General features: G+C 67.2%; 55 protein-coding genes (2 of these 55 running past the window's edge). 38 read left to right on the plus strand and 17 right to left on the minus strand.

The genetic code is table 11. The features are described from left to right. On the plus strand, positions 1–187 hold the end of the coding sequence (gene glmM / locus IC40_RS0109935) for a phosphoglucosamine mutase (protein ID WP_030134559.1). 1151 nt of this gene lie to the left of the window's left edge; the window shows 187 of its 1338 coding nt (coding positions 1152–1338); its start codon lies off the left edge, out of view; it ends in the stop codon at positions 185–187. A gap of 343 nt (positions 188–530) precedes the next feature. Here glmM and IC40_RS28455 read toward each other — a convergent pair whose 3' ends face one another. Next, the gene (locus tag IC40_RS28455) at positions 531–1529 is read right to left on the minus strand and encodes a Fic family protein (protein ID WP_276203164.1); all 999 of its coding nucleotides are present in this window, start codon (positions 1527–1529) and stop codon (positions 531–533) included. A gap of 266 nt (positions 1530–1795) precedes the next feature. Here IC40_RS28455 and IC40_RS0109945 point away from each other — a divergent pair, with 266 nt between their 5' ends. Together IC40_RS0109945 and IC40_RS0109950 are read left to right on the plus strand one after the other, a co-directional pair. Further along, complete coding sequence (locus IC40_RS0109945) at positions 1796–2095, plus strand: hypothetical protein (protein WP_030134560.1); 300 nt, start codon at positions 1796–1798, stop codon at positions 2093–2095. Between the two features lie 18 nt (positions 2096–2113). Continuing rightward, entirely contained in the window at positions 2114–3415 is a 1302-nt protein-coding gene (locus IC40_RS0109950) for a hypothetical protein (RefSeq protein WP_042510009.1), read from the plus strand. Positions 3416–3519: 104 nt separating this feature from the next. Here the strand turns inward: IC40_RS0109950 and IC40_RS0109955 are convergent, their stop codons facing one another. The 3 genes from IC40_RS0109955 to IC40_RS0109965 form a co-directional block, all read right to left on the minus strand. Further along, entirely contained in the window at positions 3520–4863 is a 1344-nt protein-coding gene (locus IC40_RS0109955) for a DEAD/DEAH box helicase (RefSeq protein WP_030134562.1), read from the minus strand. A gap of 193 nt (positions 4864–5056) precedes the next feature. After that, positions 5057–6103, minus strand: coding sequence for an LLM class F420-dependent oxidoreductase (locus tag IC40_RS0109960; RefSeq protein ID WP_030134563.1), 1047 nt, complete (start codon positions 6101–6103; stop codon positions 5057–5059). 59 nt (positions 6104–6162) lie between these two features. Further along, the gene (locus IC40_RS0109965) at positions 6163–7005 is read right to left on the minus strand and encodes a dienelactone hydrolase family protein (protein WP_030134564.1); all 843 of its coding nucleotides are present in this window, start codon (positions 7003–7005) and stop codon (positions 6163–6165) included. A 64-nt stretch (positions 7006–7069) separates the two neighbouring features. Here IC40_RS0109965 and glmS point away from each other — a divergent pair, with 64 nt between their 5' ends. Together glmS and IC40_RS0109975 are read left to right on the plus strand one after the other, a co-directional pair. Next, positions 7070–8932 carry a glutamine--fructose-6-phosphate transaminase (isomerizing) gene (glmS, locus tag IC40_RS0109970; protein WP_030134565.1) on the plus strand — a complete coding sequence of 621 codons (1863 nt, stop codon included), beginning with the start codon at positions 7070–7072 and terminating at the stop codon, positions 8930–8932. After that, the gene (locus tag IC40_RS0109975; protein WP_042509979.1) at positions 8883–9815 is read left to right on the plus strand and encodes an alpha/beta fold hydrolase; all 933 of its coding nucleotides are present in this window, start codon (positions 8883–8885) and stop codon (positions 9813–9815) included. The genes glmS and IC40_RS0109975 overlap by 50 nt, the downstream gene beginning before the upstream one ends. A gap of 23 nt (positions 9816–9838) precedes the next feature. Here IC40_RS0109975 and IC40_RS0109980 read toward each other — a convergent pair whose 3' ends face one another. After that, the gene (locus IC40_RS0109980; protein ID WP_030134567.1) at positions 9839–10294 is read right to left on the minus strand and encodes a winged helix-turn-helix transcriptional regulator; all 456 of its coding nucleotides are present in this window, start codon (positions 10292–10294) and stop codon (positions 9839–9841) included. Positions 10295–10405: 111 nt separating this feature from the next. Between IC40_RS0109980 and IC40_RS0109985 the strand changes: the two genes are divergently transcribed. Next, complete coding sequence (locus tag IC40_RS0109985; protein ID WP_036469671.1) at positions 10406–11536, plus strand: MFS transporter; 1131 nt, start codon at positions 10406–10408, stop codon at positions 11534–11536. A 15-nt stretch (positions 11537–11551) separates the two neighbouring features. Here IC40_RS0109985 and IC40_RS0109990 read toward each other — a convergent pair whose 3' ends face one another. After that, positions 11552–12289, minus strand: coding sequence for a helix-turn-helix domain-containing protein (locus tag IC40_RS0109990; protein ID WP_158631988.1), 738 nt, complete (start codon positions 12287–12289; stop codon positions 11552–11554). A gap of 220 nt (positions 12290–12509) precedes the next feature. Here IC40_RS0109990 and cynS point away from each other — a divergent pair, with 220 nt between their 5' ends. The 3 genes from cynS (at position 12510) to IC40_RS0110005 (ending at position 15488) form a co-directional block, all read left to right on the plus strand. Continuing rightward, a complete protein-coding gene (gene cynS, locus IC40_RS0109995; protein WP_030134570.1) occupies positions 12510–12956 on the plus strand; it encodes a cyanase in 447 nt (148 codons plus the stop codon). Positions 12957–12968: 12 nt separating this feature from the next. Beyond that, positions 12969–13826 carry a formate/nitrite transporter family protein gene (locus IC40_RS0110000; protein WP_030134571.1) on the plus strand — a complete coding sequence of 286 codons (858 nt, stop codon included), beginning with the start codon at positions 12969–12971 and terminating at the stop codon, positions 13824–13826. Between the two features lie 159 nt (positions 13827–13985). Next, positions 13986–15488: an HNH endonuclease signature motif containing protein gene (locus IC40_RS0110005; protein WP_030134572.1), complete on the plus strand. Its 1503-nt coding sequence runs from the start codon at positions 13986–13988 to the stop codon at positions 15486–15488. Between the two features lie 18 nt (positions 15489–15506). On the opposite strand, the gene IC40_RS0110010 is transcribed toward IC40_RS0110005, so the two are convergent. Both IC40_RS0110010 and IC40_RS0110015 read right to left on the minus strand, forming a co-directional pair. Then, the gene (locus IC40_RS0110010; protein ID WP_030134573.1) at positions 15507–16265 is read right to left on the minus strand and encodes a DeoR/GlpR family DNA-binding transcription regulator; all 759 of its coding nucleotides are present in this window, start codon (positions 16263–16265) and stop codon (positions 15507–15509) included. 22 nt (positions 16266–16287) lie between these two features. After that, positions 16288–18267 (minus strand): PTS mannitol transporter subunit IICBA, encoded by a 1980-nt coding sequence (locus IC40_RS0110015; RefSeq protein WP_030134574.1) that lies wholly within the window; start codon positions 18265–18267, stop codon positions 16288–16290. A 205-nt stretch (positions 18268–18472) separates the two neighbouring features. On the opposite strand from IC40_RS0110015, the gene IC40_RS0110020 reads away from it, so the two are divergent. Further along, positions 18473–19534 (plus strand): zinc-dependent dehydrogenase, encoded by a 1062-nt coding sequence (locus IC40_RS0110020; protein WP_030134575.1) that lies wholly within the window; start codon positions 18473–18475, stop codon positions 19532–19534. 13 nt (positions 19535–19547) lie between these two features. Here the strand turns inward: IC40_RS0110020 and IC40_RS0110025 are convergent, their stop codons facing one another. Beyond that, complete coding sequence (locus tag IC40_RS0110025) at positions 19548–19910, minus strand: hypothetical protein (RefSeq protein ID WP_030134576.1); 363 nt, start codon at positions 19908–19910, stop codon at positions 19548–19550. 86 nt (positions 19911–19996) lie between these two features. On the opposite strand from IC40_RS0110025, the gene IC40_RS0110030 reads away from it, so the two are divergent. The 9 genes from IC40_RS0110030 (at position 19997) to IC40_RS0110070 (ending at position 28215) form a co-directional block, all read left to right on the plus strand. After that, positions 19997–21415 carry an NAD(P)H-hydrate dehydratase gene (locus tag IC40_RS0110030; RefSeq protein WP_030134577.1) on the plus strand — a complete coding sequence of 473 codons (1419 nt, stop codon included), beginning with the start codon at positions 19997–19999 and terminating at the stop codon, positions 21413–21415. 9 nt (positions 21416–21424) lie between these two features. Then, on the plus strand, positions 21425–22828 hold the full coding sequence (gene gad / locus IC40_RS0110035; protein WP_030134578.1) for a glutamate decarboxylase: 1404 nt from the start codon (positions 21425–21427) through the stop codon (positions 22826–22828). Between the two features lie 25 nt (positions 22829–22853). Next, positions 22854–24002: an alanine racemase gene (alr, locus tag IC40_RS0110040; protein WP_030134579.1), complete on the plus strand. Its 1149-nt coding sequence runs from the start codon at positions 22854–22856 to the stop codon at positions 24000–24002. After that, positions 23999–25084, plus strand: coding sequence for an alpha/beta fold hydrolase (locus IC40_RS0110045; RefSeq protein ID WP_030134580.1), 1086 nt, complete (start codon positions 23999–24001; stop codon positions 25082–25084). The genes alr and IC40_RS0110045 overlap by 4 nt, the downstream gene beginning before the upstream one ends. Next, a complete protein-coding gene (gene tsaE, locus IC40_RS0110050; RefSeq protein ID WP_030134581.1) occupies positions 25077–25541 on the plus strand; it encodes a tRNA (adenosine(37)-N6)-threonylcarbamoyltransferase complex ATPase subunit type 1 TsaE in 465 nt (154 codons plus the stop codon). Before IC40_RS0110045 ends, tsaE begins: the two co-directional genes overlap by 8 nt. Continuing rightward, entirely contained in the window at positions 25538–26203 is a 666-nt protein-coding gene (tsaB, locus tag IC40_RS0110055) for a tRNA (adenosine(37)-N6)-threonylcarbamoyltransferase complex dimerization subunit type 1 TsaB (protein WP_030134582.1), read from the plus strand. The genes tsaE and tsaB overlap by 4 nt, the downstream gene beginning before the upstream one ends. Then, the gene (rimI, locus tag IC40_RS0110060) at positions 26200–26664 is read left to right on the plus strand and encodes a ribosomal protein S18-alanine N-acetyltransferase (protein WP_030134583.1); all 465 of its coding nucleotides are present in this window, start codon (positions 26200–26202) and stop codon (positions 26662–26664) included. Before tsaB ends, rimI begins: the two co-directional genes overlap by 4 nt. Continuing rightward, positions 26661–27680, plus strand: coding sequence for a tRNA (adenosine(37)-N6)-threonylcarbamoyltransferase complex transferase subunit TsaD (tsaD, locus tag IC40_RS0110065; RefSeq protein ID WP_030134584.1), 1020 nt, complete (start codon positions 26661–26663; stop codon positions 27678–27680). Before rimI ends, tsaD begins: the two co-directional genes overlap by 4 nt. A 106-nt stretch (positions 27681–27786) precedes the next feature. Further along, entirely contained in the window at positions 27787–28215 is a 429-nt protein-coding gene (locus tag IC40_RS0110070) for a nuclear transport factor 2 family protein (RefSeq protein ID WP_030134585.1), read from the plus strand. Here the strand turns inward: IC40_RS0110070 and IC40_RS0110075 are convergent. Then, complete coding sequence (locus IC40_RS0110075; RefSeq protein ID WP_030134586.1) at positions 28204–29250, minus strand: PucR family transcriptional regulator; 1047 nt, start codon at positions 29248–29250, stop codon at positions 28204–28206. The genes IC40_RS0110070 and IC40_RS0110075 overlap by 12 nt on opposite strands. Before the next feature lie 93 nt (positions 29251–29343). Continuing rightward, a complete protein-coding gene (locus tag IC40_RS0110080) occupies positions 29344–30777 on the minus strand; it encodes an APC family permease (protein WP_030134587.1) in 1434 nt (477 codons plus the stop codon). Positions 30778–31023: 246 nt separating this feature from the next. On the opposite strand from IC40_RS0110080, the gene IC40_RS0110085 reads away from it, so the two are divergent. The 5 genes from IC40_RS0110085 (at position 31024) to groL (ending at position 37401) form a co-directional block, all read left to right on the plus strand. Beyond that, the gene (locus IC40_RS0110085; RefSeq protein WP_030134588.1) at positions 31024–33300 is read left to right on the plus strand and encodes a propanediol/glycerol family dehydratase large subunit; all 2277 of its coding nucleotides are present in this window, start codon (positions 31024–31026) and stop codon (positions 33298–33300) included. Next, positions 33297–33656 (plus strand): diol dehydratase small subunit, encoded by a 360-nt coding sequence (locus IC40_RS0110090; RefSeq protein ID WP_030134589.1) that lies wholly within the window; start codon positions 33297–33299, stop codon positions 33654–33656. The genes IC40_RS0110085 and IC40_RS0110090 overlap by 4 nt, the downstream gene beginning before the upstream one ends. Further along, a complete protein-coding gene (locus tag IC40_RS0110095; protein ID WP_030134590.1) occupies positions 33653–35212 on the plus strand; it encodes a diol dehydratase reactivase ATPase-like domain-containing protein in 1560 nt (519 codons plus the stop codon). The genes IC40_RS0110090 and IC40_RS0110095 overlap by 4 nt, the downstream gene beginning before the upstream one ends. Positions 35213–35390: 178 nt before the next feature. After that, positions 35391–35693 carry a co-chaperone GroES gene (gene groES, locus IC40_RS0110100; RefSeq protein WP_023985374.1) on the plus strand — a complete coding sequence of 101 codons (303 nt, stop codon included), beginning with the start codon at positions 35391–35393 and terminating at the stop codon, positions 35691–35693. Between the two features lie 85 nt (positions 35694–35778). Next, positions 35779–37401 carry a chaperonin GroEL gene (gene groL / locus IC40_RS0110105; protein ID WP_030134591.1) on the plus strand — a complete coding sequence of 541 codons (1623 nt, stop codon included), beginning with the start codon at positions 35779–35781 and terminating at the stop codon, positions 37399–37401. Positions 37402–37547: 146 nt separating this feature from the next. On the opposite strand, the gene IC40_RS0110110 is transcribed toward groL, so the two are convergent. Both IC40_RS0110110 and IC40_RS0110115 read right to left on the minus strand, forming a co-directional pair. After that, positions 37548–38018, minus strand: coding sequence for a hypothetical protein (locus IC40_RS0110110; protein ID WP_030134592.1), 471 nt, complete (start codon positions 38016–38018; stop codon positions 37548–37550). 34 nt (positions 38019–38052) lie between these two features. Beyond that, positions 38053–38529 (minus strand): nuclear transport factor 2 family protein, encoded by a 477-nt coding sequence (locus tag IC40_RS0110115; RefSeq protein ID WP_030134593.1) that lies wholly within the window; start codon positions 38527–38529, stop codon positions 38053–38055. Between the two features lie 115 nt (positions 38530–38644). Between IC40_RS0110115 and IC40_RS0110120 the strand changes: the two genes are divergently transcribed. Next, positions 38645–39043, plus strand: coding sequence for a VOC family protein (locus IC40_RS0110120; RefSeq protein WP_030134594.1), 399 nt, complete (start codon positions 38645–38647; stop codon positions 39041–39043). A gap of 6 nt (positions 39044–39049) precedes the next feature. Here IC40_RS0110120 and IC40_RS0110125 read toward each other — a convergent pair whose 3' ends face one another. Further along, positions 39050–39340, minus strand: a complete 291-nt coding sequence (locus IC40_RS0110125) for a WhiB family transcriptional regulator (protein WP_030134595.1) — start codon at positions 39338–39340, stop codon at positions 39050–39052. Positions 39341–39728: 388 nt separating this feature from the next. On the opposite strand from IC40_RS0110125, the gene IC40_RS0110130 reads away from it, so the two are divergent. The 3 genes from IC40_RS0110130 (at position 39729) to IC40_RS0110140 (ending at position 42382) form a co-directional block, all read left to right on the plus strand. Continuing rightward, positions 39729–40523: a hypothetical protein gene (locus IC40_RS0110130; RefSeq protein ID WP_030134596.1), complete on the plus strand. Its 795-nt coding sequence runs from the start codon at positions 39729–39731 to the stop codon at positions 40521–40523. 88 nt (positions 40524–40611) lie between these two features. After that, complete coding sequence (locus IC40_RS0110135; RefSeq protein ID WP_030134597.1) at positions 40612–41190, plus strand: sigma-70 family RNA polymerase sigma factor; 579 nt, start codon at positions 40612–40614, stop codon at positions 41188–41190. Then, positions 41183–42382 carry an anti-sigma-D factor RsdA gene (locus tag IC40_RS0110140; protein WP_030134598.1) on the plus strand — a complete coding sequence of 400 codons (1200 nt, stop codon included), beginning with the start codon at positions 41183–41185 and terminating at the stop codon, positions 42380–42382. Before IC40_RS0110135 ends, IC40_RS0110140 begins: the two co-directional genes overlap by 8 nt. A gap of 7 nt (positions 42383–42389) precedes the next feature. Here the strand turns inward: IC40_RS0110140 and IC40_RS0110145 are convergent, their stop codons facing one another. Then, a complete protein-coding gene (locus tag IC40_RS0110145; protein WP_030134599.1) occupies positions 42390–42794 on the minus strand; it encodes a DUF5319 domain-containing protein in 405 nt (134 codons plus the stop codon). 134 nt (positions 42795–42928) lie between these two features. On the opposite strand from IC40_RS0110145, the gene guaB reads away from it, so the two are divergent. From guaB to IC40_RS0110180, 7 genes are all read left to right on the plus strand, one after another. Continuing rightward, complete coding sequence (gene guaB, locus IC40_RS0110150) at positions 42929–44482, plus strand: IMP dehydrogenase (protein ID WP_030134600.1); 1554 nt, start codon at positions 42929–42931, stop codon at positions 44480–44482. A gap of 33 nt (positions 44483–44515) precedes the next feature. Next, on the plus strand, positions 44516–45664 hold the full coding sequence (locus IC40_RS0110155; RefSeq protein ID WP_030134601.1) for a GuaB3 family IMP dehydrogenase-related protein: 1149 nt from the start codon (positions 44516–44518) through the stop codon (positions 45662–45664). A gap of 257 nt (positions 45665–45921) precedes the next feature. After that, a complete protein-coding gene (gene chvE, locus IC40_RS0110160) occupies positions 45922–47016 on the plus strand; it encodes a multiple monosaccharide ABC transporter substrate-binding protein (protein WP_030134602.1) in 1095 nt (364 codons plus the stop codon). 20 nt (positions 47017–47036) lie between these two features. Beyond that, complete coding sequence (gene mmsA / locus IC40_RS0110165) at positions 47037–48545, plus strand: multiple monosaccharide ABC transporter ATP-binding protein (protein WP_030134603.1); 1509 nt, start codon at positions 47037–47039, stop codon at positions 48543–48545. After that, a complete protein-coding gene (gene mmsB, locus IC40_RS0110170) occupies positions 48542–49780 on the plus strand; it encodes a multiple monosaccharide ABC transporter permease (protein WP_030134604.1) in 1239 nt (412 codons plus the stop codon). Before mmsA ends, mmsB begins: the two co-directional genes overlap by 4 nt. A 4-nt stretch (positions 49781–49784) precedes the next feature. Next, on the plus strand, positions 49785–50933 hold the full coding sequence (gene galT / locus IC40_RS0110175) for a galactose-1-phosphate uridylyltransferase (RefSeq protein WP_081843382.1): 1149 nt from the start codon (positions 49785–49787) through the stop codon (positions 50931–50933). 61 nt (positions 50934–50994) lie between these two features. Next, complete coding sequence (locus IC40_RS0110180; protein WP_030134606.1) at positions 50995–52170, plus strand: galactokinase; 1176 nt, start codon at positions 50995–50997, stop codon at positions 52168–52170. A 1-nt stretch (position 52171) separates the two neighbouring features. On the opposite strand, the gene IC40_RS0110185 is transcribed toward IC40_RS0110180, so the two are convergent. After that, positions 52172–53077 (minus strand): aldose 1-epimerase family protein, encoded by a 906-nt coding sequence (locus IC40_RS0110185; protein ID WP_030134607.1) that lies wholly within the window; start codon positions 53075–53077, stop codon positions 52172–52174. Next, positions 53074–54069 (minus strand): LacI family DNA-binding transcriptional regulator, encoded by a 996-nt coding sequence (locus IC40_RS0110190; RefSeq protein WP_030134608.1) that lies wholly within the window; start codon positions 54067–54069, stop codon positions 53074–53076. Before IC40_RS0110190 ends, IC40_RS0110185 begins: the two co-directional genes overlap by 4 nt. 308 nt (positions 54070–54377) lie before the next feature. On the opposite strand from IC40_RS0110190, the gene araB reads away from it, so the two are divergent. The 3 genes in view from araB to araA are tightly spaced (each overlapping or abutting the next) and all read left to right on the plus strand, a layout consistent with a single transcriptional unit that may run on beyond the window. Continuing rightward, entirely contained in the window at positions 54378–56063 is a 1686-nt protein-coding gene (gene araB / locus IC40_RS0110195; RefSeq protein WP_030134609.1) for a ribulokinase, read from the plus strand. Further along, on the plus strand, positions 56060–56743 hold the full coding sequence (locus IC40_RS0110200; protein WP_030134610.1) for an L-ribulose-5-phosphate 4-epimerase: 684 nt from the start codon (positions 56060–56062) through the stop codon (positions 56741–56743). The genes araB and IC40_RS0110200 overlap by 4 nt, the downstream gene beginning before the upstream one ends. After that, on the plus strand, positions 56743–56751 hold the 5' end (the start) of the coding sequence (gene araA / locus IC40_RS0110205; RefSeq protein ID WP_042509976.1) for an L-arabinose isomerase. It continues 1521 nt past the right edge of the window; 9 of the gene's 1530 nt are visible here — the first part of the coding sequence; it begins with the start codon at positions 56743–56745; its stop codon lies beyond the right edge, outside the window. The genes IC40_RS0110200 and araA overlap by 1 nt, the downstream gene beginning before the upstream one ends.

The raw sequence follows: 56751 nt of genomic DNA on the forward strand, positions 1-56751 counted from the left end.
TGCGCAGGCCCCCGCCGTCCAGGAAGCCGTCGCCGAAGCCGAGGCAAAGCTCGGCGATACCGGCCGGATCCTGTTGCGGCCCTCCGGAACCGAGCAGGTGGTGCGGGTGATGGTCGAGGCCGCCGATGCCGATACCGCCCGCCAGCTGGCCGCACAGGTGGCCGAATCGGTGAGCCGACACACCTAGCCGCGGAAATCGATCCGCGAAGAGTCGACAGATATCTGAGACGCTTATCTACTCGCCCGAATGCCCAAGTTCGTAGCGCTACTCGGAGAACCATCACCCGTCTAGTCCGAGAAGCGATGCGCCCCGCGGGGTGAGTCGGAAGCGTAGTGGTTTCCGCGTCACTGTTTCGATGATCCCGGCGTCATCTAGCCGCTGGAGTCGCGGGCGGGCAAACTGGGTGGATCGACCCATCACATCGGCCAGAGTATGCAGTTTGACGGCACGGTTTACGTCGAAGTGGTGGGCCTGGCCCAGGGTGAACAGGATTGAGGCGATATCCCCGGGATCCACGGGAGGAGCCGACTCACGATCGAGTCCGATGCTCAGCGGAAATTGCTCGTCCGTCACGAGGGCGCGGAGCCGCGCCTCTACTGCGTCGATCTTCTCTCGACGCTCGGAGAGGTCGAGCAGCAGGCGATGTTGTGCCTCGGCGATGATCTCCAGCATCGCGATCAGGTAGCGCGTCAGATCGCCACGGTTTCAAAGGATTCTCGGCATCAGTGAAGGCTCGGTAGTAGCGATCTTTGTTGTCGGCGACCGTTGCCGATAACGCCAGGCTTGCGTATGGAGCCAGCACCTGACGGAGGTCCAGAGCCAGAAGGTAGCGCCCCGTCCGGCCGTTGCCGTCGTAGAACGGGTGCGCATACTCGAAGATGAAATGCGCGGCGGCAGCCCTGATCAAATGAGGGATTGAGTCGTCGCGACCTTGGCTCAACATGACAGTGAGCGCGTCGTCGATCGCCGATTCGGGCATCACTCCGGTGTGTACGATCTTGGTCCCCGACTCGACCGACACCGGACCTTGCCGGAACCGCAGGCCGTCGGGGGCGTCTTCGTCGCGAATCTCACCTGCGGTGACCGCATCGTAGATTCCCCGGACGTCGTCGAGCGTCTGCGGGCCTTCAGCTTCGTCGCTCCCGATGTCCAGGTAGAGCCGCACCATCTCCATGAATCGTTTGTTCTCGGTTGGTCGCTCCGCCTGGACCGCCTTGATCGCCGCGCTGATCTCCTTCCGGGTCGAGCGGACCTGTTCGATCTCGTTGGTCGCCTGAATCTCGTCGATCACCATGCGGTGTAGGTAGTCGTCTCGCGCCCTTCCCGGTAGCCCATCCCACTGGGCCTGAATCTTCGGTTCGAAGCTCATGATCCGTTCGATCAACGTTGCGACTTCGGGTGTCATCAGCGCGAACATCTGGAAATCGCCGATCATCAGATCCCAGTGGATGGCGGCAGGAGACTCCCGCCGAGATCGCTCCTCGGCTTGTAGCCCAGCACGATCCCGCTGATAGAAGATCGACTTCAACGTTCTGTACGTCACTGATCTATCTCCGCATGTGCACTTGATAGCAGCTCGACGGGCCATGCATATTTTATGCAAGGTCCATACTGGATCAAATAGAACCGAGGCGCGCGGTGTCTATGTCGCATTTGCAGGCAGGTAGACGTCCGTGCATGCCCTCACCGTCGCCGACATACATGACCTTTACGCATGCCGCGTCCATCGCTGCCGCCACACACTGGCCGCGGATTGGATGGAACCGCGGCGGTGCCCGGTGCGTCCTATTCCGTATGGGATACATCGACTCGGCGCGGATGGATGTCACCGTGATCCTCGGTGCCGCGCAGCGGTATGACAGTGTGGCCGGCCTCCTCGATGATGCCGCCGGCCGCGCCCATATGGTGTTCGGTGCCGCCGGGGCGGGGCGGGAGTACGCCGACTGCGGCGCGCTCGTGCAACGCGTCGTCACCGAAACCGTGGGCCAGCTCCGGTCTTGGGCTGCGGCGAATCGTGAGATTGCGTCGAGTCTGCGGATCTCGGCTGCCGATTACGCCGATATCGACGCCCGCGCCGCCCGCCGGATCGGGTGAGCGGTGTTGGAGCAGGGGATGCCCGCCGTCGAGGTGCTGACCGAGTATGTGCGGGCCTGCCGCCGGCTCGGGCACGACACGCCTGACCCGGTGCTGCTGCACACCGCCTACACCGCAGAGCAGTCGCTGGATCTCGGCGCGCTGGCCGCCGACTGCCGGACACTGTCGGCCGCTGCTGCCGTTGCCGAAGAGGCGCTGACCGAACAGGAGCGCGCCCAGAATGCGGTGCTGACACAGTGGCACGGTGTCGGCGGTGACGTCGCCGCCGACTTTCTACGCAGGCATGCCGATGCGGCGGTTGCGGCCGTCGGGAATCTCCGTTGCACGGCAACAGCATTGCGGGATCTCACCGATCGCCTGCGACAGCTGGTCGAGGAGAAGGTCGACGCCACCACCGATATCGAGGCGCGTGGTGTTCGCGAGGTGTGGCTCGGGGCGGCGCGGACGGTGACCACCGGCGCCGGCGACCGCTCGACGGCCAGCGAGCTGGTGGATCAGCAGGTGGCACCTTTTGTCGCCACCGATATCGCCGGTGACTGGGTCCTATCCATGCGGTCGACCGAGCGGTCCATCCGCGATGCGTACCGCTCGGCTGCCGATGCGGTGGGCGCGGCCGTCGTGTTCACCGGTCCCGGCCGTCCGGCGCTGCCGGCGCCGGTGACGGTGGAAAGTACTGCCGTGCAGCCAGTCTCGTATTCTTCACCGGCGACGGTACCCGCGGGGTTCTCGGCCGAGCAGCTGGCGACGCCCGTGCCGTCTGTGGCCCCGGCCGCTGTGGCGTCACCGGTGGCACAGCCCGTGGCGCCGCCGGAAACGCCTGCCGCCGCATCGCTGCCCCCGGGCGGCGGAGTGGGTGCCATGCCGTCACCGGCCGCGGGATTGTCCGGCCTGTCGGGTCTGGGCCAGCCGTTCGCGGACATGCTGGGAGGGCTGTTCGGATCGGGTGCTTCCGGCTTGTCGTCGGACCCTTTCGGAGTGGACGATCCCTTCGACACCGGCGATGACGCGGCGGACGAAGCGCTCGACGAGGAGGACACCGACACCGAGGAGGAGGCCGATGACGAGGGCGCCGAAGACGAGCAACCCGAAGATGACGAGCCCGAAGAAGAAGCGTCCGAAGATGACGAGTCCGAGGAGCACGGGCCCGGGGCCGTTACGGCCGATGAGGTGCCGCTCGGTGCCGCCGAGGCAGCGCCGGTTGCCACCCCGGTACCCACGGCATTGCCCGAGCCGCCGGTCGATCCCGCTGCGCCGGTTGCACCGCCGCCCGCCACACCATGCGAGATCGCTGCCGATGCCCTCCCGCAGGCGGGACCGTGAGCTACCGACCGTTGTGCGCTCCGGCGATCCCGCGAACAGACAGGTGTTCCCCCTAGAACCGTGATTCTAGGGGGAACACCTGTCTGCTCGCGGGGCGGAGAAGGTCAGCGCGGGGAACCGGCGCCGCTTCGGCGCGGCCGGCCACGACGTGCCCCGGCGTTCGCAGCAGGGGAGCCGGAACCGCCGGATCCACTGTGCCGTGCGGGCTTACGCCGACGGCTGGACTGTCCGGCGGGACGCGCGGCGGGTTGCTCGGGCACGTCGAGCACGATTGGGCCGCTGAACGTGCGCTCGCCGGGGGCGATCTCCTGCAGCACCGGATGGTCCGCACCGCGGAACTTGGTCACGGTGGCCTTCACACCCGCCTTGCGGGTGAGCACCTTGACGTCGGAGACCTGGCTGTCCAGCATCAGCGTCACCACGGTGCCCTCGCTGCCTGCGCGCGCGGTCCGGCCGGACCGGTGCAGGTAGGCCTTGTGCTCGACCGGCGGATCGGCGTGCACCACCAGGTTCACATCGTCGACGTGAATGCCGCGAGCGGCGATATCGGTGGCGACCAGCACGGTCGCCGAACCATCCGAGAAGGCACCGAGGTTGCGGGTGCGCGCATTCTGGGACAGGTTGCCGTGCAACTCTACCGCCGGTACACCGCGCGAATTGAGCTTGCGGGCAAGGCCTTTGGCACCGTACTTGGTACGGGCGAAGACGATGGTCCGACCGGGTGATGCGGCGAGGTCGGCCAGCACCTCGAAGCGGGCGTCATGCTCGACGTGCAGCACGTGGTGCACCATCGCCGAGACGGGCGACTGCTCGGAGTCCACGCTGTGCACGACCGGGTCATGCAGGTACCGCTGGACCAACACGTCGATGCCGTTGTCCAGGGTGGCCGAGAACAGCAGCCGCTGGCCGTCGCGAGGCGTGCGGTCGAGCAAGCGCTTGACCGGCGGCAGGAAGCCGAGATCGGCCATGTGGTCGGCCTCGTCGAGCACGGTGATCTCCACGCCCGACAGGTCGGCGTGGCCGGACTTGACGTGATCTTCGAGCCGGCCGGGGCAGGCGATGACGATATCGACACCGTCGCGCAGCTTTTGGATCTGCGGCTGGGCGCCGACGCCACCGAAGATGGTCACCGACTTCAGTCCGGTGGCCTTGGCCAGCGGGGCCAGCGAGGCGTCGATCTGGCTGACCAGTTCCCGGGTCGGGGCGAGGATCAGGGCGCGGAACCGGCCGGATCGGCGAGGCTGCGGCGCGGCGGTGAGTCGTCCGACCACCGGCAGCAGGAAGGCGTAGGTCTTACCCGATCCGGTCTTGCCGCGGCCCAGGACATCGCGGCCGGCCAGTGAGTCGGGCAGCGTCGCAGCCTGAATCGGGAAGGGGGACTCGATGCCGCTGGCAGCGAGTGTGGATACAACGGCCTCGGGCAGGCCGAGGTCGGCAAAGGTGGGCACGTAAAAGCTCCAGATAGATAGAGTGCGGTCGTCCTGCCCGGCGCGGGTGATCCCGCGGCGCTCGGTGTGACGATCGGCCACGGCGTAGAAATCGCCTTGGCGAAGCGGCAAAAGGCAGAACAGACGATGCCGCTGGGAACCACCCTACCCAATGAGGCATGCGCGCCCCAATTATGAGGCGCGCATCACCCTCTCAGAGGTCGCTGGTAAGGGCGATCAGTTCCTCGGTGAAGCGGTGCGCCTCGGCGCCGTCGAGGGCGAGCGGGTGCACCAGCATGGTGGTCACCCCGGCCTCCTTGTATGCCGCGAGGCGCTCCTTGACGTATCCGCGCGGACCGACCAGCGAGACGTTGCGGACCAGATCGTCGGGGACCGCGGCGATCGCTTCTTCCTTCTTGCCCGCCAGGAACAGGTCCTGGATCTGATCGGCGACCTCACCGAATCCGTAACGGGTGGCCAGTTTGTGATAGAAGTTCTGTCCCTTGGCGCCCATACCGCCGATGTACAGCGCCAGCTGGGGTTTCGCCCACGCCAACCGGTCTTCGACATCGTCGCCGATGGCGAGGCTGGCGCTGACCATGATGTCCAGCGGGCCGAGTGCGGGGTCACGTTTGGCGTAGCCGGCTCGCAGGGAGTCGCCCCACACGTCGTCGGACCTCTCCGGGTAGAAGAAGATCGGCTGCCATCCGTTGGCGATCTCGGCGGTCAGCTCGACATTCTTCGGCCCGAGCGCGGCGATGTTGATCGGGATATCCTCGCGCACAGGGTGATTGATCAGCCGCAGCGATTTGCCCAGCCCGGTGCCGCGGTCGGCGGGCAGCGGGATCTGGTAGTGCTTGCCGTCGTAGGCGACCTTCTCGCGGCGCCATACCTGTCGGCAGATGTCGACGATCTCGCGGGTGCGTCCCATCGGCGCATCGAAGGGCACACCGTGAAAGCCCTCCATCACCTGCGGGCCGGAGGTGCCGATGCCGAGGCGGAAACGGCCATCGGAGACGTAATCGAGACCGGCGGCCGTCATCGCCAGCAGAGTGGGGGTTCGCACGTATATCGGGACGACGCCGGTGCCGAGTTCGATCGTCGAGGTCTTAGCCGCCAGATAGCCGAGCTGGCTGATGGCATCGAACGAGTAGGCCTCGGCGACCAAGGCGATGTCGACGCCGATCTTCTCCAGTTGGACGACCTGCTCGGCGGCCTCTTTGAAACCGCCGGCGTAGCTGAGGAAGATGCCAGTGCGCATGGCTGCGTTTATATCACCAACCAGTTGGTTGGACGCTTGTCGGCCGGACGTTTCGGGCGTCAGCCCTTCAGTAGCGCGACGACCTTGTCTTCGAGAGTCGGCTGCTCTGCGTTGGGATCCAGTGCCACCGTCTTGGGCAGCGTCACCTCGGGATCGGCGAAGTCGCGGTAGGTCTTGTCCCCGGCGAGGACGAACAGCAGATAACCGGTCAGCAGCGCCCGTACCGCCTTCTGGGTGCCCTTGTCGGCGCCGGGCAGGCCCACGGCCTTGGCCAACCGCCTGCCCTCCACGAGGCCACCGGACTCGCCCTTGCTGACGATCCGCAGCGTCGAGGACGTCCAGGCCTGCGCCAGCGCGTCCGCATTGGAACGGAGGGAACTCGAATCCGCTGAGGCCCGCAGGATCAGTCCCGGAAGCTCCAGCCCGGCAGCCGGTTGCTCGGCCGGGGGGCTGCTGACCGCGGGAAACAGGGCCGCAGCGGTCTTGAGCCGCGAACCCATGCCTGCCGCGGCGAAGACGGCGGCAGAGCCGCCGAAACCATGCCCGACGACGCCGAGCTTGCTGGGGTGAACGCTGATCTTGCCCGGCCCCAGCCGCACCCCGGCGATGATGTCCAGTGTGGTGCCCAGGTCGACGGCGAGGTTCAGCACCGACGGCGCGAACGTCTTCTCGGTATCGGGGGCCGCCGCGACGATGCCCCACGAGGCCAGATGCTCCAACGTGCCCGCATAGCGGTCGCTGCCGGTCAGCCAGTCGTGACCGAAGGCGATGCCCGGCAGATTGAACCCCGATTCCGGGGTATAGACGACGCCGGGCTGGCCGGCGAACGCGAGGTCCCCACGCAGCACACGGTGCGGTCCGCGCCGGGTCAGGGCTGCGAAGAGCTTCTTCGTCTTGGCCACGCATAGACCCTAGTCGACGCGCGTGGACGGGCGGCGGATCGGCACTGCACTACCCTGGGACGCTATGTGTGGAATCGTCGGCTACGTCGGACGGCGCCCTGCCTGCGAGATCGTCGTCGACGCGCTGCGCCGGATGGAGTATCGCGGATACGACTCGTCAGGTGTGGCCTTGCTCGACGGCTCAGGTGGGCTGATCGTGGAACGCAAGGCGGGCCGGCTGGCCAACCTGGAGGAAGCGCTCGGCGAGGCCGGTGGTGACGCGCTCGTCGGCAGCACCGGGATGGGGCATACCCGGTGGGCCACCCACGGGCGGCCGACCGATCGCAACGCCCACCCGCACCGCGACAGCAGCGGGAAGTTCGCCGTGGTGCACAACGGCATCATCGAGAACTTCGCCGGGCTGCGCGCCGAGCTGGAAGCCGTCGGTGTCGAGTTCGCCAGCGATACCGATTCCGAGGTCGCGGTGCATCTGGTGGCCCAGGCCTACCGCCACGGTGACACCGCCGGTGACTTCGTGGCGTCGGTGCTCGCGGTGCTGCGCCGTCTGGAGGGGCACTTCACCCTCGTGTTCGCCTTCGCCGACGAGCCGGGGACCATCGTGGCGGCCCGGCGCTCGACCCCGCTGGTGGTCGGTGTCGGCGACGGCGAGATGTTCATCGGTTCCGATGTGGCGGCGTTCATCGAGCACACCCGCGAGGCCGTCGAGCTCGGTCAGGACCAGGCCGTGGTGATCACCGCCGACGGTTACCGGGTCACCGACTTTGCCGGCCAGGACGCGCCTGCCCGACGTTTTCATGTCGACTGGGATCTCAGCGCCGCCGAAAAGGGCGGTTACGAGTTCTTCATGCTCAAGGAGATCGCCGAGCAGCCGACCGCGGTCGCCGAGACGTTGCTCGGGCACTTCGAGGGTGGCCGCATCGTGCTCGACGAGCAGCGGCTCTCCGATCAGGAGCTGCGCGAGGTCGACAAGGTGTTCATCGTCGCCTGCGGTACGGCGTATCACTCCGGGTTGTTGGCCAAGTACGCGATCGAGCACTGGACGCGGCTTCCGGTCGAGGTGGAGCTCGCCAGCGAATTCCGTTATCGCGACCCGGTTCTCGATCGCAGCACGCTGGTGATCGCCATATCGCAGTCCGGTGAGACCGCCGACACCCTCGAGGCGGTCCGGCATGCCAAGGAACAGAAGGCCAAGGTGCTGGCCATCTGCAACACCAACGGCAGCCAGATTCCGCGCGAGGCCGATGCGGTGCTGTACACCCGGGCCGGGCCGGAGGTCGGGGTGGCGTCCACCAAGACCTTCCTGGCGCAGGTGACAGCCAATTATCTTGTCGGCCTTGCCCTTGCGCAGGCCCGTGGCACCAAGTACGCCGACGAAGTCGCCCGCGAGTATCACGACCTGGAGGCCATGGCCGCTCAGGTCGAACGGGTGCTCGGCTGCATGGATCCGGTCACCGAGTTGGCCCACAAGTTCGCCAACTCCTCGGCGGTGCTGTTCCTGGGCCGCCATGTCGGCTATCCGGTGGCGCTGGAGGGTGCGCTCAAACTCAAGGAACTCGCCTATATGCACGCCGAGGGTTTCGCGGCCGGCGAGCTCAAGCATGGTCCGATCGCGCTCATCGAGGACGATCTGCCGGTCATCATCGTGATGCCCTCGCCGAAGAGCGCGGCAACGCTGCACGCCAAGCTGCTCAGCAACATCCGGGAGATCCAGGCACGCGGTGCGGTCACGATCGTCATCGCCGAGGAGGGTGACGACACGGTGGCCCCGTACGCCGATCACCTGGTCGAGATCCCGGCGGTGTCGACGCTGTTCCAGCCGTTGTTGTCGACGATCCCGATGCAGGTGTTCGCCGCGGGTGTCGCGCAGGCGCGTGGTTATGACGTCGACAAGCCGCGCAATCTGGCCAAGTCGGTCACCGTCGAGTAACGCTGTGGGAGTCGGGCATTGGCGCAGTGATGCGGCGCGTGCCCACTTCGCGGCCGCCTACGACACGGCATTGGCGCGGCTTCCGGCTGTCGACCGGATGTGGGATGTGGACACGGCATTCGGCACCGTGCGGGTGTATCGGTTCGAGGGCGGGCCTGGCCGGCCGGTGGTGTTGCTGCCCGGCCGTAACGCCTCTACCCCGATGTGGGCGGACAATCTGCCGGGCCTGCTCGCGCATCGCCCGGTGTACTGCGTCGACCTGCTGGGTGAGCCGGGAATGTCGGTGCAGCGCAAGCCGATCACCGGCGCCGATGACCAGGCGCGCTGGCTGGACGATGTGCTGACCGGTATCGGGGAGGAGTCGGTCCACATTCTGGGGGTGTCGTTCGGTGGGTGGAGCGCGATGAACTACGCGTTGCGCCGACCTCAGAAGGTGGCGTCGCTGGTGCTGGTCGACCCGGTGCTGACCTTCGCGTCGATCCCACTCCGGACCATGCTGGCATTCCTTCCGATGGGGCTGCCGGGCGTCCCGGACAGATTGCGGCGCAGCATCTTGCGGTGGATATCCGGGGGAGCCAAGGTCGACGAATCCGATCCCGTGCTGATGCTCATCGACGCGGGTACCGCCGACTTCGCGCTGCAACAGCCTGCGCCCACCAGGTTCAGTCCGGAGAAGTTACGCGCACTGCGGGTCCCCGTCCTGGCGATCATCGCCGGGCGCAGCGTGATTCACGATGCGCGCCGCGCGGCCGCCACGGCCCGCTCGGTGCTGTCGGCGGGACAGGTCGAGGTCTGGGAGCGGGCTTCACACGCGGTGACCGGGGAGTTTCTCGACGAGATCGCTTCGCGGACAAGCGAGTTCTGGGCAGGCGTCGACCGGTAGTTGCTGCGCGAGGTGGGCCCAGTTCAGATGGGCCGCCGGACGGTGGTGGCGTCGATGTCGATTCGGTGACCGTGCGAGTCGGTCGGGTACAGTTCGGCCAGCGGGCCACCGTTCTCGTCGACGAGGACTGACCGCGGTTCCTTGTCGGCGAAGGTATGTCGCTCGCCCCATTGGCGCATGGCCACGATGACGGTGAACAGGTCGCGGCCTGCGTCGGTGAGTACATAGATCTGGCGGCGCCCCGATGCCGCGGTCTCTCGGGTGAGGATGCCGTGCTCGACGAGTCGGCGAAGCCTGTCCGTAAGGATGTTGCGCGCCACGCCGGTGCGGTGCTGAAAGTCGGTGAAGGACCGTGCGTTGTCCATCGCGTCGCGAATGATCAGCAGGCTCCAGCGATCTCCCACGAGGTCGAGCGTGCGCGCGACCGGACACGTGGGGTCGGTCCACGTCACATCGTCGACGGGTACGACGGGCTCCATCACGCCTCCCGATGAGTTGCGAATTAAAACTATTCTGCCATAGTGGGAAATAGTTGCGAATTGCTACTGATTGGGGACGTTGTGAGACTCAGGCAGAGAACCCTGCTCGCGATGGTCTGCGCCGTCGCTGTCGCGACGGTCTACGTCGCCCAGCCGGTGCTCGCGCAGATCGGGCGAGAGTTGGGCGTGTCCGAATCTGACCTGGGATGGATCGTGGCGGCAGGGCAGATCGGCTACCTGGTCGGCCTGGCCGTCCTGGCTCCGTTGGGTGACATGCTGGACCGGCGCGCGCTCATCGGCGGCCAACTCTTCCTCGCCGCGGGCGGGATGCTGGTGGCCGCGCTCGCACCCGGTCTGTGGTTTCTGCTCATCGGTCTGGCCGTGACCGGGTTCTTCGCCGTGGTCGTGCAGACCACCGTCGCCTTCGCCGCCGATCTGTCGACGCCCGCGGAGCGGGGTCGCACACTCGGGATGGTCACGTCCGGTGTCGTCATCGGCATTCTCGGCGCGCGCATCCTGGCGGGGATTCTCGCCGACCAGTGGGGATGGCGAAGCGTCTATGCCGCGCTCATGCTGCTACTCGTCGTGCTCTCGATCGCGGTGCTCACACAGCTTCCGGCAGAGCACAGGTCGCGTCGCAGGTCCTACCGCGATGTCGTGGCGTCGCTCGGGAGCCTCTTCGGCGAACCGCTGTTCGTCTCCCGCGGGCTGATTGCGTTCTTCCTCTTTGCGTCGTTCGGCACGCTCTGGAGCGGACTCGCGTTACCTCTCGCCGCCGAGCCGTGGCAGCTGAGCCCGGCTCACATCGGCGCGTTCGGGATCGCCGGGCTCGCCGGTGCGCTGGGAGCCGCGCGGGCAGGCCGATGGGCAGACGCCGGTAGGGCCGACATCGTGACCGGGGCAGCGCTGGCCTTGTTGGCGCTGTCCTGGATGGCAGCTGGGCAGGCGAGCTGGTCGCTCTGGCTGGTGATCGTCGGTGTCATCGTCTTGGACTTCGCGGTTCAGGCCGCCCACGTCAGCAACCAAGCCCTTCTCGCTGCTGCCTACCCGCACCAGACCAGCAGCGCCATCGGCGGTTACATGATCTTCTATTCGCTGGGCTCCGCGCTCGGCGCGACCGCCACCACCGCGATGTACGCAGTCCGCGGGTGGACGGGGTCTACCGTGATCGGTGCGAGCTTCGCGCTCTTCGGGCTGTGTGCCTGGGCGCTCGGCCGGCGCACGGTGGCGGCGCCGCGTTGATCCGCTGCGGTGTGGTCAGCCGGCCCGGCGTGCGCGTTCACTCGGCGGGACACCGTACTGGCGGCGGAAGGCCCGGTTGAACGTTCCCTGGTCGGTGAAGCCGCTCGCCCGGCACGCGTGGCCGACCGATGAGCCTCGGGCGATCAGGCTGTCCGCGTGTTCGAGTCGGTGGCGCCGGATCTCGCTCGCGGGCGACCGGCCGTCCTCGGCAAGCAACTGCTGAACCGAACGCAGCGACAGGTGGAACTGTGCGGCCAACCGGGCCGCCGTGAAATCCGGGTCGTGGAAGTGCGTGCGGATGTACCCGAGCAGCCGGGCGCGCAGTTCGGAACGTGTCGGGGCAAGGTCGTGGTGATCGGGCGTACGGGTTGTCGCTGCGATACGTTCGGTCGCGTCGACGAAGGTCAGTAGCCGAGCGCCGGTGGTGCCCAAAGGTTTTGCCGACAATGTCACCGGGATGGGCTGACCGGCCCGGGTGATGAACCACTCGTGGGCGGTCATACTCGTCGAGCCGCAGCCGTCCAGGATCGGGCAGGCGTGCGACGGGTATCGCGATCCGTCGGGATGCCATTCGTGCAGCGTGTCGTGGCTGGGCGCTCCGATCACGTCATCGACGGATCGGTACCCCAGCATGGTCAGCGCGGCCTGGTTCGCCAGGGCCACCGCGCCGTCCGGCCCGATGACCCACAGCGGGGTCGGGGCCACGTCGATGACCGCCGACAGCGTGCCGGCATCGAGGGCAGTCTCGTTCACCACATCCCACCTGGATTCCGATATTGGAGCCGACACTAGGTTGCGTGCGTTTCGGGTGTGTTTCGCCGGGCGTTACGTTGCGGTTAAACGACATCCGTCGTCGTGGGCGTTCGCGAAATGCCGGATTTCCTTCGCCTTCTGCCATGGGCAGCGGGCGTGAACGCGGGTGATATGGACATGAGCCTTTTGGGACCGCCAACCGCATGTGAGGAGATCGCGCATGGCATATGACGTTGCCTCGCCCGTCATCACCGAGATCGAACAACGACGTTCCGAAACCGGGATCAGCTGGCAGAACATCGCCGACCATATCGACCGCCCGCTGGTGTGGACCGTGGCGGCCCTGCTTGGCAGCCACCCGATGCCCGCCGAGCAGGCCGGCCGGGTCGGCGAGCTACTCGGTCTCAGCGCCGAAACCGTTGCCGCGCTTGCGCGTCAGCCCTATCGGACCGCAGACCCTGCCCTGCTCACCGATCCGACCATCTACCGTTTCGTCGAGTTGGCCAACGTGTACGGCCCGACGTTCAAGGCCCTCATCCACGAGGAGTTCGGGGACGGCATCATGAGCGCCATCAACTGCAATGTGTCCTTCGCGCGCCGGTCCGATCCCGACGGTGACCGAGTTGTCCTGACGATCGACGGCAAATTCCTGCCGTACCACTGGTAGGGGAGACCGGATATGTCGTACGTCAAACCCGCCGAACTCGCGACCCGCATCATCGACGCCGGTGAGTCGAAGGTGTTCATGTCTACCCGCGACACCCTGATACGTGCCTACATGGCGGGTGCCATCCTGGCACTCGCGGCAGCTTTTGCGATCACCATCTCGACGAAGACCGGGGAGCCGCTGCTCGGTGCAGTGCTGTTCCCGGTCGGCTTCTGCATGTTGCACCTGCTCGGATTCGATTTGCTGACAGCGGTATTCACGTTGGTGCCGCTGGCCTGGCTGGACAAGCGTCCCGGGGTCACACTGCGGCCGATGCTGCGCAACTGGGGCCTGGTGTTCCTCGGGAATCTCCTCGGGGCGCTGACGGTCGCGGTGTTCATGGCGGTGTATTTCACCTACGGGTTCAGCGTGGCCCCCGATGCCGTGGGGCAGGCGATCGGGGAGATCGGCGCCGGGCGGACGGTCGGCTACGCCGATCACGGTGCTGCGGGCATGCTGACGTTGTTCCTGCGCGGGGTGATGTGCAACTGGATGGTGTCGATGGGTGTGGTGGGTGCCATGATGTCGGACAGCCTGCCCGGCAAGGTGATCGCCATGTGGATGCCGATCATGGTGTTCTTCTACCTCGGTTTCGAGCACTCCATCGTCAATATGTTCCTGTTCCCGTCGGGGTTGATGCTGGGTGGGGAGTTCACCATCGTGGATTATCTTGTGTGGAACGAGATCCCGACGGTATTGGGCAACCTCGTCGGCGGACTGGCCTTCGTCGGGCTTGTCATCTATGCCACCCACGGCAAGACCGGACCGTTGCGTCCGCGGCCGAACGAGCTCGTCTCGGTCGACGCCGTCGCAGGCCCCAACCGGGTGTGATTGCCGCCGGACTCGCGGGGCGGTCTGCAACCCCGACCGCGAGTCCGGCCGTGATCAGGGCGATACCGGTGAGCAGGCCGGCCCGGCCTGCATCATCGGCCGCACGCTGATGGGTCGGACATGATTCTGTTGTCAGAGGTGCGGAGTAACCTCGGGGACATGATCGAACACCAGTTCGAAGGACCGGGGATGGTGGTCGCTGACCACCTCGATGCCGCGCGCGATCAGCTGCGCACCGAACGGGTCGCCGTGGCGGCCAAGATTCTGGCGGCGGGCCGGTTCGCGCTGGCGCGGATGGCTGAGCTGGGCCACGCCTTCGAGGACCTGATCGTCGATGACTGGGAACTGGCTGCCGCCGAACTGGGCGCCGAGCTAGGGATCAGTCGGGGTCGGGCCTGCACGCTGATCACCCAGGGCCGCGACCTGATCGTTCGGCTCCCGGCATTGGCCGACGTGTTCGCTCAGGGGGCGGTGGATCTGCGGGTGCTGCGGGTCATCCTCCATCGCGTCGCGTTGATCGTGGACCCCGACGTCATGTCGGTCATCGACACCCAGCTCGCAGGACAGGCCACCTCGTGGAACGCCATGTCCGATGAACGGATCGGTGACTTGGTCGACTGGATGGTGGTCGATGTGGACCCCGAGGCGGTCCGTCGGGCCCGAGAGGCGCGGCGCGGTCGGCGTATCACGGTGGAGCCCGTCGGGGACGGCATGGTCGAGATCTACGGCCGCGTCGATGCCGCCAAGGGCGCGGTTTTCGATCAGGGGTTGGACGCGCTGGCCCGCACCACGTGCGCAGCGGACCCGCGCACCTTCCAAGAGCGGCGCGCAGATTCGGTGGACGCGCTGACAGCGGGTGCGAAAAGCATCCCGTGCCTGTGCGGACGTCCGGAATGTCCAGCGGCCGACAATGAGGTCGCCAAGGGACACTTCGTGATTCACCTGCTGGGCGAACGGGACTCCGTTATCGAAGCGCACACCGGACATGCTGACGAACCCTCTGATGACGATCAGCGCACCGACACCACCCCCGTGGACCCGGTTGAAGCAATCCAGCCGGCGCGACCGACCCGGCCCGCGCTGATCCCCGGATACGGTGTGATCACAGGCGAAGCTCTGGCCGACCTGATCCCGCAGGCCACAATCCGGCCCGTCCCCACGGCGACCGATCTGGGCACCGAGCGCGGCTATCACCCGTCGCGGGGGCTGACTGATTTCGTCGGCTGCCGCGACCTGACGTGTCGCTGGCCGGGCTGCACCGTGGCGGTGGCGCGCTGCGATATCGACCACACCACACCCTGGCCGGCCGGTCCGACGCATCCGTCGAACGCCAAGCTGTACTGCCGCATTCACCATCTGATCAAGACATTTCACTGCGGGCCCGGCGGCTGGACCGACCAACAACATCCCGACGGCACCCTCACCCTTACCGCCCCCAACGGCCGGGTGTACACCACCAAGCCCGACGGCGCGTTGTTCTTCCCGCAGTTCACCGTGGCTACCGCCGGTCTCGGCGCCATCGATATCCCGCCACCGATCCCGGGCCGAGAACGGGCCGCCCCCAAGCGGTCCCGCACCCGCGCTCAGAACCGGGCCTACCGAATAGCCCACGAGCGTGCGCTCAACCGCGCGGCCATCGCGGCCGATCCGCCGCCCTTCTGAGCGGCAGCGCCGGTGGAGTCACACCCGGATGACGTTGGGGACCAATGACTCGTAGCGGTGTGCTTCGGGTGCCGACAGTTCGGTGCCCGTGATGATCGTCTGGAAGTCGGCAATATTGGCGAATCGGCAGAAGTGCGATTCACCGAACTTGGAGTGCGCCGCCACCAACACGCGCCGGCTCGAAACCTGGACAGCCGTCTTCTTCACCGCTGCAACCGCCGGATCCGGCGTGGTGATGCCGTGCTCGGTCGAAATACCGTTGGTGCCCATATAGGCCACATCGATGACCAGGCTACGCAACCGCTCCAGCGCCCATTCGTCGACACACGCCAGCGTTCGCCCGCGCATCCGCCCACCCAGCAACAACACCGTGACCGTCTCGCTGTGTGCCAGGGCCTCCGCCGCCAGCAGCGACGCCGTAACCACGGTGAGTTGTCGGTCGGCGAGCAGCTGTGCAATCAACCGCGGGGTGAACCCCTCGTCGACATAGACGGTTTCGGCGCCGTGCAACTGTTCGACCGCCGCACCCGCGATCCGATGCTTCTGCGCCAGATCGACCTGGCTGCGGAATTCGACGCCGGATTCGAACGCCGCGGTCTCCAACGGCACGGCGCCGCCGTGCACCCGTTTGAGCAACCGCCGACCCGCGAGCACCTTCAGGTCGCGACGGATGGTCTCCGTCGCGACCTGAAGTTCTTCGGCCAAGGCCGGCACCTCGACCCGCCCACGACTACGGGCGAACTCGACGATCTGACGCTGGCGGGTGTCCGAATCCACGGTGGACATTCTCCACCGACAACTAGTCGCCGGATGTCAGCACGGCACGGATCTCCTCGGCGCTGGTCGCGGCGCGCAGTCGGGCAACCTGCTCCTTGTCCAGGAACACGTGCGCGATCTTGGTCAGCAACGCCATATGGTCATTGCCCGCCCCCGCGATACCGACCACGAACTCCGCGGGTTTTCCGTTCCAATCGATCGGTTCGGCGTAGCGCACAAAGGAGATCCCGGTCTTGCGGATCGCGGTCTTGGCATCGTTGGTTCCGTGTGGGATGGCCAGGCCGTTGCCCATATAGGTCGACACCGACTTCTCGCGCTCGTGCATGGCGGTGACGTAGCCGGGCTCGACCGCGCCGGCAGTGACCAGCAGCCCGCCGGCCTCGTCGATGGCCGCCGACGCCGTGCTGCCGGTACCGCTGAGCACGATCGAGGACAGTGGCAGCACATCGTCACCGGGCGAGTCCGATGCGGGTGCGGCAGCCTCCTCGACCGGGGCGGACTCGGCTCCGCCGTTGGTCTTGCGCAACAACTCGACGATCTCGTCATAGGCGGGGGTGCTCATGAAGTCCTCCACCGAGACATGCACCGCCGAACCGGTTCGCTGCTTGGCCCGGTCGGTCAGGTCGCGGTGGGTGACGACCAGTCCGTAGCTGTCGGTGAGGTTCGCGATGGACTGATTGGTCACCTTCACATCACCGAACCCGGCGGCGTTGACCTTCTTGCGCAACACCGAGGCACCCATCGCCGAGGAGCCCATCCCCGCATCGCAGGCGAAGACGATGTTCTGGATGCGCCCGCCCCCGGTCAGCATGCCGGACACGCTGGACTTCTTGCCCTTCATCGACTCCATGGACGCGGTGGCCGCGGTGAGATCACCGTCGTCGGTGGCCTTGTCGGTCTTGAGCAGGAAGGCCGCCACGACGAAGGACACCGCGGCAGCACCCAGCACCGACAGGGTGACACCGAGGAAGCTTCCGCTGGCGGTCTGGGCGTAGATCGCGATGATCGACCCGGGTGCGGCCGGGGCGCGCAGGCCGGAACCGAACAGCACGTTGATGAACACACCGGTCATGCCGCCCAGGATGGTGGCGATGATCAGCTTGGGCTTCATCAGCACGTACGGGAAGTAGATCTCGTGAATGCCACCGAAGAACTGGATGATCGCCGCACCGGGAGCCGATGCGCGGGCCGCGCCCTTGCCGAAGAACATGAACGCCAAAAGCAATCCCAGCCCGGGGCCCGGATTGGCCTCGAGCAGGAACAGGATGGATTTGCCGGTCTCCAGCGCCTGAGTGGTGCCCAGCGGCGTCAGCACGCCGTGGTTGATGGCGTTGTTGAGGAACAACACCTTGGCCGGCTCGATGAGAATCGAGGTCAGCGGCAGAAGATTGTTGTTGACCAGGAAGTCCACGGCGCTGCCGGCGCCGCGGGTGAAACCGGAGACGATCGGTCCGATCCCGAAGAACCCGAAGATGGCCAGCAGCATGCCGAGGATGCCCGCGGAGAAGTTGTCCACCAGCATCTCGAAGCCGGGCCGGATCTTGCCTTCCCACAGCGCATCCAGCTTCTTCATGCACCAGCCGCCCAGCGGGCCCATGATCATCGCGCCCATGAACATCGGCACGTCCGCTCCGGCGACGACGCCCATGGTCGCGATGGCGCCGACCACCGCGCCGCGGTTGCCGTGCACCATCCGGCCGCCGGTGAACCCGATCAGCAACGGCAGCAGGTAGGTGATCATCGGGCCGACGATCCCCGCGCCGTCATAGCTGCCCCAGCCGCCGATCTTGGCGACCCAGCCGTCAGGATCCTGCAGGCTGGTGAAGAGGGCCTGCAGCCAGCCCTGCTCGATGAACAGCGCCGTGATCAGGCCCCAGGCGATGAACGCGCCGATATTGGGCATGACCATGTTGGACAGGGCGGTACCGAGCTTCTGCACGCGTACCCGCGCTCCGGTCCGCGGGGCGGGGGACCCATCCACTGGTGCGTTGGCGAGGGACATCCGATGACCTCCGGTTCACTGCAGTTCCGAACCGGACGCTTCGGTGACGCCGGTCACATGCATATCTAGTAATACGCATACCTGGGCAGCAATGCAAGAGATTCGGGCAAAAACGGGCGAACAAATCTGTGGTTTTATGACCGAATTGCGGTTAGGCTCCCAACCAACACATCGCTGCGAAGGTCGACAACCGAAAGGACCGCGCATGTTAGCCCTGCGTTTCTATGCCCCCGAGGACGTTCGCCTGGAAGACGTGCCCGAGCCGGAATGCGGTCCCGACGAGGTGAAGCTGCGGGTGCGCAACTGCTCCACCTGCGGCACCGACGTCAAGATCTTCCACAACGGGCACCAGAACCTCACCCCGCCGCGCACCATCGGTCACGAGATCGCGGGCGAGATCGTCGAGGTCGGCGCCGATGTGAACGCGACCTACGGCAGCGACTGGGCGGTCGGCGATCGCGTCCAGGTGATCGCCGCGGTGCCGTGTGGGGAATGCCACGAGTGTCGCAAGGGCTGGATGGCCGTGTGCCAGAACCAGACGTCGATGGGCTACCAGTACGACGGTGGTTTCGCCGAGTACATGATCGTGCCCCGACAGGTTCTCAAAGTCGATGGGCTGAACAAGATTCCGGACAATGTCGGATTCGACGAGGCCTCGGCGGCCGAACCCTTCGCCTGCGCGATCAACGCCCAGGAACTGCTCGGCATCGAAGAGGGCGACACCGTCGTGGTCTTCGGTGCGGGGCCGATCGGATGCATGCACATCCGAATCGCGCGTGGCGTGCACAAGTGCGGGCCGATCTATCTCGTCGACGTCAACGACGCCCGACTCAAGATGTCCGCCGACGCGGTCAACCCGGACGGTGTCATCAACGCCGCCCAGGTCGACGTCGTCGAGAAGGTCATGGAGCTCACCGGCGGTCGCGGTGCCGATGTCGTGATCACCGCGACGGCCGCCAACATCGCTCAGGAGCAGGCCATCTCGATGGCCGCCCGCAACGGCCGGATCTCCTTCTTCGGTGGACTGCCCAAGACCGATCCGACCATCACGTGCGACTCCAATGTCGTGCACTACCGCCAGTTGCACATCCACGGCGCCAACGGTTCGGCCCCCGAGCACAACAAGCGCGCCCTGCAGTACATCTCCACCGGGCAGGTTCCGGTCAAGGATCTGATCACCCGGCACATCCCGCTGGAGAACGTGCTGGACGCCTTCGACATCGTCAAGAACGGCGAGGCCATCAAGGTCACGGTCGAACCGTCCTGACCGGTCGGCCGGGTCAGCCGCCCACCGCGATGATGTAGCCGGCGATCCCCGCCACGCAGGCACCGCAGCACAGGACCAGGGTGCCGATCGCGAACGGCCAAGCCCTGCTCCGTCGCACCAATCTGACGATGGTGAACACGGTGCCCGCCACCCACAACACACCGGCGGTGATGAACCCCGCGAACATCGCGCTGACCCCGGCGTCGATATGGCAGGTGGCCGGCGGGCAGTAGTCGGTGAACGCCATGAAGAAGATGCCGAAGAACGCTGCCACCGCGCCGCCGGCGACGGCCAGCAACAGTGCCGTGATCGAGATCGCGATATCGATGCCCGACACCGGAGGTTTCTGCGGCGGGTACCCGTACGGGTAGGTCATGACGCCCGATCGTATGGCCTGACCACGTGTGGCGACGGTGAACGCGTAACGTGTTGGCGCGCGGGCACGAGAGGGGACGGCAGCCGATGCGGAACTATTACACCGCCGATGCTATTCGCGCCGCCGAGGCGCCCCTGCTCGCATCGCAGCCAGAGGGGACCCTGATGCGTCGCGCCGCGTACGGTCTGGCGGGCGTCGTCGCCGCAGAGTTGCGCCGCCGCACCGGCGGCATCGCCGGACGCACGATCTGCGCCGTGGTCGGTTCCGGTGACAACGGCGGTGACGCGCTCTGGGCGGCGACCTTCCTGCGGCGTCGTGGTGTCCAGGCTTCGGCAGTGCTGCTCGCGCCCGATCGCACCCACCGCCGGGCGCTCGCCGCGTTCTGCAAGGCCGGTGGCCGCATCGACGAGACCATCCCGGCGACAACAGATCTGGTCATCGACGGGGTGGTCGGGATATCCGGTCGCGGCGCGCTGCGTCCCGATGCCGCCGCGGTCTTCGCCGCCACCGGCGCACCCGTCGTCGCCGTGGATCTGCCCAGCGGTATCGACGTGCACACCGGCGCGGCCGAGGGCGCGCACGTGACGGCCGCGGTCACCGTCACCTTCGGCGGACTCAAACCCGTTCACGCACTCGCCGATTGCGGCCGGGTCGAACTCATCGACATCGGTCTGGACCTACCGACCTCGGACATCCTCGGACTCGACGCCGCCGATATCGCGGACTGCTGGCCGATCCCGGGCCCGCACGATGACAAGTACAGCCAAGGCGTGACCGGGGTGATGGCAGGCTCGGCGACTTATCCGGGCGCGGCGATCCTGTGCACGGGAGCGGCCGTCGCGGCGACCTCCGGAATGGTGCGTTACGCGGGAACCGCGGCTGCAGAGGTGGTTTCGCACTGGCCCGAGGTCATCGCGACGTCCGATCGCGAGTCCGCGGGCCGGGTGCAGGCCTGGGTGGTGGGCCCGGGACTCGGCACCGACGAATCGACTGCCGAGGCGCTGCGGTGGGCGCTGCAGACCGACCTGCCGGTGCTCGTCGACGCCGATGCGCTCACCCTGCTGGCCGCCGCACCCGAGCTGGCGGCCGACCGCCGCGCGCCCACGGTGCTCACCCCGCACGCGGGTGAGTTCGCCCGACTGGCCGGTGGACCGCCCGGTGCCGACCGGGTGTCGGCCACCCGTGGCCTCGCCGACCGTCTCGGCGCCACCGTCCTGCTCAAGGGCAATGTCACGGTGATCGCCGACCCCGGCTCGAACACGGTCTACCTCAACCCCGCGGGGCAATCCTGGGCTGCCACGGCGGGTTCCGGCGACGTGCTGTCCGGCGTGATCGGCGCACTGCTGGCCGCCGGACTGCCTGCCGGCCGCGCCGCGGCAGCAGGGGCATTCGTGCATGCCCGCGCGGCCCGTGCCGCCGCCGAAGACCCAGGGCCTGCGCCGGTACCGACATCGGCCGCGGCGATTCTGGCCCATCTGCGTGCCGCGTTGGGCTGCGTCCTCTAGAAAGGACACATGCCCAACGTCTCCCGTCATTCCTCGCTGAGCCCCGCCTACACCGGACGGCTGTCGACCAGCCCGATCCCGGCCCTGCGGTTGCCGGACGAGTCGATGGAGCCCGAGCAGACCTATCGCTTCATCCACGACGAGCTCATGCTCGACGGTAGTTCGCGGCTGAACCTCGCGACGTTCGTCACCACCTGGATGGACCCCGAGGCCGACCAGCTGATGTCGGAGACGTTCGACAAAAACATGATCGACAAGGACGAGTACCCGGTCACCGCCGCCATCGAGCAGCGTTGCGTGTGCATGGTCGCCGACCTTTTCCACGCGGAAGATCTGCGCGACGATGATCCGTCGACAGCGGTCGGGGTGTCGACGGTCGGCTCAAGCGAGGCGGTCATGCTGGCCGGTCTGGCGATGAAATGGCGGTGGCGCGCCAAGATCGGGGGCGCGAAGGGCGACGGGTGGAAGGGCCGCACCCCGAACCTGGTGATGGGTTCCAACGTCCAGGTGGTCTGGGAGAAGTTCTGCCGCTACTTCGATGTCGAGGCCCGGTATCTGCCGATGGCCGAAGGCCGCTACGTGATCACTCCCGAACAGGTGCTCGACGCCGTGGACGAGGACACCATCGGCGTGGTCGGCATCCTGGGCACCACCTACACCGGCGAGTTGGAACCCATCGGCGAGATCTGCGCCGCCCTGGACGGCTTGGCCAAGGACAAGGGACTCGACATCCCGGTCCACGTCGACGCCGCCAGTGGCGGTTTCGTCGTCCCGTTCCTGCACCCGGACGTGGTGTGGGATTTCCGGTTGCCGCGCGTGGTGTCGATCAACGTCAGCGGCCACAAGTACGGGCTGACCTACCCGGGTATCGGCTTCGTGGTGTGGCGCAACAAGGAATACCTTCCCGAGGAGCTGGTCTTCCGGGTCAACTACCTCGGCGGGGACATGCCCACGTTCACGCTCAACTTCTCCCGCCCGGGCAACCAGGTGGTCGGCCAGTACTACAACTTCCTGCGCCTGGGCAGGGAGGGCTATCTACAGGTGATGCGCTGCCTGTCGGAGACCGCGCAATGGCTGGGCAGGGAACTCGCCGCGATGACGGTGGACCACAAGCAGTTGTTCGAGGTCATCACCGACGGATCGGCCATCCCGGTGGTCGCGTTCAGGCTGGCCACCGACACCCCCTACACGGTGTTCGACATCTCGGCGATGTTGCGCAGCTACGGCTGGCAGGTCCCGGCCTACACCATGCCCGACGATGCCACCGACGTCGCGGTCCTGCGGATCGTCGTGCGTGAGGGGTTCTCGGCGAACCTGGCCCGCGCACTGCGCGACGATCTGGTCGAGGTGCTGGGCAAACTGTCCAAGGTCGGCATCGGCGGCTTCGCCGACGAGGAGCATTTCGCCCACTGATCCGGGGTTTGGGACAATCGGAGCAGTGATCACCACCGAGAACGTCCCGCGCGCGATCGTCGACCTCGACGCCATCGCCCACAATGTCACCGAACTGCGCGAACACGCCGGTTCGGCCGCCGTGATGGCCGTGGTCAAGGCGGACGGATACGGACATGGCGCGGTCCGCGTCGCGCAGGCGGCACTGGCCGCAGGCGCCGCCGAGCTGGGCGTGGCGACCGTCACCGAAGCCGCCGCGCTGCGGGCGGGCGGGGTGACCGCACCGCTGCTGGCCTGGTTGCACGCGCCGGACACCGATTTCGCCCCCGCGGTGCGGACCGGGGTGCAGCTGGCGGTGTCCTCGGCCGCCGAGCTCTCCGGCGTGCTCGACGCGGTGCGGCGTACCGGCGACAGCGCCACGGTCACCGTGAAGGCCGACACCGGGCTCAGCCGCAACGGGGTGGCGCCCGCCGAATTCGACGCGGTGCTGGCGGCCCTGGCCACCGCCCGCGCCGAGGGTTCGGTGCGGGTACGTGGCCTGATGTCGCACCTGGCGCACGGGGACACCCCGGACCACCCGTTCAACGGCATCCAGGGTGACCGGCTGCGTGAGCTCGCGGCCCGGGCCCGGCGCCACGGTATCGACTTCGAGCTGCTGCACCTGGCCAATTCGCCGGCTGCGCTGACCCGACCCGACCTGGCCTTCGACATGGTGCGCCCGGGAATAGCGGTGTATGGACAGACCCCGATCCCCGAACGCGGTGCGATGGGACTGCGACCGGCGATGACGGTGGCCTGCCCGGTGGCCAAGATCCGGGAACTGCGGGCAGGCGACGGTGTCTCCTACGGTCACACCTGGGTCGCCGACCGCGATACCACGGTGGCGCTGATCCCGGCCGGCTACGCCGACGGGATTTTCCGGTCGCTGAGCAACCGGCTGGAGGTGGCCATCAACGGCCGTCGGTATCCCGCCGTGGGCCGGATCTGCATGGATCAGTTCGTGGTGGATCTGGGTCCCGACGGGGCCGGGGTGAATGTGGGGGACGCGGCGATCCTGTTCGGCCCGGGCGACCGTGGCGAACCGACGGCGCAGGATTGGGCCGATCTTTTGGGCACCATCAATTACGAGGTGGTGACCAGTCCGCGCGGGCGCATCGTGCGCAGCTACACCGGCGGACGGGAGGGCACCCCGTGAGCGGGCTGGCGCGCTGGCTCGCCGGAGCGGCCGGGCTGACCGCGGTCGGATCGCTGGCCGGAGTCACCGTCGCGCGGTCGCTGACCCGCCGGGTAAGTGCCGACGATCCCTATGCCGGTGAAGATTTCAGCCTGATGTACGCCGATCGCAGCGTCGTGGTGACCACCGCCGACGGGGTTCCGCTGGCGGTGCGCGAATGCGGACCGCCCGATGCGCCGCTGACCGTGGTGTTCGCGCACGGCTTCTGTCTGCGGATGGGCGCCTTCCACTTCCAGCGTGACCGGCTGGCGCGGCAATGGGGTGACCAGGTCCGGATGGTGTTCTACGACCAGCGCGGCCACGGTCTGTCCGGAGATGCCTCCCCGGACACCTTCACTGTGCCGCAGCTGGGTCAGGACCTGGAATCGGTACTGGCCGTCCTGGCACCCAAGGGGCCGGTCGTGCTGGTCGGGCACTCCATGGGCGGCATGACGGTGCTCTCGCACGCCCGCCAGTACCCCGAGCGCTACCGCACTCGTATCGTCGGTGTCGCGCTCATCTCCTCTGCGGCAGAGGGTGTTTCGCGATCGCCATTGGGTGAGATCCTGCGCAATCCGGCACTGGAGGCGGCCAGGTTCAGCGTGCGTTACGCGCCGGGGCTGTTGCATCGGGGCCGCGGGGTGGTGCGCTCGGTGATCGCACCGATCCTGCGTGCGGCGTCCTATGGGCGTGAGGACATCAGCCCGTCGGTGGTGGCGTTCAGCGAGTCCATGATGCACGACACCCCCGTGCACACGTTGGTGGGTTTCCTGCACGCCCTGGAGGTACACGACGAAACCGAGGCCCTGCCGGTGCTGGCGAAGATTCCGACGCTGATCGCCTGTGGCGACCGGGATCTGCTGACACCGCTGGAATACTCGCAGGAGATGGCCGCGCAATTGCCGAAATCCGAGCTCGTCGTGGTCGAGGGTGCCGGACATCTCGTGCAGCTGGAACAACCCGACATCATCGACGATGCGCTGGTGCGACTGGTCGAGCGGTCCACCCCGTCGAAACTGGTGGCGCTGACCCGACGGCTGCGGGATCGGGCACGTCATGGCTGAGCGCGCCGGCGGCACCGCGACACTTCCCACCGCTGAGGACACCGTTGCGCTGGGGGCAGCGCTCGGTGCGGACCTGCGGGCCGGTGACGTGGTGGTGCTTTCCGGGCCGCTCGGTGCCGGCAAAACGATGCTGACCAAGGGAATTGCCCGCGGCATGGATGTCGAGGGTCCGGTGACCTCACCCACCTACGTATTGGCCCGGGTGCACCCACCGCGACGTGCCGGGGCGCCCACGCTGGTCCACGTCGACATCTACCGGCTGCTCGACCATGGCGGGGATCTGCTCGCCGAACTCGACTCGCTGGACCTCGATACCGATCTCGACGATGCCGTGGTCGTCGTCGAGTGGGGTGAGGGTCTGGCCGAACGACTCTCCGACCATCATCTCGACATCCGGCTCGACCGCGATGCCGACTCCGAGGAACGCACGGTGACCTGGCAGTGGAGCACATCATGAGTCCCCGTCACTTCACCGGCCCAACGGACGCGACCCTCGTACTGGCCATCGACACCGCGACCCCTGCGGTCACCGCGGGCGTCGTGCGGGTCGCCGACGACATCACCACGCTGGCCGAGCGCACCATCGTCGACCACCGTGCACATGCCGAGCGGCTGACCCCGAATGTGGTTGCCGCGCTGGCCGACTGCGATGCGTCGATGGCCGATCTGGGCGCGGTGGTGGTCGGCTGCGGTCCCGGACCCTTCACCGGCCTGCGGGTCGGGATGGCGACCGCGGCGGCCTATGGGCAGGCGTTGGGTATCCCGGTGTTCGGGGTGTGCACGCTGGACGCCATCGGCGGTGCCACCGACGGCGAGGTCCTCGTCGTCACCGATGCGCGCCGCCGCGAGGTGTACTGGGCGCGCTACCGCGACGGGGTGCGCACCGGCGGACCGCAGGTCGGTCCTGCCGCGGACGTGGACAGCGCCGGCGTGCAGAGCGTGGCCGGATCACCCTCGCATGCCGGGTTGTTCGGGCTGCCGGTGATCGGCCCGGAGATTCCCTCGGCCGCCGGACTGGTCGCCGCCGTTGCCGATTGGACCGTCGAGCCCGACCCGCTGGTCCCGCTCTATCTGCGCCGACCGGATGCCAAGACGCTGGCCGAACGAGGACTGGCGTGACCGAACCGAGCACGGTGAAGATCGACGCGCTGACCAAAGCGGATGCGGTGCGGTGTGCGGAACTGGAGGCGCAGCTGTTCGCCGGTGACGATCCGTGGCCACCGGCGGCCTTCGTGCACGGGATCGCCGGGAAACACAACCATTACATCGCCGCGCGCGAGGACGGCAAACTGGTCGGCTACGCCGGGATCTCCCGGCTGGGCCGCATCCCACCCTACGAATATGAGGTGCACACCATCGGTGTCGACCCGGCTTGGCAGGGCCACGGTATCGGCCGTGCACTACTGGATGATCTGCTCGCCTTCGCCAAGAGGGGAGAGGTGTTCCTGGAGGTCCGCACCGACAACGAGCCGGCCATCGCGCTCTACACCAGTGTGGGTTTCGTGACGGTCGGGGTGCGCAAGCGGTACTACAAGGTCAGCGGCGCCGATGCCTACACCATGAAACGGGACGCGACATGATCATCCTGGCCATCGAAAGCTCCTGCGACGAGACCGGAGTCGGGATCGCCCGGTTGCAGGACGGCACCGTCACGCTGTTGGCTGACGAGGTCGCCTCCAGCGTCGACGAGCACTCCCGGTACGGCGGGGTGGTCCCCGAGATCGCCTCCCGGGCGCATCTGGAGGCGTTGGGGCCCACCATGAAACGCGCACTGGACGCCGCGGGTGTGCAGCGTCCGGATGTGGTCGCCGCGACCATCGGCCCCGGCCTGGCCGGCGCCCTGCTGGTGGGGGTGGCCGCGGCCAAGGCGTATGCCGCGGCGTGGGAGGTGCCGTTCTACGCCGTCAACCACCTGGGCGGTCACCTGGCCGCCGATGTCTACGACCACGGGCCGCTGCCGGAGTGCGTCGGGTTGCTGGTGTCCGGCGGGCACACCGAATTGCTGCATGTGCGCTCGCTCGGCAAACCGATCGTCGAACTCGGCAGCACCGTGGACGATGCGGCGGGGGAGGCCTATGACAAGGTGGCCCGCCTGCTGGGGCTCGGTTATCCCGGCGGGAAGCCACTCGACGACCTGGCCCGCACGGGCGACCGACGCGCGATCGTCTTCCCGCGCGGCATGACCGGCCCGCGCGATGACCCCTACGCGTTCAGCTTCTCAGGTCTGAAGACGGCCGTGGCCCGCCATCTTGAGAAGAACCCTGATGCCCCGCCCGCCGATGTGGCCGCCGGCTTCCAGGAGGCGGTCGCCGATGTGCTGACCGCCAAGGCGGTGCGCGCCGCAACCGACCTCGGCGTCTCGACACTGCTGATCGCCGGCGGGGTGGCGGCCAACTCGCGTGTGCGCGAGCTTGCCGAGGAGCGTTGTGCCGCAGCCGGCCTCACGCTACGGGTGCCCCGTCCCCGCTTGTGCACCGACAACGGCGCGATGATCGCCTCGTTCGCCGCGCACCTCATCGACGCCGGTGCGCCGCCGTCGGGATTGGACGCGGCGAGCAACCCGGGGCTGCCGGTGATCCAGGGGCAGGTGGCGTGAGCGAAGACCGGAGCCGACGCGAAGACCGGAGCGCCGAGAGTGCCTACAGATCGAGAAAACGGCCCGTGGCTCGATCTGAGCGCACCGTCGACGGAATCAGGCGGCGATGAGTAGGGACCAGATCACCGAATTGCTCTACCGATACGCCGAACTCATCGACGCTGGGGACTTCGACGGTGTCGGCGCCCTGCTCGGGCGCGGGAACTTCATGGGTGTCGCCGGCCCGGCGGCCATCGCCGAGCTGTTCGCGGCCACGACGCGCCGGTTCCCCGAACATGGCAACCGCCCCCGCACCCGGCATCTGGTGCTCAACCCGATCGTGGACATCGATGCCGATTCGGCAAGGGCGCGTTCGACCTTCGTCGTCGTGCAACAGACCGACACCGTCGCACTGCAACCCATCGTCGTCGGCCGTTACGCCGACACCTTCGCCCGCGACGAGCACGGGTGGTACTTCACCGAGCGCACGGTCGACGTGGAGATGATCGGCGATATCTCCGATCATCTTTTGATCGATCCACGGTCATTCGGGTAGCCGGGAACCGACACGCGCCTCGTTGATCTGGTGCACGCGCACACTGACTTCCAACTGGAAACGGTCGGCCGGGTTCTTCAGGGACAACCCGGTGAGATCCTCGATCAGCTTGATCCGGTACAGCAGCGAATGCCGATTCAAGAATAGCGCCCGCGCCGCGGCACTGGTGTTGATGGCCTCGTTGAGCAGGATCTCCAGTGTGTGGACGAGCTGGCCGCGGCGGGTCTTGTCGTAATCGATCAGCGGCTGCAGGGTTTTCAGGATGGTGGCCATGCTGCGCGGGTGTTGGCGCAGCACCTCGGCGAACTGCAGCGGTCCGATCGGCGCGTCCGGCACCGAGGCCGTGGCCACGGTCACGGAGTGACCGTGCCCGGGCGGGAGTAACACCCAGCTGATCAGCCCGTCCGGCAGACCGCTTGCCTGCCAAGCCGACTCGACCAAGGCCGAACCGGTCGAGGCCGGCAGCGCTGCCGAGAAGTGACTCATCACCAGATCGTCGGTCACCGACGTCTTGGACGTGACACCGGCGGCGCGCGCCGATCGGGCCAGCGTGTCGGCGAACGTATGCGCGTGCTCGGGCCAACGCGGGTCGTCATCCTCGCGCCTGCCGATGACCATCTGGATGGGCCGGTCGTCGGGGGCGGGTGTCACCAGGGGCAGGAGCTGGCGCTGGATATCGGCGAAGGGCACCTCCCACGGCAGCATCACCAGCGGGAAGTCGTGCTTGTCGGCCAGCGGGACCAGTATGGCCAGCAGCTCACGGGTATCGACGTCGGGTGGCCCGCCGAGCGCCACCCCGGCGGCCGGTGAGGACATCAGGAAGGTGAGGAACTCGCGGACCCCGGGCTGGCGGATGTCGGTGCCGGTCGTCAGGACGAAGTCGCCGGGCCGGACGAAGTCCTCGGCGGGTGCGTGCATGATGTCGACCCAGAGCACCTCGCGGGTCAGTCCGCGGTGCCCGCCGAGCACCGAGCCCTGATCCAGCGGCGGGATCGTCAACGCCGCTGCCACGGTCAGTGGCGCACCCGCAGACATGTCGGCCGTTTCCTCTCGAACTCGGCGGGCCGCTGATACCGCCGTATTTCGACGGTATCAGCGACCCGCGACGCGCTGAGGGACTCCCGGCGATCAGGACTTGGGAATCGACAGGTCCTCGGGTGCCCGTCCGCTCAGCGCGGCGCCGATACCGAGGAACACCACCGGTGCGATACCGAAGATGATCGCCAGCGTCGTCGACCCGCCGACCACCAGGGTCAGGTTGGCCACGATCAGAGCCACCGCGGCGGCGAGTGCGATCGTCCCGACGACCGCCAGCACGATGATGTTGACCGGCCCGCCGCGCCGCTTGAAGAACAGGCCCACCGAGATCGTCGTCAGCAGCCAGAGGATGGACAGGCCCCAGATGCCCAGGCCGCCGAGCGGTCCGAAGATCTGCAGCACCGGGTCCAGGCCGAGCAGGACGAACACGCCCATGATCACCATGGACACCACGGTCACCAGGACCGAGGCATTGGCCGGCGATCCCAGCTTCGGGTGCACCTCACCGAGCTTGCGGGGCAGCACGTTGTCGCGGCCGAGCACGAAGGTGTACCGCGAGCAGATGTTGTGGAAGGCCAGCGCGCAGGCGAACACGCTGACGAACCAGAACAGTGTGGTCAGGTCCTTGCCGAGCATGCCGAGGTACTTCTCGGCGGTGTTGACCATGAAGTTGTCCGGGTCGTCCTTGGCCACCTGGATGGCGTCGTTGCCACCGTTGCCCTCGACCAATGCCCAGCTGGAGAACGCGTAGAAGCTGGCGACGATGCCGACGGCCCAGTAGGTGGCACGCGGCACCGTGCGGTCTGGGTCACGGGCCTCGTCGCGGAACACGGCTGTGGCCTCGACTCCGACGAAACCCCACAGTGCGTAGAGCAGCGCGATGCCGAAGGCGCCGGAGATGCCCGACGGGGTGAACGAGTCACCGGTGATGCCCTTCTCGCCGCCCTGGATGACGATGACGAAGTCCAGCACCACCAGGATCGCGACCTCGGAGACCAGGAAGATGCCGAGCACCTTGGCGGACAGTTCGATATCGCGGTAGCCGAGGAAGGCGATGATCAGCAGCACCAGGCCCGTCAACACCCACCACGGCACCGCCGGTGCACCGATGATCTCCAGCAGACCGGCCAGGATGACGCCGTCGTAGGCGGCCACCGCCAGCAGGGTCGCCATGTACGCGGGCAGCGCGAGTACCGCCGCTCCGGTACCGGCGGCCTTGCCGAGGCCCTTCTGGATGTAGGCGTAGAAGGCGCCGGTATCGGTGACGTACTTCGACATCGCCACGAAGCTCGCGGCGAACAGCAAAAAGATCACACCCGCGACGAGAAACGCCACCGGGATGCCGGTCGATTCACCGAGCACCATCGCGATCGGGACGTTGCCGCCCACCGTCGACAACGGGGCCGCCGCCGCCACCACCATGAGCACGATGGCGGGTACACCCAGGTTGCCGCGCAGCCGACCGCGACTGTCCGGCGGCGTTGCGCCGCCGGGTTTGTCGCCCGTATTGAGCACTTCGGACATGTAAGGAACCTCCTCTGCGCACGGAGCAGGCGTTCGTCGGCTCCGAGTCCGGGGAAAGTCTGCGACCCGCACGGGGTGTCTGCCAGAGGTCTGCATCACTTTCCAACATCTTGTTGTAATCCAGTCACAGCTGCCGCGCCGGTGGTGTGTTCTTCTCACACAGGTTGTTGGAAGCTCGCCGCGTCCCGTTGTCCGCCCCGCACCGCTGGCCGATGCTGTACCCACCCCGCGACGAGAGAGGTCATCGTGAACAGCCCCGAACCGGAGCCGGACCACCGGCTCGGACGCATCCGTCTGCTTGATGAGCAGCGCGTCAACCTCGACGGCTTTGCCGAACCCGATCCCGCGCTGGGCATGATCTCGCACCTGTCGCCCAACGATCCGGAACCGTCCTGGGTGGTCGGCGACGACGGCACCGTGCTCGAGATGGACTCCACCCCCGCCGCCGATTTCGACGCCATCGACGAGTTCGTCGTGCGCTACGCCATCGACCACGCCCAGGCGCCGGTGTCGATGGCCATGTCGGAGGTCGAACTCGCGCGCCTCATCGTCGATTCCAGCGTGCCGCGCGCCGAGGTGCTCACGGTGTGCTCGGGGCTGACGCCGGCCAAGATGGCCCGGGTGGTGGCCGGGCTGCACCCGGTCGAGATCCAGATGGCCATGATGAAGATGCGCGCCCGACGCACCCCGGCCAACCAGGCGCACGTCACCAATCGGCTCGATGATCCGCTGCTGATCGCCGCCGACGCGGCGACGGCGGTGGTGTACGGCTTCCGGGAGCTGGAGGCCACCGTCCCCGTCCTCGACGACGCGCCCGCGGTGGCCGTCGGGCTGCTGATCGGCTCGCAGGTGCCCGCCCCCGGCGCGTTGACCCAGTGCTCGGTCGAGGAGGCCCGCGAGCTGGAACTCGGTGTGCGCGGGCTCGTTTCGTACGCCGAGACGGTATCGGTGTACGGCACCGAGCAGGTGTTCACCGATGGTGACGACACGCCGTGGTCCAAGGCGTTCCTGACGTCGTCCTACGCCTCGCGCGGTATCAAGATGCGGCTGTCCAGCGGTGCCGGCTCCGAGGTGTTGATGGGGGCGGCCGAGGGCAAGTCGATGAACTATCTGGAGTCCCGCTGCGTGGCGCTGGCCAAGGGGATCGGTGCCCAAGGCGTACAGAACGGCGGCGTGGACGGTGCGGCTATCACCGCCTCGGTGCCCGGTGGGGTCAAGGAACTGCACGCCGAGAACCTGATGGTCATGTTGCGCGGGCTGGAATCCTGCAGCGGCAACGACTCGTTGATGAGCGAGTCGACCATGCGCCGGACCAGTCGCACGCTGCCGACCCTGTTGTCCGGATCGGATTTCATCTTCTCCGGGTTCGGCTCGATCGTGTCCTACGACAACATGTTCGGCCCGTCCAACTTCAACGCCGACGATCTCGACGACTACCTGGTGATGCAGCGCGACTGGGGCGTGGACGGCGGCCTGCGGTCGTGCGACCCGACCACGTTGGAGGCCATGCGCCGCCAGGCCGCCGAGGCCACCCGGGCGGTGTTCGAGTATCTGGGGCTCGCCGATTTCGACGATGATCACGTGGAAGCCGTTGTCGCCGCAGCAGGTTCGAAGAACCTCCCGCAGACCGACGGAGTGCAGGTGCTCAGCGCCGCCCGGATGATCGACCAGTCGGGTCTGACGGTGCTCGATATCGTCACCGCACTCGCCGAGACCGGATTCACCGAGCTGGCCGACCGAGTCCTCGGCATGGCCAAGGCCCGGGTCAACGGTGACTATCTGCAGACCGCCGCGATCTTCGACGAGCAGATGAATGTGCTTTCCGCACTGGAAGATCCGAACGATTACCGCGGCCCCGGCACGGGCTACCGGCCGAGCCCGGAACGCCAGGCGCAGATCGACGCGGTGCGCCAGGCCCGGTCGGTGACCGACCTGGTGCGTGAGCAGGCGACCTTCGCCGAGCCCGACCGCCTGCGCATCCTCGGACCGGCCGACTTCGGCACCGATCCGCGCGAGGTGGTCGTCGGTGTGTCACCGGCGTTCGGCACCAAGCTGTTCTGCACGCTGTCCGGGATGACGATCTATGAGGCCCTCCAGCAGATCCTGGCCGGGCTGGAGGAGGAGAAGTGCGTGCCGCGGGTGGTGCGCATCGCCGACAGCATCGACCTCGGGATGATCGGCAAGTCGGCGGCCGGCCTGTCCGGGTCGGGTATCGGAGTGGGGCTACAGGCCAAGGGCACCACGCTGATCCACCGTCGCGACCTGCCACCGCTGGCCAACCTCGAATTGCTCAGCGTGGCTCCGCTGATCTCACCGGAGATGTACCGGATCATCGGGATCAACGCGGGCAGGCACGCCAAGGGCGCGACCCCGTCACCGATGCGCAACGCCTACACCGACGAGGCCATCACCGCGCGCTACCACACCAAGGTGGTGTCGATGGTTGCCATCGAACGGGCCGAGAGCCTGGCCCTCGACGGCGGCGAACGCCGCCGCAATATCGACATGGAGTTCACCCGATGACCGCACTTTCGCACTCCGGGCGCAGCATCGACGATGTCACCGTCGAGGCCGCCTGCAACGGTGAACTCGTCCTCGACGACATCCGGATCAGCCGCGACACCCTGTTACGCCAGGCCGAGAACGCCGAACGCAGCGGATCCCTGCAACTCGGGCTCAACCTGCGTCGGGCCGCGGAGATGACCGCGCTCACCGCCGAGGACATGCTGGCCTCCTACGAGGCGCTGCGGCCCGGCCGGTCGTCGTTCGAGGAACTCGAGGAACTGGCGGCCCGATTGGCTGCCCAGGACGCCCCGACGTGCGCCGCGCTGGTGCGCGAGGCCGCCGTCGTCTACCGGCGGCGCGGCCTGTTGCGATGACGGTGTGGGCCGGTGTCGACATCGGCAACGCCACCACCGAGGTGGTGCTGTGTCGTGATCGCGATGTGGTGGCCAGTGGGCGGACGCCGACCCGCGGCGGGAAGGGTTCGGCGCGGGCGATTCAGGGTGCGGCGCAACTGGTCCGGCGACTGGCCGACAAGCACGGGCTGACCGTCGAACGGGCCGCCTTCGCCCCGACCCCGCCGGTGCATTCGACCGTGGAACGGGTTCGACTGCAGGCCCGGCGCACGGGTCGGCTGGCCATCGTGCTGCGCTCGGCGGCCACCACTGCCGGTGACGCCGCGGGCGTGGGTGTGCCGGTCCCGGTCGAACGGCTGGCCGCGGTGGATGCGGGTGTATCTGTCATTGCCTGTGCCGCAGCAGAATTCGGGTATGCCGAGGTTGCCGCACTGGTGAACGACGCGATTGCCGCGGGCTGCGATATCGCCGCGGTGCTGACGGCCAACGACGAGGCCGTGCTGATATCCAACCGACTGAACAGCCCGGTGCCGGTGGTCGACGACGTCGAAGTCCCGCGGGTGCTCGCATCGACCCTGGTCGCGGTCGAGGTGCGGGAGGGCATGTCCCCGCTGCAGCGCCTCACCGACCCGTTCTGGCTGGCCGATGTCTTCGCCCTCGGCGATGACGAGCGCGCCGACGCCCGCACCGTGGCCGACCAGCTGTTCGACAGCGTGTGCGCGGTCGTCACATTGGATGCCCAGGCCGATGCCGACGAGCCTGCGGCCGAGCCCGAGCTGCCCGACGGGCTGGTGCACATCGTGCAGCTGGCCGATATCGCCGCGGCGGCCAATGCCCGCCGCGGCGCGGTCGCCATCGACAGCCTGGTCATGGCGACGATGGGTGGCGACGACGTCTCGCCTGCCGATGCCGACGCGCTCGCCACCGCGCTGGGGGTGCCGGTCACCCGGATCGACTCAGAGGCCGCCGCCGCGCGGGCGGGTGCGCTGACCACGCCGGGGCTACCTGCCGATGTGGTGGTCGTCGACGTCGGCGGCGGCACCGTCGATGTGGTGGCCGCCGGTGACCGAGTGGTGCTGCCGGGGGCCGGGCAACTGCTGACCGCGGCGACCGCCGCCGCGCTGGACATCTCCACCAGCGCGGCCGAGTACGCTAAGCGCGCCGAGGCGGTGACCGCGGTGACGGTGCAGCTCGTCGAGGACGAGCACGGACGCCGCCGGTTCCTGGACACCCCGATCGACGGACGCTCCACGGGGTGGCTGTTGACGGCGGCGCCCAGCGGGTTGCTGCCCTTCACCTCGGCGATGTCGGCCGCGGAGTGGCGCGGGTGGCGGTTGGCAGCCAAGCGGCTGGTCATCGGCGGCAACGTCACGCGCGGTGTCCAGCAGGTCGGCGCGGGAGCGAGCGCGGTGCTGCTGGTCGGCGGCGGCGCCGGTGATGACGAGCTGGTCCGGGCGCTGGCCGAACGGCTGGGCCACGATGTTTCGGTGGGCCGCGGCAATGTCGCCGGCGAGCTGGGGCACCGGTTCGCGGTGGCGTACGGGCTCGTCGTCCTCGCGACGGCCGGGACGGGATAGCACCTGCACAACCCACCCTTGAGTGCTAGCACTCGCGTGTATAGAGTGCTAGGTGGCACGCGGCCACACCCGGCGCCGGCACCCGCGACGACGGTGCGAGGGCTCGGACGCATGCCGAACACCTAAAAATCATGGACCCGGAACATTCCCGGTCTCCGATACCTAGTGGAGGGCTCCAATCGTGGCAGTCAACATCAAGCCACTCGAGGACAAGATCCTCGTTCAGGCCAACGAGGCCGAGACCACGACCGCTTCCGGTCTGGTCATCCCGGACACCGCCAAGGAAAAGCCGCAGGAAGGCACCGTCGTCGCAGTTGGCCCCGGCCGCTGGGATGAGGACGGCGAGAAGCGGATCCCCCTGGACGTTTCCGAGGGTGACACCGTCATCTACAGCAAGTACGGCGGCACCGAGATCAAGTACGGCGGCGAGGAGTACCTGATCCTCTCCGCGCGTGACGTGCTGGCTGTCGTCAACAAGTAAGCAGCTGTGTACCGCCCCGGAAGTCCCCGTCGATGGGTGACGTCCGGGGCGGTCCGCTTTGCCCCCGGCACATCAAAGGACATTTATGAGCAAGCAGATTGAATTCAACGAAACTGCGCGCCGCGCCCTGGAGGCCGGCGTGGACAAGCTCGCCGATGCCGTCCGCGTCACCCTCGGCCCGCGCGGCCGGCATGTGGTGCTCGCCAAGGCGTTCGGCGGACCGGTCGTGACCAACGACGGCGTCACCATCGCCCGCGAGATCGACCTGGAGGACCCGTTCGAGAACCTGGGTGCCCAGCTGGTCAAGTCGGTGGCCACCAAGACCAACGACGTCGCCGGTGACGGCACCACCACCGCGACCGTGCTCGCCCAGGCCATCGTCAAGGCCGGCCTGCGCAACGTCGCCGCCGGTGCCAACCCCATCGCCCTCGGCGCCGGGATCAGCAAGGCCGCCGACGCGGTGTCCGAGGCCCTGTTGGCCGCGGCCAAGCCCGTCAGCGACAAGACCGCGATCGCACAGGTCGCCACCGTGTCCTCGCGTGACGAGCTGGTCGGTGACCTGGTTGGCGAGGCGATGACGACCGTCGGTGCCGATGGTGTGGTCACCGTCGAGGAGTCCTCGACCCTGGAGACGCTGCTCGAGGTCACCGAGGGTGTCGGGTTCGACAAGGGCTTCATCTCGGCCTACTTCATCAATGACTTCGACGCCCAGGAAGCGGTGCTCGAGGACGCGCTGGTGCTGCTGCACCGCGACAAGATCAGCTCGCTGCCCGACCTGCTGCCGCTGCTGGAGAAGGTGGCCGAGGCCGGCAAGCCGCTGCTGATCATCGCCGAGGACGTCGAGGGGGAGGCGCTGTCGACCCTGGTCGTCAACTCCATCCGCAAGACGCTGAAGGCCGTCGCCGTGAAGGCGCCGTTCTTCGGTGACCGCCGTAAGGCGTTCCTGGAGGATCTGGCCGTCGTCACCGCCGCCCAGGTGGTCAACCCCGATGTGGGTCTGACGCTGCGCGAGGCGGGCCTGGACGTGCTGGGTTCGGCCCGCCGCGTCGTGGTGACCAAGGAGAGCACCGTGATCGTCGACGGTGCAGGTACCCAGGACGCCATCGAGGGTCGCAAGGCGCAGCTGCGCAGCGAGATCGAGGCCACCGATTCGGACTGGGATCGCGAGAAGCTCGAAGAGCGCCTCGCCAAGCTGTCCGGCGGCGTCGCGGTCATCAAGGTCGGTGCGGCCACCGAGACCGACCTGAAGAAGCGCAAGGAAGCCGTCGAGGACGCCGTGTCGGCGGCCAAGGCAGCGGTGGAAGAGGGCATCGTCACCGGTGGTGGCAGCGCGCTGGTACAGGCCCGCAAGTCGCTGGACAGCCTGCGCGGTTCGTTGACCGGTGACGAGTTGCTCGGCCTCGAGGTGTTCTCCTCGGCGCTGTCGGCGCCACTGTTCTGGATCGCCACCAACGCCGGGCTCGACGGCTCGGTCGTGGTGAACAAGGTCAGCGAACTGCCTGTCGGGCAGGGCTTCAACGCCGCGACGCTGACCTACGGCGACCTGCTTGCCGAGGGCATCGTCGACCCGGCCAAGGTGACCCGCTCCGCGGTGCTCAACGCGGCGTCGGTCGGCCGGATGGTGCTGACCACCGAGACCGCGGTCGTCGACAAGCCGGCCGAGGAAGAGGATCACGCCGGCCACGGACATCACGGCCACGCGCACTAGGTAGTCAAACCAGAACACCCCCGGTCCTGTTGGGCCGGGGGTGTTCTGCTGTGTAGCGGACGCACACGTCGATTCTGCGTCCACGGCGCGTTTGTTCGAGTGGTCGGCGCCCAGACCGCAGAGTCAACGCGCGAAAGGCGGATCGACTACGGCGACGTCGGTTGGATCGATACCAGCTGATAGGGCGCGTCGCCCTCACCGGAGGTGAAGGACACCACGAGGGTGTCGGGCGGGAACCCGGTGGCCAGGTCGTTGAGCGTGCGGGGCAGGAACACCTTGGCCTTGGCATTGCCGTACCAGTTGGGGTCCGACGGCGAGACGTCGAGCGGACGCACCTGATCGATGGTGCTGTCCCACGTGCGCACGGCCTCGGGTGCCTCGACGAATCCGGTGGATTTCAGGTAGACCTCGCCCTGACCGGTGAGGGTTATCGCGGGACCGCCCCCGACAGGTGCGCCGGTGATCGTGCCGTCGACGGCGTCGGCGGTCACCGACGCCAGGCGGACGGTGCAGACGTGGTCGGACGCGGGAACGCAGAACTCCGGCAGTGGGAGCGCGTGTGCCGGGGCGGCGCCGGCCAGGGCCAGGGCGGCGAGGACGGGCAGGCTGCGAAGCATCACGAATCGTCTATCGGGGCGTCCGTCGACGGAGTTACACGGGCACCCGTCGGATCAGGTCGTCGAGCGCCACCAGATCCAGATAGGCCACCACCCGGGCGATCTCTCCGCCACGCATCGTCATCGACCAGGCGTACTCGTTGACATAGGGCTTTCCGTCCAGCGCGGTGGCGGTACCGCGCCACAACGCCACCACTCGATCGCCGTCGGTCACCAGATCGTGCACGGACGCCTGGATGGGACCGGTGAGTCGGTCCAGAACGGGTCGGGCGCCGCGGTCGAGGAACTCCTGCCGCGAGGTGTAGACCGACGGGTTCTGCGCCCTGGCAACGGTCCAGTGCACATCCTCGGCCAACAGCGCGTAGAAGCTCTCCGGCCCGCCGACACCGCGCGCGAACGCGTCGCGGATCCGCTGTTCGGCATCCGGTGGTTCGGCATGTGCCGAACCCGTGCTCGCCAACATGGAGAACAGGAGTGCCACCAGCACAGTCGTTTTGGCGAGAAGTTCCATGATGTCAACGTATGCACACTGAACGACGGGCGACAGGGTGCATTGCACCCACCGAGAGCTGACCGGATTTGGGAGCGGTTGACCTCAAGTATTGTTGAGGTTGCACACTGCAGGCATGTCAATGCCCATCGCCCAGATTCGATTCGCCCGCCCCACCGACCGACTCGCCGAGGTCGAGCAGTTCTATGCCGAGCACCTCGGTCTGCCCGTGCTCTACCGGTTCGAGAATCACGCCGGCTACGACGGCGTCATGCTGGGTCTACCAGGCACCGATCAGCATCTGGAGTTCACCGCACATGTCGACGGAAGCCCTTGTCCGGCACCGACAACGGACAACCTGCTGGTGCTGTACTTTCACTCCGAAGCGGAGATGTACGACATCGTGGAACGGTTGGGGGCCAACGGTCATGAACCCGTGGAGCCGGAGAACCCGTATTGGACCGGTGTGGGAGCACTGACCTTCGCCGACCCCGACGGGTGGCGGGTGGTCCTGGTGCCGCGGCCGGTCTTCTGAGCCGGTTCAGGCCGACCGGCGCATCCCGCGCTTGAGCAGAAGCTCCCGCTCGGATTCGGACAGACCGCCCCAGATGCCATAGGGCTCGCCGACGGCCAACGCGTGGGAGCGGCACTGTGTGATCACCGGGCAGGTCCGGCACAGTTCCTTGGCCCGCATCTCACGTTGCGCGCGGGCTCGGCCGCGTTCGCCATCGGGGTGGAAGAACATCGAGGAATCGACGCCTCGGCAGTGGCCCTTCATCTGCCAATCCCAGATGTCGGCGTTGGGTCCGGGCAGTTGCTGCGGCTGTGGCATGTCAAAACCTCTCTCTTCGAACCCATTTCGCGAGACCACGCGAGTGCGTGATCCGCGGAACTGAACCGAGTCCGTGTCGCCGATGACTGCTCGTGAACACAAGGTAGAAGCGCGGGAGAAAAATCGTCAATAGGCGACCTCACCGCGCAAACGCATAACTGCAGGGTGCGAATTTACGTCACGTTCATCATGTTCACTTGCGAGAAATCCGAAGAGTGCTTCGCGTCCGGGTGTCCGGCGCCCAACGCGTCGGTTTTCCCTGCTCGCGTCAATATGGCCGGTTTGCCGCCTCGCGCCCGGTTGATCTGTTCGTAACGTGGCGACCATCAAGTGTTAACCAAGGTCGAATTGGTCACGTTTTTGCCCGCATTGATAGCGTCCGAAGGCGATGGCGACCCCCACGATCACCCCTTCCGCCCTGCTGGCGGACGCAGCCTTCGGTGCCCAACCGCAGCTCTGGCCGCTTCCGCAGGCGCACGATCCGCAGCAGCGATGGCTGCGCGCGATCGCTGCCGGCGGCCAGGGGTACTACGGGACTGCCTTCGCCGAACTCGACGAGATCATCCGGCAGCGCTGCGACGAGCCGACCACCGCGTTGGCCTACAGCACGAGGGCGTCCTTCCTGCGACAGCTCGGCGGGCATCGCACGGCGCGCCGGTGGGACGGTCACGCGCTGGTGTCGGCCGGAACCGACCCGCAGGCGCGCGCCGACGCGCTCGTCGGGCTGGCGGCCGATGCGCTCGGAATCGGCAGGTTGGCCGCCGCTGCCCGGCTGTTGCAGCGCGCGACCGGCGACTCCGGCGTACCCCGGCAATCCGTGCGCAGGCACTGGGTATCCGCCGAGTTGGCGATGGCGGGCGCCGACGGGCCGGCGGCGATCGGCCATGCCGAACAAGCGGTGCAGGACGCCGACACGCTCGGGTCGGTGCGACACCGCGCCAAATCGCAGGTGGTGCTGGCCGCCGCCCTGTGTTGCACCGGTGACCTGAACGAGGCGCGTCGTGTCGCGGACGCCGCCTTCACACTCACTGCCGAGTTCGGGCTGGTCCCGCTGCATTGGGCGGTCGGTTGCCTGCTCGCCGACATCGGCAGCGCGGGCGGATCGGCAGCCGCCATCACGGCCGCACGGGACCTGGCCGCCGAGACCATCCGAAACCGCGGCGGCGTGTGGTCGCGCCACTGAACCGTTCCGCCCGGTTGCGATCGTTAATGTTTGTGTGGCGCACCCGCCCGGTTGCGTCCCATCCGTAACGCTGGAGAGATCACCCACGATGACCATTTCGGGAGAACGTCTCGATGAAGTCGTCGCTGATGCTGTGGCGGGGGACAGGGACGCTCTCAGGGTGGTCTTGGAGACCATCCGCCCGATCATCGTCCGGTACTGCCGGGCCCGGATCGGGTCCGCTGAACGAAGTGGTCTGTCCGCAGACGACATTGCGCAGGAGGTGTGCTTGGCCGCCATCACGGCGTTGCCGCGTTACAGAGATCAGGGACGTCCGTTCCTGGCCTTTGTGTACGGCATTGCTGCGCACAAGCTCGCCGATGCGCACCGGGCGTCGGCGCGCAATCGCGCCGAGCCGACCGACAACGTGCCGGAGCGTTTCTCCGGTGAGGCCGGGCCCGAACAGCTCGCCCTCGACGCCGACGCGTCGGCTCGGATGGAGAAGCTGCTGGCCATCCTGCCCGAGAAGCAGCGCGAGATCCTGATCCTGCGTGTGGTGGTCGGGATGAGCGCGGAGGAGACCGCAGAGGCGGTCGGCTCCACACCCGGTGCGGTGCGGGTTGCCCAGCATCGCGCATTGGCCAAACTCAAGACACAGATTGCGGGAGGAGGGGAAGAATATGCCTGATTTCGGTCGCTGGACCGCCAACGGCGGTGACCCCTCACTCAACGACATCAACCGCGCCGACCGGTTCCTGGATGCGCTCGCGGGCGAGCAACCCGTGTATTCCACCGACCGCGGCGACGCCGAACTGGCCGCCCTGCTGTCCGGTTGGCGCGACGAGGTCCGGCACGTCCCGATGGACCATGTCGTCTCGCCCTCGCAGGCCACCGCCGCACTGTTCGACGCCACCAACCGGCCGAGAGGCCGAAACCGCTTCGGGCTGGCCGTCGTCGGCTCCGCGGCCGCGGCCGTGCTCTGTCTCGGCGGGTTCGGCACCGCGGTGTTCGCCGCGGGCCCCGGCGACGTGCTGTACGGCGTCCGCACCATGATCTTCGGCGAAGAGCGCGCCACCCGCGACGATGCCGTGGTGCTGGCCGCCCAGACCGAGCTGGCGCAAGTGCAGCAGCTCGTCGAAAAGGGGCAGTGGGACCAGGCCCAGGAGAAGCTCGCCGCGCTGTCGTCGACGGTGCAGAGTGTGGGCCCGGTCGAACAGAAGCAGGATCTGATCCAGCAGTGGAATGCGTTGACCTACAAGGTCGTCGCGCAGAACCCAGCCGCAACGCTGCCACCTCCCGGTGAGCCGATGCCGGTCCTGCCGCCGTCCCCGCTGACCCTGCTGCCGGTGCCGGTGATCGAGGAAACCCCCACCGCCACCACCACACCGGGTCCCGAGGTGCTGGCCACGACGACGACCACCGAGACCACCGGGCCGACCACCACCGGGCCGACCACCACCGGGACGACCACGGGGACGACGACCGAGACCAGCCCGTCCGGCACCAGCTCCACCGAGACGAGCCCGGCCACGACGAGTCCGTCCGAGGGAAGCACGTCCGAGCCCGCGACCAGTCCGTCGGATGCCGCCACCACGTCGCAGGCACCGTCGAGTGCGCCGACCACCACCGCGCCGAGCACGTCCTCGACGACGTCCGCACCCGCTGCGACGACGACCACCGCACCATCGACGACCACCACGACAACGGTGGCACCGACCACCAGCACCACCGTGGCACCGCCGGCGACGAGCGCCGCACCGGAGCCACAGCAGGAGGCGCCCGCTCAGTCACCGGAACCGGCGGTCACCACCGAACTCGAGCAGTCAACCTCGGCGGTCGTGACGACCACCACAACGGCGCCGGTCGGCGCGGGCGAATAACCGCAGGTCAGCGGAAGCCGTCGGGCTCCGTCGTCGCCTCGTTCAGAGAGGCATCGGCGTAGCCGCGGCAGTAATCCCAGGTGACGTAGGCGTCGGGCTCGGGATCATAGGCAGGCTCGTGCGGGCGGACCGTGCCGTCGACCAGCAACTGCAGCAGGTTGGCCCGCAGCATGTCCCAGTCGTGATAGTGATCCTGCTGGCAATCGTCGCAGCAGACGACCAGACCGCGAATGCCCTTGTGCGCCAACAGCGCTTCATACACCGCCAGATCGGCCAGATCGGCTTCTACGGCGCTGCGCTCCTGCGGGTCGAGTGGGAGACCGGGTTCGATCGCATCAAGAGCCGCCGACGGATCGGACGGGTCATCGGCGAACGGGTCAGGTGGCAGGCCCGGCGGGAGGTCATCACGCACGGATCTAGCCTACGCAGCCGCGCTGGCTTCGCGCCACCGGTTGCGCGGCGTGCCGCGCCCGGGCCGAGCCTGGAGGTCATTGCCGATAGGATGGCCTCTTAGATTCACGACTGTTGCTAGTGGAGGCTCCACCCATGTCGATCGCTGAAAGCAGCGTCCCGCTCGCCTTACCGGTCCCTACCGGCGGTGACGATCCGACCAAGATCGCGATGCTGGGCCTCACCTTCGATGACGTGCTGCTGTTACCGGCCGCGTCCGATGTCGTGCCCGCCAACGTCGACACGTCCAGTCAGCTCACCAAGCGCATCCGGTTGCGGGTGCCGCTGGTCAGCTCGGCAATGGACACCGTCACCGAGGCGCGGATGGCCATCGCGATGGCGCGCGCCGGGGGTATGGGTGTGTTGCATCGCAATCTGTCGATCGCCGAGCAGGCCGGACAGGTCGAGACCGTCAAACGGTCCGAGGCCGGCATGGTCACCGACCCGGTGACCTGCTCGCCGGACAACACCCTCGCCGAGGTCGACGCCATGTGCGCGCGCTTCCGCATCTCCGGTCTGCCCGTGGTCGATTCGGCGGGCGCCCTTGTCGGGATCATCACCAACCGCGACATGCGCTTCGAGGTGGACCAGTCCAAGCCCGTCTCGGAGGTGATGACCAAGGCGCCGCTGATCACCGCCCACGCCGGGGTCTCGGCCGAGGCCGCCCTGGGGCTGCTGCGCAGGCACAAGATCGAGAAGCTGCCGATCGTCGACGGCAACGGCAAGCTGACCGGGCTGATCACGGTCAAGGATTTCGTCAAGACCGAGCAATTCCCGCTCTCGACCAAGGACAGCGACGGGCGGTTGCTCGTCGGTGCCGCCGTCGGTATCGGTGACGATGCCTGGACACGCGCCATGACGCTGGCCGACGCCGGTGTCGATGTGCTGATCGTCGACACCGCGCACGCGCACAACCGGCTGGTGCTCGACATGGTGAGCCGGCTCAAGGCCGCCGTCGGTGAGCGGGTCGACGTGGTCGGCGGCAACGTCGCGACACGCGCCGCCGCCGCCGCGTTGTGCGATGCGGGTGCCGACGCGGTCAAGGTCGGGGTCGGCCCCGGCTCGATCTGCACGACGCGCGTCGTCGCCGGCGTCGGGGCACCCCAGATCACCGCCATCCTGGAAGCCGTCGCCGCCTGCTCGCGCAAGGGCGTGCCGGTCATCGCCGACGGTGGCCTGCAGTACTCCGGCGATATCGCCAAGGCGTTGGCCGCCGGCGCCTCCACCGCCATGCTCGGATCCCTGCTCGCCGGCACGGCGGAATCCCCTGGCGATCTGATCTTCGTCAACGGTAAGCAGTTCAAGAGCTACCGCGGGATGGGCTCGCTGGGTGCCATGCAGGGACGCGGAAGCGGAGGAGCTTCACGGGGCTCATTCTCGAAGGACCGCTACTTCCAGGACGATGTGCTCTCCGAGGACAAGCTGGTGCCCGAGGGCATCGAGGGCCGCGTGCCGTTCCGCGGACCGCTGTCCACGGTGATCCATCAGCTGACCGGCGGGTTGCGCGCCGCGATGGGCTACACGGGTTCGGACACCATCGAGCATCTCCAGCAGGCGCAGTTCGTGCAGATCACCGCGGCCGGGCTCAAGGAGAGCCACCCGCATGACATCACGATGACTGTCGAAGCCCCGAACTACTACGCCAGATAAGGCGCCCGATCAGGCCCGAAAGGGGCTTTCCACATGCGTGACATGGTCGAAATCGGCATGGGCAGAACCGCCCGCCGCACCTACGAACTCGACGACATCAACATCGTCCCGTCCCGGCGCACCAGGTCCTCCAAGGACGTTTCGACGGGCTGGCAACTCGACGCCTATCGGTTCGAGATCCCGGTTGTCGCACACCCCACTGACGCGCTGGTGTCGGTCGAGTTCGCCATCGAGATGGGCAAGCTCGGCGGTCTCGGTGTGCTCAACGGTGAGGGCCTGATCGGTCGGCACGCCGATGTCGAGGCCAAGATCGCCCAGGTCATCGATGTTGCGGCCGGGGCGTCCGATGAATCCGCCGCGATCCGCCTGCTGCAGGAACTGCACGCCGCACCGTTGGACCCCGAACTGTTGGGGGCGGCGGTCGCGCGCATCCGGGAGTCCGGGGTGACCACCGCGGTGCGGGTCAGTCCACAGAACGCCGCCGCGCTGACGCCCTCGCTGGTGGCCGCCGGTCTGGACCTGCTCGTCATCCAGGGCACCATCATCTCGGCCGAGCGTGTCGCCAAGGATCACGACGACGCCGGCGAACCGCTCAACCTCAAGACCTTCATCTCCGAGCTCGACGTGCCGGTGGTGGCCGGTGGCGTGCTCGATCACCGCACCGCACTGCACCTGATGCGCACCGGAGCTGCCGGTGTCATCGTCGGGTACGGGTCGACCTCGGGGGTCACCACCTCCGACGAGGTCCTGGGTATCAGCGTGCCGATGGCGACCGCGATCGCGGATGCCGCGGCAGCCCGGCGCGAGTATCTCGACGAGACCGGCGGCCGCTACGTGCACGTGCTTGCCGACGGCGATATCCACACCTCCGGCGACCTGGCCAAGGCGATCGCCTGCGGCGCCGACGCGGTGGTGCTGGGTACGCCGTTGGCGGTGGCCGAGGAGGCCCAGGGCGGTGGCTGGTTCTGGCCTTCTGCGGCGGCCCATCCGTCCTTGCCGCGCGGCGCGCTCCTGCAGGTCGGGCTGGGAGAACGTCCGTCACTGTCGAAGGTGCTCAACGGCCCGTCGGATGATCCGTTCGGCTCGCTGAATCTGGTCGGCGGGCTCCGCCGTTCGATGGCCAAGGCCGGCTACTGCGATCTCAAGGAATTTCAGAAGGTCGGCCTGACGGTCGACGCGTAGTCGATCGGGGCGCCGGCCTCGCCGGATGTTAAAGCTCACATCGGCCGGGCCTCGGGGTGTGCGTGCCGAAGGTTTGTGGGTAGATGGCCGGGCAGTGTGGGCGTCTCGTACTGGTGAATTGTGGTTTGCGCGCCCACACCATTGACAAGAAGTGAACTGCCTCACATACTCGTATTCGGTTTGTTAACGTTCATATTCTGTAACCCGGCCGCTCCTTCTTCTCGCAGCGACCGAGGTTGACGGTCGAGGAGGAACCGATGCGAAAGCTGTCCTGGTGGATCGCACTGTTGGTGGCGATCGCCACCGCCATGACGCTGACAGGATGTGGCAGGTCCACGGAGAGCACGGGCGCCGGCGGGCAGGAGAAGGGCACCATAGGCATCGCGATGCCCACCAAATCCTCGGAGCGTTGGGTCGGTGACGGGCAGAACATGGTCGCCCAGTTCGAGGAGCTCGGCTATCAGACCGACCTCCAGTACGGCGACGACGTCGTGCAGAACCAGGTCTCCCAGATCGAGAACATGATCACCAAGGGTGTGCAGCTGCTGGTGATCGCGCCGATCGACGGTTCGTCGCTGACCAACACCCTGCAACGCGCCGCCGATGCGAACATCCCGGTCATCAGCTACGACCGACTCATCAAGGGCACCCCCAACGTCGACTACTACGCCACCTTCGACAACTTCAAAGTCGGTGTGCTGCAGGCGCAATACATCGTCGACAAGCTCGGGTTGGCCAATGGCGCCGGACCGTTCAACATCGAACTGTTCGCGGGATCGCCCGATGACAACAACGCCACCTTCTTCTACGACGGTGCGATGAGCGTGCTGAAGCCCTACCTGGACAGCGGCAAGCTGGTCGTGCCCAGTGGCCAGACCACCTTCGACCAGGTGGCGACCCTGCGCTGGGACGGTGGGCTGGCGCAGTCCCGCACCGACAACCTGCTGAGCCAGGCATACACGACCGCTCGCCTCGACGCCGTGCTCTCGCCCTATGACGGCATCTCCCGCGGTGTGCTCTCCGCGCTCAAGAGCGCCGGATACGGCAATGCCGCCAAACCGCTGCCCATCGTGACCGGACAGGACGCCGAAGTGGCCTCCGTGCAATCGATCATCGCCGGTGAACAGACCCAGACCGTGTTCAAGGACACCCGTGAACTCGCCGAGGCCGCGGTGCAACTCTCCGATGCCGTCATCACCGGCGGCACCCCGGAGGTCAACGACACCGAGACCTACGACAACGGTGTGAAGGTGGTGCCGGCGCATCTGCTGCAGCCGGTCAGCGTCGACGCGTCCAATTACCAGCAGGTCCTCGTGGATTCGGGCTTCTACACGCCGGAGCAGCTGCAGTGACCGCACCGCCATTGCTGGAAATGCGGGGAATCACCAAGGAATTCCCGGGGGTCAAGGCGCTCTCGGATGTCGACCTCACGGTGGGCAACGGCACGATCCACGCGATCTGCGGCGAGAACGGTGCGGGCAAGTCGACGTTGATGAAAGTGCTCAGCGGGGTCTACCCGCACGGCAGCTACACCGGCGAGATCCTCTTCGACGGAACACCGTGCGAGTTTCGCGATATCCGGTCCAGTGAACGGTGCGGTATCGCCATCATCCATCAGGAGCTGGCGCTGGTGCCCTATCTGTCGATCGCCGAGAACATGTTCCTCGGCAACGAGATTGCCCGCCGCGGCGTGCTGCGCTGGGACGAAACCATGCGCCGGGCCGAGGAACTGTTGGACCGGGTAGGTCTCAAGGAGAGTCCGCAGACCCGCGTCTCCGATATCGGAGTCGGCAAGCAACAGCTGGTCGAGATCGCCAAGGCGTTGTCCAAGGACGTCCGCCTGCTCATCCTCGACGAGCCGACGGCCGCGCTCAACGATGCGGACAGCCGACACCTGCTCGACCTGATCGTCGGGCTGCGCAGGCAGGGGATCACCTCGATCATCATCTCGCACAAGCTCAACGAGGTCATGCAGGTGGCAGACAGCGTGACCACGCTGCGCGATGGCCGGACCATCGGGACCGTACCGGTCGACGACGAGCTCACCGAGGACGCCATCGTGCGCGCGATGGTCGGCCGGGACCTGACCGACCGATTTCCGCCGCGGGAGGGTGGCGAGATCGGCGATGTGGTGTTCGCGGTGTCGAATTGGACCGTACGTCACCCCATCGACCAACAGCGCAAGGTCGTCGACGATGTCACGCTGAATGTTCGTGCCGGTGAGATCGTCGGGATCGCGGGACTCATGGGCGCCGGACGCACCGAGCTCGCGATGAGCGTCTTCGGCCGATCCTACGGTCGATATGAGAGCGGCACGGTCTTCAAGGGTGATCGCGAGATCGACACCAGCTCGGTGCCGCGTGCCATCGACAACGGCATCGCCTACGCGACCGAGGACCGGAAATCGTTGGGGCTGAACCTGATGGACAGCATCGCGACAAGTATCAGTCTGGCATCCCTGGACAAGGTCAGCCGCAGATCGGTCATCGACCAGCACGAGGAGACGCGGATCGGTGAACAGTTCCGCCGGTCCATGCGGATCAAGACCGACTCGGTGCAGACCGCCACCGGCAAGCTCTCCGGCGGCAATCAACAGAAGGTCGTGCTCAGCAAGTGGCTGTTCACCGACCCGGACGTGTTGATCCTCGACGAGCCGACCCGCGGTATCGATGTCGGTGCCAAACACGAGATCTATGTCCTGATAAACGAACTCGCCGCCCGCGGCAAGGCCGTCCTGGTCATCTCGTCGGAGTTGCCGGAACTGCTCGGTCTGTGCGACCGGATCTACACCCTCAGTCAGGGCCGGGTCACCGGTGAGCTGCCGCGCGCCGAGGCCACCCAGGAAACCCTGATGTACCACATGATGAAAGGCTCCGCGTGACCATCACCACCAAACGGCCGGCTCCGGCGTCGGGCCCCGAACGCAACGGTCGCACTCCACGCCAAGGCGGTAACCCGCTGGGGCGCTTCCTGATGGCGCATGTGCGCAAGTCCGGGATGATGGTGGCGCTCATCGCGATCCTGCTGCTCTTCCAAATTTGGACGGGCGGGATCGTGCTCAAACCGCTCAACGTCACCAACATCATCCAACAGAATGGCTACATCCTGGTGCTCGCCATCGGGATGGTGATCGTCATCATCAACGGGCACATCGACCTGTCCGTCGGCTCGGTGGCGGCATTCACCGGCGCGATGGCCGGTGTGCTGATGGTGCGCAGCGATATGCCTTGGCTGCTGGCCACCGTGCTGTGCATCGCGATGGGGGCGCTCATCGGTGCCTGGCAGGGATTCTGGATCGCCTATGTGGGTATCCCGTCGTTCATCGTCACCCTCGGCGGCATGCTCATGTTCCGCGGCGCAACGCAATACGTCCTCGAAGGACAGTCGATCGCCCCGATGCCGCGCGGGCTGGAACAGATCAGCAGCGGATTCCTACCTGAACTGGGCAACGCCGCCCTCTATCACTGGCCGACGGTGATTCTCGGCGCGATCGCGGTGCTGGTCACCGTCGTCATGCAGATCAAGCGGCGCCACAGCCAGATGCGCTACGGCCAGGAAGTGTTGAGCCGTCCGCTGTTCATCGGCAAATGTGTGGGCATCGTGGCGGCGCTGGGCGCGGTCACACTGCTGCTGGCCAGCTACCGGGGCGTGCCGATCGTCGGCATCATCCTGGTCATCCTCACGCTGGTCTACGCATTCGTCATGCGCAACACGGTCTTCGGCCGTCAGGTGTACGCCGTGGGCGGTAATGCCGCCGCGGCCAGTCTGTCCGGGGTCCGCAACAAGCGCGTCACCCTGCTGGTGTTCGTCAACATGGGGATGCTGGCCGCCGTCGCCGGCCTGCTGTTCGCGGCCCGGCTCAACTCGGCGACCCCGCAGGCCGGTATCAACTTCGAGCTGGAAGCGATCGCCGCGGCATTCATCGGCGGTGCATCGTCCAGCGGCGGGGTGGGCACGGTGTTCGGCGCGATCATCGGTGGGTTGGTGCTCGGCGTCCTCAACAACGGGATGTCCATCCTCGGGATCGGCAGTGACGTGCAGCAGGTCATCAAGGGCCTGGTGCTGCTGGCCGCTGTCGGCTTCGACATCTACAACAAGCGTCGCGGCGGAAGGTGATCCGATGCTGGCCGATACCGCCCAGCTCACCGCCGGTGGGCATGCGGTGCGCAAGACCGTCACCAAGCTCGCCGACGGCAGGCAACTCATCTACTTCGACGAGGTCGATGCCGACGGACGCATCCGGCGAACCGGCGGTCTGACCGACACCCGTGATCTGGAACCGGCTCAACCGCAGGCACATCTGCGTTTCGACGTGCTCACCGGTGAGTGGGTGACGATCGCCGCCCAGCGCATGGACCGGACGTTCCTGCCCGAGCCGGGTTCCTCCCCGCTGGCACCTACCAGACCCGGTGCCCCGGCCACCGAGATCCCGGCTGCCGACTATGACGTCGTGGTGTTCGAGAACCGGTTCCCCGCGTTGTCGCCGCGTGCCGCCGCGATACCGACCGAGGTAGACGGCGAGTCGCTGTGGCCCCAGGCGCGCGCAGCGGGCAGCTGTGAGGTGGTGTGCTTCACCAGCGACCCGCACGCCTCGTTCGTCGACCTGGGTTGGCGCCGCGCGCGCACCGTGATCGAGGCCTGGTCGGATCGGACCGCCGAATTGTCGTCGTCATCCGATGTCGCGCAGGTGTTCTGCTTCGAGAATCGGGGTCGTGAGATCGGCGTGACGTTGACCCACCCGCACGGTCAGATCTATGCCTATCCCTTTCTGCCCGCACGCACCACCGCGCTCATCGCACAGGCCCGTCGGCACGCCACCGAGACCGGTGGCAACCTGTTCGTCGACATCCTCGATGCCGAACTCCGCAGCGGGCGGCGCATTCTGGTGACCGGTGAGCACTGGACGGCCTTCGTGCCCGCCGCCGCGCGCTGGCCCGTCGAGATCCATCTCATGCCCCACCGCCACGTCCCGGACTTCGCGGCGTTATCGGTGTCCGAACGCGATGAGTTGGCCACGGTCTATCTGCAGCTGCTGGGTCGGCTGGAACGGTTCTTCGACGGCGTGAGCTCGATCCCTTACATCGCGGCTTGGCATCAGGCGCCACTGGGTGCCGATCGCCCGTTCGGGCGCCTGCACCTGCAGCTGTTCTCCCTGATGCGTGCGCCCGGCCGGATGAAGTACCTCGCCGGTTCGGAATCGGCGATGGGCGCCTGGGTCAACGACACCACACCGGAACTGATCGCCGATCGGTTGCGTGCCCTCGGATGACACGGTGGGCATACCGGTGATGAGGACGTCGACCAGAGCATTGGCGACGAGGGTGAAAACCGTGGCACCGGAGCATCTCGGCGAGCGTGCGGCAGACCTCTTCGGTGAGCGCTTCGGAACCGTTCCGGACGGCGTGTGGATCGCCCCCGGGCGAGCCAACCTGATCGGCGAACACATCGACTACACCGGGGCGAAGACGATGCCCTTTGCGCTGCCGTACGCGACCGCGGTTGCGGTGCGGGTGCACAGTCACGACCGGTTGCGGGTGGCGTCCACCGCCTACGAGGACGTGTGGGAGGGGGCGGCCAGCGAGGTCGAGCCGGGCCACCCGAACGGCTGGCCCGCCTATGTGGCCGGGGTGCCATGGGCGATGACCTATCACGACACCATCGCCCGCATGCCGGGCTTGGACATCGCGGTCCACTCGTCGGTGCCCGAGGGCGCCGGGTTGTCCAGCTCGGCGGCACTGGAATCGGCCGTCGCACTCGCGATCGCAGAGCTGTTCGGGGCCGCCACCGATGATGCCGGACGCCGCACGCTGGCCAGGGATTGCGTCACCGCCGAGAACATCGTCGCGGGTGCGGCCACCGGCGGGATGGATCAGTCTGTCGCGTTACGCGCGCGCCAGGGTCAGGTGATGCTGTTGGACTGCAGCAGTTTCGCCGTCGAGTACCTCTCGCTGGATCTCGCGGCGGCGGGGTTGGCCCTGCTGGTGATCAACACCAACGCTCCGCACCGGCTTGTCGACGGCGGGTATGCGCTGCGCCGGTCCACGGTGGAACGCGTGTGGTCCGGTATCGGTTGCGCGGCGGTCTCCGAGGGCACCGATATCGACGAGGTACTCCGCCGCGCGGCCGTCGACGACCCGATGCTCACCGGCGCGCTGCGACACGTGTTGACCGAGATCCGTCGCGTCGACGCGGTGGCAGCGCTGCTACGCGCCGGGGAACTCGCGGCCATCGGGTCACACCTGACCGCCTCGCATGCGTCCCTGCGCGACGACCTGGTGGTCAGCTCCGTGGAATTGGACTGCGCGGTGGCCGCCGCGCTGGCAGCCGGTGCGCTCGGCGCGCGGATGATCGGTGGCGGCTTCGGCGGATCGGTGCTGGCGCTGGTGCGGCTCGACCATATCGGCCTCACCATGGAGTCGGTGCGACGTGCGGCCCACGACGCCGGCCTGCCGGAGCCCGATTTCCTGCATGCCACGCCGAGCGGTGCCGCCAGGCGGGTGTGCTGACTCAACCGAAGGTGATGGACCAGGACGCCGACCATGTCGTCGACGGTGCCACCCACCGCAGTCCTCGACCACTGTTGAGGGCGTCGGCGGGTGCGGTCATGGGTTCGATGGCCACCGCGGTGCCGAGGCCGTCGGCTGTCGGGTAGCGGCGGGTGGTGAACACGTGGACATACCCGAATTGTTCGTCGGCCCAGAGTGATACCGTCCGACCGTCCGGGGCCCGCAGGGTGTGGGTGCTCCCGCCGTCGACGATATGCAGGTCGGTCCACGAATCGTCGAGGTCCAGATCGGCGACCCGTCGTCCGGCGCGTAGATCCCAGTTCCCGTCGCTGACTGGACCGGACCCGACCGGGTTGAGGCGGTCGTCGACGTCGATATGGGTGTCGGCGCGGACCGTCAGGGTGAGATCGGCTGCCGGGACATCGCCGATGCACAGGAATGGGTGTGCACCGATGGCGACCGGCGCGGGTCGGGATCCGGTGTTGGTGACCGAATGGGTCACCTGCAGGCCATCGCCGACCAGTGTGTACCGGACGGTGGTCGCCAGGGTGAAGGGATACCCATGCTGCGGAAAAACCGTCGCCGCCAGGGTGATCGAGGAATCGGTCTGTGCGACGGGTTGATAGGCGGTGAAACACAGCAACCCGTGCAGCGCGTTACCGTGCTCGGGTTCGGTGATGTCGAGGCGCTGCGGTTCCCCGTCCAGAGACCAGCGACCGTCGCGGACCCGGTTCGGCCACGGCATCAACACCGCGCCGGCATAGTACGGTCGCACGACATCGGCGCGATAACCCGGGGTCAGGTCGATACCGTCCACCGACAACTGCCGGATCCCGGCGCCGACCGCGGTGATGACCGCCCGTGCCGAGTCTGCGTTGAGTGAGTACTGGTCCCCGTGCGCTTTCATCGGAGTGCGCTGGTGCTGTCCCGCACGATCAGATCCGACGGCAGCAGGTCGATCGAGCATTCCGTGCCGGCAAGGCGGGCCTGCACCATCGCGATGGCCTGGTGTCCGACAGCGGCGAAATCCTGGCGGATGGTGGTCAGTGCCGGGATGAGATAGGGGGCCTCTGGAATATCATCGAAGCCGATCACGCTGACATCCTCGGGTACCCGGCGGCCGGCTTCTGCCAATGCGTGCAGCACCCCGATCGCGGTGTGGTCATTCGCGGCGAAAACCGCGGTGATGGAACGATTCTCGGCGATCTGGCGGCCCAGCTGGTAGCCGCGGGCGGCGCTCCAATCGCCCTTGAGTTCCGGTCGTGGCGACAGCCGCGCGGCCAGCATGGCATCGAGGTAACCGCGGGTGCGGGCGTGTGCCTCCGGCCATCCGTCGGGTCCGCTGACATGCGCGATATCGGTGTGCCCGAGGTCGATCAGGTGCTGCGTGGCAACCCGTGCGGCACCCACCTGGTCGACGCCGACGGACATCCCCGAACCGCTGAGGTCACCCTCCACGATGATGACCGGTACGCCGAAATCCTCGGCATAGACGACGTTCAGCGCGTCCTGCTGAGCGGCGATCATCACGATTGCCTCGACCGCCAATCGCGAGAGATGATCGAGGGCACCCCGGATCTCCTGTCGGGTCACCGCCGCCAGCGTCACCGAGCTGGAGAAGAAGCCCGCCGCCCGCGCCGATTCCTCGACCGATCGTTGGATGCTCGACGGACCGTACTGACCGGTGCTCGACCCGATGATGCCGATGATGCCGGACCTGTTGGTGACCAATGCCCGTGCCACACTGTTGGGCCGGTAACCGAGCTGGGCGATGGCGTGCTCCACACGCGCCCTGGTTTCGGGCCGGATACTGCTGGCGCCGTTGATCACCCGCGAGACCGTCTGGTGCGAGACCCCGGCAAGCCTGGCGACGTCGGACATCACGGGCTTGCGGGTCATCGCCCCATTATTGCCGCGACTCATCGGCTCAACCGACCTCGGACACGCAGGTGGTCGGCATCGGCCGTGGTGGGCAAATCGTGGAGCTGTGCACCTGGTGCCGTCCGTTCCCGGGTCGTCGTCGGTCGAGATCGGTATGGCCCGATCGCCAATGTTAACGATCACCTTAACGCTTCTCTGAACGTGGCGACGGCCATTTGCAGATCCTGAAGAAGCCGGGCCGCCCATTGACCCTTTTCATATGTTCACGTTAACATTCGCGTTGTGATGTGGAGCACAAACGGATATCGGGCCGGTAGGGAGCGCGGATGAGCGTGCAGAAGTACGCGGTCGGAATCGACTTCGGAACACTGTCCGGACGCGCCCTGGTGGTGCGTATCGCCGACGGGTCAGAACTCGCCTCTGCCGAACACGTCTATCGGCACGGTGTGCTCACCGAGGAACTGCCCGGCGACATCGGTGTGCGGCTGCCACCGGACTATGCGTTGCAGGTTCCCGAGGACTACGTCGACGTGCTGCGCTATGCGGTACCCGAGGCGGTGGCCCGCGCAGGTATCGATCCCGCCGACGTCATCGGCGTCGGCACCGATTTCACGGCGTGCACCATGGTTCCCGCACGCCGGGATGGCACCCCGTTGTGTCAGCTGCCGGAGTACGCCGACCGGCCGCACGCATACGCGAAGTTGTGGCGGCATCATGCCGCACAACCACAGGCCGATCGCATCAACACCCTCGCCGCGGTCCGCGGTGAGTCCTGGCTGCCGAGGTACGGCGGGTTCATCTCCAGCGAATGGGAATTCGCCAAGGCGCTGGAGATCCTGGAAGAGGACCCGAGCGTCTACGCCGGCATCGAGCACTGGGTGGAAGGCGCGGACTGGATCGTCTGGCAGCTCACCGGGAGCTATGTGCGCAATGTCAGCACCGCGGGTTACAAAGCCATCCGTCAGGACGGCGCGTACCCGTCACGGGATTTCCTCACCGCGCTGAATCCGGATTTCGCGGATTTCGTCGCCGACAAGGTGGATCAACCCGTCGCCGTGCTCGGTGCCGCGGCGGGCGGACTGACCGCGCAGGCCGCGGCCTGGACAGGACTGCCGGTCGGCACCGCGGTGGCGGTCGGCAATATCGATGCGCACGTGACGGTCGCCGCGGCCGATGCCGCCGAGCCGGGACGGCTCGTCGCGATCATGGGAACCTCGACCTGTCACGTCATGAATGGCCGGGCGGTGCAGGACGTTCCGGGCATGTGTGGTGTCGTCGACGGCGGGATCACCGCCGGACTGTGGGGCTATGAAGCCGGGCAGTCCGGTGTGGGCGACATCTTCGCGTGGTTCGTCAAGAATTGTGTCCCTGCCGAATTCGTGGACGCGGCGGCACAGCGCGGCATGTCGGTTCACGACCATCTCTCCGAGAAGGCGGGCGAGCAGATGGTCGGCCAGCACGGTCTCGTTGCGTTGGACTGGCACAGCGGCAACCGGTCGGTGCTCGTCGACCATCAGCTGTCCGGCGTCATCGTCGGGCAGACCTTGGACACCACCTGCGTCGACCAGTACCGCGCACTTCTGGAGGCCACCGCCTTCGGCACCCGGATGATCATCGAGACCTTCACGCGCGCCGGGCTTCCGGTGGACGAGCTGGTGGTGGCCGGTGGTCTGGTCAAGAACCGCGTGCTGATGCAGATCTATGCCGATGTCACCGGACTACCGCTGTCGGTGGTCACCTCGTCGCAGGCCCCCGCGCTCGGTGCGGCCATCCACGCCGCCACCGCCGCGGGCGCCTATCCCGACGTGCCGACCGCATCGGCGCGGATGGGTGGCCGCAAAGCCGAGGCATATCTGCCGATCCCACGCAACGCGGCCCGCTACGACGAGCTGTATGCCGAGTATGTGGCGCTGCACGACTGGTTCGGCCGGGGCAACACCCTGATGCGCAGATTGCGTTCGCTGCGCGTGGCACGGGACGCCGAACACGAGAAGGTGGGTAGCGAGCAGTGACCGTCTTGTCCGATGTCGAGCAGGCCATCACCGACCTGCGCCGCCACGTGTGCGAACTGCATGCGGAACTGACCCGCTACGGCTTGGTGATCTGGACGGCAGGCAACATCTCCGCCAGGGTTCCCGGCCGGGATCTGCTGATAATCAAGCCTTCCGGGGTCTCCTATGACGCGATGCGACCCGAGCACATGGTGGTCTGCTCGCTGGACGGTGACCTGATCGACGGTGACCTGGCGCCGTCCTCGGACACCGCCGCACATGCTTACGTATACCGGCACATGCCCGAGATCGGCGGAGTGGTGCACACCCACTCGACCTACGCCACCGCATGGGCGGCGGTTGGGGAGCCCATCCCGTGTGTGCTGACCATGATCGCCGACGAATTCGGCGGGGAGATACCGGTCGGGCCCTTTGCCGCCATCGGCGACGACTCGATCGGCCGCGGCATCGTGGAAACGTTGCGTGACAGCAGATCCGCGGCAGTGCTCATGCGTAACCACGGGCCGTTCACCGTTGGTGCCGATGCCCGCTCGGCGGTCAAGGCCGCGGTCATGCTCGAGGATGTCGCCCGCACCACCTTCATCAGCCGCCAGCTCGGCACCCCACAGTCGCTGCCGGCGGCCGTGGTGGACGGTCTCTTCGACCGTTACCAGAACATCTACGGACAGAGGAAAGCCTGATGGCATAC

The organism is Mycolicibacterium neoaurum ATCC 25795 (assembly GCF_000691525.1).
Taxonomy (GTDB): Bacteria; Actinomycetota; Actinomycetes; order Mycobacteriales; family Mycobacteriaceae; genus Mycobacterium; species Mycobacterium neoaurum.

What these genes read in the sequence shown, in the direction of transcription:
- galT (WP_081843382.1), top strand. Translation starts at nt 49,785, where the DNA reads ATGCTGGCCGATACCGCCCAGCTCACCGCCGGTGGGCATGCGGTGCGC.
- groL (WP_030134591.1), top strand. Translation starts at nt 35,779, where the DNA reads ATGAGCAAGCAGATTGAATTCAACGAAACTGCGCGCCGCGCCCTGGAG.
- tsaD (WP_030134584.1), top strand. Translation starts at nt 26,661, where the DNA reads ATGATCATCCTGGCCATCGAAAGCTCCTGCGACGAGACCGGAGTCGGG.
- IC40_RS0110000 (WP_030134571.1), top strand. Translation starts at nt 12,969, where the DNA reads ATGTCGTACGTCAAACCCGCCGAACTCGCGACCCGCATCATCGACGCC.
- IC40_RS0109950 (WP_042510009.1), top strand. Translation starts at nt 2,114, where the DNA reads ATGCCCGCCGTCGAGGTGCTGACCGAGTATGTGCGGGCCTGCCGCCGG.
- IC40_RS0110080 (WP_030134587.1), bottom strand. Translation starts at nt 30,777, where the DNA reads ATGTCCGAAGTGCTCAATACGGGCGACAAACCCGGCGGCGCAACGCCG.
- IC40_RS0110005 (WP_030134572.1), top strand. Translation starts at nt 13,986, where the DNA reads ATGATCGAACACCAGTTCGAAGGACCGGGGATGGTGGTCGCTGACCAC.
- chvE (WP_030134602.1), top strand. Translation starts at nt 45,922, where the DNA reads ATGCGAAAGCTGTCCTGGTGGATCGCACTGTTGGTGGCGATCGCCACC.
- cynS (WP_030134570.1), top strand. Translation starts at nt 12,510, where the DNA reads ATGGCATATGACGTTGCCTCGCCCGTCATCACCGAGATCGAACAACGA.
- IC40_RS0109975 (WP_042509979.1), top strand. Translation starts at nt 8,883, where the DNA reads ATGACGTCGACAAGCCGCGCAATCTGGCCAAGTCGGTCACCGTCGAGT.
- IC40_RS0110135 (WP_030134597.1), top strand. Translation starts at nt 40,612, where the DNA reads ATGACCATTTCGGGAGAACGTCTCGATGAAGTCGTCGCTGATGCTGTG.
- IC40_RS0110190 (WP_030134608.1), bottom strand. Translation starts at nt 54,069, where the DNA reads ATGACCCGCAAGCCCGTGATGTCCGACGTCGCCAGGCTTGCCGGGGTC.
- IC40_RS0110020 (WP_030134575.1), top strand. Translation starts at nt 18,473, where the DNA reads ATGTTAGCCCTGCGTTTCTATGCCCCCGAGGACGTTCGCCTGGAAGAC.
- IC40_RS0110070 (WP_030134585.1), top strand. Translation starts at nt 27,787, where the DNA reads ATGAGTAGGGACCAGATCACCGAATTGCTCTACCGATACGCCGAACTC.
- glmS (WP_030134565.1), top strand. Translation starts at nt 7,070, where the DNA reads ATGTGTGGAATCGTCGGCTACGTCGGACGGCGCCCTGCCTGCGAGATC.
- mmsA (WP_030134603.1), top strand. Translation starts at nt 47,037, where the DNA reads ATGCGGGGAATCACCAAGGAATTCCCGGGGGTCAAGGCGCTCTCGGAT.
- IC40_RS0110075 (WP_030134586.1), bottom strand. Translation starts at nt 29,250, where the DNA reads ATGTCTGCGGGTGCGCCACTGACCGTGGCAGCGGCGTTGACGATCCCG.
- IC40_RS0109945 (WP_030134560.1), top strand. Translation starts at nt 1,796, where the DNA reads ATGGGATACATCGACTCGGCGCGGATGGATGTCACCGTGATCCTCGGT.
- araB (WP_030134609.1), top strand. Translation starts at nt 54,378, where the DNA reads ATGAGCGTGCAGAAGTACGCGGTCGGAATCGACTTCGGAACACTGTCC.
- IC40_RS0109980 (WP_030134567.1), bottom strand. Translation starts at nt 10,294, where the DNA reads ATGGAGCCCGTCGTACCCGTCGACGATGTGACGTGGACCGACCCCACG.
- IC40_RS0110090 (WP_030134589.1), top strand. Translation starts at nt 33,297, where the DNA reads ATGACCGCACTTTCGCACTCCGGGCGCAGCATCGACGATGTCACCGTC.
- IC40_RS0110025 (WP_030134576.1), bottom strand. Translation starts at nt 19,910, where the DNA reads ATGACCTACCCGTACGGGTACCCGCCGCAGAAACCTCCGGTGTCGGGC.
- IC40_RS0110140 (WP_030134598.1), top strand. Translation starts at nt 41,183, where the DNA reads ATGCCTGATTTCGGTCGCTGGACCGCCAACGGCGGTGACCCCTCACTC.
- IC40_RS0110130 (WP_030134596.1), top strand. Translation starts at nt 39,729, where the DNA reads ATGGCGACCCCCACGATCACCCCTTCCGCCCTGCTGGCGGACGCAGCC.
- gad (WP_030134578.1), top strand. Translation starts at nt 21,425, where the DNA reads ATGCCCAACGTCTCCCGTCATTCCTCGCTGAGCCCCGCCTACACCGGA.
- IC40_RS0110110 (WP_030134592.1), bottom strand. Translation starts at nt 38,018, where the DNA reads ATGCTTCGCAGCCTGCCCGTCCTCGCCGCCCTGGCCCTGGCCGGCGCC.
- IC40_RS0110015 (WP_030134574.1), bottom strand. Translation starts at nt 18,267, where the DNA reads ATGTCCCTCGCCAACGCACCAGTGGATGGGTCCCCCGCCCCGCGGACC.
- IC40_RS0109985 (WP_036469671.1), top strand. Translation starts at nt 10,406, where the DNA reads ATGGTCTGCGCCGTCGCTGTCGCGACGGTCTACGTCGCCCAGCCGGTG.
- IC40_RS0110125 (WP_030134595.1), bottom strand. Translation starts at nt 39,340, where the DNA reads ATGCCACAGCCGCAGCAACTGCCCGGACCCAACGCCGACATCTGGGAT.
- IC40_RS0110115 (WP_030134593.1), bottom strand. Translation starts at nt 38,529, where the DNA reads ATGGAACTTCTCGCCAAAACGACTGTGCTGGTGGCACTCCTGTTCTCC.
- IC40_RS0110120 (WP_030134594.1), top strand. Translation starts at nt 38,645, where the DNA reads ATGTCAATGCCCATCGCCCAGATTCGATTCGCCCGCCCCACCGACCGA.
- tsaB (WP_030134582.1), top strand. Translation starts at nt 25,538, where the DNA reads ATGAGTCCCCGTCACTTCACCGGCCCAACGGACGCGACCCTCGTACTG.
- IC40_RS0110095 (WP_030134590.1), top strand. Translation starts at nt 33,653, where the DNA reads ATGACGGTGTGGGCCGGTGTCGACATCGGCAACGCCACCACCGAGGTG.
- guaB (WP_030134600.1), top strand. Translation starts at nt 42,929, where the DNA reads ATGTCGATCGCTGAAAGCAGCGTCCCGCTCGCCTTACCGGTCCCTACC.
- IC40_RS0110155 (WP_030134601.1), top strand. Translation starts at nt 44,516, where the DNA reads ATGCGTGACATGGTCGAAATCGGCATGGGCAGAACCGCCCGCCGCACC.
- IC40_RS0110185 (WP_030134607.1), bottom strand. Translation starts at nt 53,077, where the DNA reads ATGAAAGCGCACGGGGACCAGTACTCACTCAACGCAGACTCGGCACGG.
- IC40_RS0110030 (WP_030134577.1), top strand. Translation starts at nt 19,997, where the DNA reads ATGCGGAACTATTACACCGCCGATGCTATTCGCGCCGCCGAGGCGCCC.
- IC40_RS0109960 (WP_030134563.1), bottom strand. Translation starts at nt 6,103, where the DNA reads ATGCGCACTGGCATCTTCCTCAGCTACGCCGGCGGTTTCAAAGAGGCC.
- tsaE (WP_030134581.1), top strand. Translation starts at nt 25,077, where the DNA reads ATGGCTGAGCGCGCCGGCGGCACCGCGACACTTCCCACCGCTGAGGAC.